The sequence below is a fragment of the Cryobacterium adonitolivorans genome (assembly GCF_004402695.1).
GTDB classification, from domain to species: domain Bacteria; phylum Actinomycetota; class Actinomycetes; order Actinomycetales; family Microbacteriaceae; genus Cryobacterium; species Cryobacterium adonitolivorans.
The window spans coordinates 1-56,887 of the sequence record NZ_SOFL01000032.1; the positions used below are offsets into that span (position 1 = coordinate 1).

At 67.8% G+C, this 56,887-nt stretch carries 53 protein-coding genes, 3 tRNA genes, 1 other RNA gene and 1 pseudogene (1 of these 58 cut by a window edge); 41 read left to right on the forward strand and 17 right to left on the reverse strand.

The genetic code is table 11. The features are described 5' to 3' along the window. Positions 1-99 precede the first annotated feature (99 nt). Positions 100-402: an HNH endonuclease signature motif containing protein gene (locus tag E3O42_RS08995; RefSeq protein ID WP_478213364.1), complete on the forward strand. Its 303-nt coding sequence runs from the start codon at positions 100-102 to the stop codon at positions 400-402. 41 nt (positions 403-443) lie between these two features. Here E3O42_RS08995 and E3O42_RS09000 read toward each other — a convergent pair whose 3' ends face one another. Continuing rightward, positions 444-863 (reverse strand): PPOX class F420-dependent oxidoreductase, encoded by a 420-nt coding sequence (locus E3O42_RS09000; protein WP_134453622.1) that lies wholly within the window; start codon positions 861-863, stop codon positions 444-446. A 70-nt stretch (positions 864-933) separates the two neighbouring features. On the opposite strand from E3O42_RS09000, the gene E3O42_RS09005 reads away from it, so the two are divergent. The 6 genes and pseudogenes from E3O42_RS09005 to leuA all read left to right on the forward strand — a co-directional run bounded on the left by E3O42_RS09005 (position 934) and on the right by leuA (position 7,548). Next, positions 934-1,803, forward strand: coding sequence for a ketopantoate reductase family protein (locus tag E3O42_RS09005; protein WP_134453623.1), 870 nt, complete (start codon positions 934-936; stop codon positions 1,801-1,803). Between the two features lie 102 nt (positions 1,804-1,905). Beyond that, on the forward strand, positions 1,906-3,858 hold the full coding sequence (locus E3O42_RS09010) for a sensor histidine kinase (RefSeq protein WP_198414094.1): 1,953 nt from the start codon (positions 1,906-1,908) through the stop codon (positions 3,856-3,858). Further along, positions 3,855-4,544, forward strand: coding sequence for a response regulator (locus E3O42_RS09015; RefSeq protein WP_134453624.1), 690 nt, complete (start codon positions 3,855-3,857; stop codon positions 4,542-4,544). Before E3O42_RS09010 ends, E3O42_RS09015 begins: the two co-directional genes overlap by 4 nt. 89 nt (positions 4,545-4,633) lie before the next feature. Continuing rightward, positions 4,634-4,930, forward strand: a pseudogene (locus E3O42_RS09020) (ABC transporter ATP-binding protein); the annotation flags it as partial. Then, positions 4,927-5,625: an FtsX-like permease family protein gene (locus E3O42_RS09025; RefSeq protein WP_134453625.1), complete on the forward strand. Its 699-nt coding sequence runs from the start codon at positions 4,927-4,929 to the stop codon at positions 5,623-5,625. The pseudogene E3O42_RS09020 and the gene E3O42_RS09025, both read left to right, overlap by 4 nt. A 156-nt stretch (positions 5,626-5,781) precedes the next feature. Then, complete coding sequence (gene leuA, locus E3O42_RS09030) at positions 5,782-7,548, forward strand: 2-isopropylmalate synthase (RefSeq protein WP_134453626.1); 1,767 nt, start codon at positions 5,782-5,784, stop codon at positions 7,546-7,548. Between the two features lie 85 nt (positions 7,549-7,633). On the opposite strand, the gene E3O42_RS09035 is transcribed toward leuA, so the two are convergent. Together E3O42_RS09035 and E3O42_RS09040 are read right to left on the reverse strand one after the other, a co-directional pair. Beyond that, positions 7,634-8,341 carry a hypothetical protein gene (locus E3O42_RS09035; protein ID WP_134453627.1) on the reverse strand — a complete coding sequence of 236 codons (708 nt, stop codon included), beginning with the start codon at positions 8,339-8,341 and terminating at the stop codon, positions 7,634-7,636. Positions 8,342-8,453: 112 nt separating this feature from the next. Continuing rightward, positions 8,454-9,194 (reverse strand): trimeric intracellular cation channel family protein, encoded by a 741-nt coding sequence (locus E3O42_RS09040; RefSeq protein ID WP_174844243.1) that lies wholly within the window; start codon positions 9,192-9,194, stop codon positions 8,454-8,456. Positions 9,195-9,270: 76 nt separating this feature from the next. Between E3O42_RS09040 and recO the strand changes: the two genes are divergently transcribed. From recO to E3O42_RS09110, 15 genes are all read left to right on the forward strand, one after another. Beyond that, positions 9,271-9,993, forward strand: coding sequence for a DNA repair protein RecO (recO, locus tag E3O42_RS09045; RefSeq protein WP_134453628.1), 723 nt, complete (start codon positions 9,271-9,273; stop codon positions 9,991-9,993). Further along, complete coding sequence (locus tag E3O42_RS09050; protein ID WP_134453629.1) at positions 9,990-10,817, forward strand: isoprenyl transferase; 828 nt, start codon at positions 9,990-9,992, stop codon at positions 10,815-10,817. Before recO ends, E3O42_RS09050 begins: the two co-directional genes overlap by 4 nt. A gap of 39 nt (positions 10,818-10,856) precedes the next feature. After that, a complete protein-coding gene (locus E3O42_RS09055; RefSeq protein ID WP_134453630.1) occupies positions 10,857-11,537 on the forward strand; it encodes a DsbA family oxidoreductase in 681 nt (226 codons plus the stop codon). Next, positions 11,534-11,665, forward strand: a complete 132-nt coding sequence (locus E3O42_RS18730; protein ID WP_255455025.1) for a hypothetical protein — start codon at positions 11,534-11,536, stop codon at positions 11,663-11,665. The genes E3O42_RS09055 and E3O42_RS18730 overlap by 4 nt, the downstream gene beginning before the upstream one ends. 94 nt (positions 11,666-11,759) lie before the next feature. Then, complete coding sequence (dusB, locus tag E3O42_RS09060; RefSeq protein ID WP_134453631.1) at positions 11,760-12,947, forward strand: tRNA dihydrouridine synthase DusB; 1,188 nt, start codon at positions 11,760-11,762, stop codon at positions 12,945-12,947. Continuing rightward, on the forward strand, positions 12,940-14,238 hold the full coding sequence (locus E3O42_RS09065; protein ID WP_134453632.1) for a deoxyguanosinetriphosphate triphosphohydrolase: 1,299 nt from the start codon (positions 12,940-12,942) through the stop codon (positions 14,236-14,238). The genes dusB and E3O42_RS09065 overlap by 8 nt, the downstream gene beginning before the upstream one ends. Then, positions 14,226-16,085, forward strand: a complete 1,860-nt coding sequence (dnaG, locus tag E3O42_RS09070; protein WP_134453633.1) for a DNA primase — start codon at positions 14,226-14,228, stop codon at positions 16,083-16,085. The genes E3O42_RS09065 and dnaG overlap by 13 nt, the downstream gene beginning before the upstream one ends. A 158-nt stretch (positions 16,086-16,243) precedes the next feature. Continuing rightward, positions 16,244-17,872 (forward strand): ABC transporter substrate-binding protein, encoded by a 1,629-nt coding sequence (locus tag E3O42_RS09075; protein WP_134453634.1) that lies wholly within the window; start codon positions 16,244-16,246, stop codon positions 17,870-17,872. 92 nt (positions 17,873-17,964) lie between these two features. Next, positions 17,965-19,071, forward strand: coding sequence for an ABC transporter permease (locus tag E3O42_RS09080; RefSeq protein WP_134453635.1), 1,107 nt, complete (start codon positions 17,965-17,967; stop codon positions 19,069-19,071). Positions 19,072-19,073: 2 nt separating this feature from the next. Continuing rightward, positions 19,074-20,141: an ABC transporter permease gene (locus E3O42_RS09085; RefSeq protein ID WP_134453636.1), complete on the forward strand. Its 1,068-nt coding sequence runs from the start codon at positions 19,074-19,076 to the stop codon at positions 20,139-20,141. Further along, positions 20,138-21,853, forward strand: a complete 1,716-nt coding sequence (locus E3O42_RS09090) for a dipeptide ABC transporter ATP-binding protein (RefSeq protein ID WP_134453637.1) — start codon at positions 20,138-20,140, stop codon at positions 21,851-21,853. The genes E3O42_RS09085 and E3O42_RS09090 overlap by 4 nt, the downstream gene beginning before the upstream one ends. A 5-nt stretch (positions 21,854-21,858) precedes the next feature. After that, positions 21,859-22,743, forward strand: coding sequence for an ATP-binding cassette domain-containing protein (locus E3O42_RS09095; protein ID WP_134453638.1), 885 nt, complete (start codon positions 21,859-21,861; stop codon positions 22,741-22,743). Further along, positions 22,740-23,732, forward strand: coding sequence for an NAD(P)-dependent oxidoreductase (locus E3O42_RS09100; RefSeq protein WP_134453639.1), 993 nt, complete (start codon positions 22,740-22,742; stop codon positions 23,730-23,732). The genes E3O42_RS09095 and E3O42_RS09100 overlap by 4 nt, the downstream gene beginning before the upstream one ends. Positions 23,733-23,817: 85 nt before the next feature. Further along, positions 23,818-23,890 (forward strand) — tRNA-Asn (locus E3O42_RS09105). A 100-nt stretch (positions 23,891-23,990) separates the two neighbouring features. Then, on the forward strand, positions 23,991-24,866 hold the full coding sequence (locus tag E3O42_RS09110; RefSeq protein ID WP_134453640.1) for a sensor histidine kinase: 876 nt from the start codon (positions 23,991-23,993) through the stop codon (positions 24,864-24,866). 3 nt (positions 24,867-24,869) lie between these two features. Here the strand turns inward: E3O42_RS09110 and def are convergent, their stop codons facing one another. Then, positions 24,870-25,436 (reverse strand): peptide deformylase, encoded by a 567-nt coding sequence (gene def / locus E3O42_RS09115; RefSeq protein WP_134453641.1) that lies wholly within the window; start codon positions 25,434-25,436, stop codon positions 24,870-24,872. A 40-nt stretch (positions 25,437-25,476) separates the two neighbouring features. Between def and E3O42_RS09120 the strand changes: the two genes are divergently transcribed. The 4 genes from E3O42_RS09120 (at position 25,477) to E3O42_RS09135 (ending at position 29,715) form a co-directional block, all read left to right on the forward strand. Next, positions 25,477-26,391, forward strand: a complete 915-nt coding sequence (locus E3O42_RS09120; protein ID WP_134453642.1) for a DMT family transporter — start codon at positions 25,477-25,479, stop codon at positions 26,389-26,391. A 200-nt stretch (positions 26,392-26,591) separates the two neighbouring features. Further along, positions 26,592-27,842 (forward strand): glycosyltransferase, encoded by a 1,251-nt coding sequence (locus tag E3O42_RS09125; protein ID WP_134453643.1) that lies wholly within the window; start codon positions 26,592-26,594, stop codon positions 27,840-27,842. A gap of 34 nt (positions 27,843-27,876) precedes the next feature. After that, positions 27,877-27,950: transfer RNA gene (locus tag E3O42_RS09130), tRNA-Ile, on the forward strand. A gap of 16 nt (positions 27,951-27,966) precedes the next feature. Beyond that, positions 27,967-29,715, forward strand: a complete 1,749-nt coding sequence (locus E3O42_RS09135; protein WP_134453644.1) for a bifunctional 3'-5' exonuclease/DNA polymerase — start codon at positions 27,967-27,969, stop codon at positions 29,713-29,715. Position 29,716: 1 nt separating this feature from the next. On the opposite strand, the gene E3O42_RS18275 is transcribed toward E3O42_RS09135, so the two are convergent. Continuing rightward, positions 29,717-30,355, reverse strand: coding sequence for a PadR family transcriptional regulator (locus E3O42_RS18275; RefSeq protein ID WP_241984740.1), 639 nt, complete (start codon positions 30,353-30,355; stop codon positions 29,717-29,719). A 157-nt stretch (positions 30,356-30,512) separates the two neighbouring features. Here E3O42_RS18275 and E3O42_RS09145 point away from each other — a divergent pair, with 157 nt between their 5' ends. Further along, a complete protein-coding gene (locus tag E3O42_RS09145) occupies positions 30,513-31,034 on the forward strand; it encodes a DUF3145 family protein (protein WP_134453645.1) in 522 nt (173 codons plus the stop codon). Positions 31,035-31,087: 53 nt separating this feature from the next. On the opposite strand, the gene E3O42_RS09150 is transcribed toward E3O42_RS09145, so the two are convergent. From E3O42_RS09150 to aceE, 6 genes are all read right to left on the reverse strand, one after another. Then, complete coding sequence (locus E3O42_RS09150; protein ID WP_134453646.1) at positions 31,088-32,323, reverse strand: beta-ketoacyl-[acyl-carrier-protein] synthase family protein; 1,236 nt, start codon at positions 32,321-32,323, stop codon at positions 31,088-31,090. Between the two features lie 109 nt (positions 32,324-32,432). Then, a complete protein-coding gene (locus E3O42_RS09155) occupies positions 32,433-32,681 on the reverse strand; it encodes an acyl carrier protein (protein WP_022883990.1) in 249 nt (82 codons plus the stop codon). 62 nt (positions 32,682-32,743) lie between these two features. Then, on the reverse strand, positions 32,744-33,745 hold the full coding sequence (locus E3O42_RS09160; RefSeq protein ID WP_134453647.1) for a beta-ketoacyl-ACP synthase III: 1,002 nt from the start codon (positions 33,743-33,745) through the stop codon (positions 32,744-32,746). Between the two features lie 30 nt (positions 33,746-33,775). After that, on the reverse strand, positions 33,776-34,696 hold the full coding sequence (locus E3O42_RS09165) for an ACP S-malonyltransferase (RefSeq protein ID WP_134453648.1): 921 nt from the start codon (positions 34,694-34,696) through the stop codon (positions 33,776-33,778). A gap of 113 nt (positions 34,697-34,809) precedes the next feature. Further along, the gene (locus E3O42_RS09170; RefSeq protein WP_134453649.1) at positions 34,810-36,015 is read right to left on the reverse strand and encodes a PucR family transcriptional regulator; all 1,206 of its coding nucleotides are present in this window, start codon (positions 36,013-36,015) and stop codon (positions 34,810-34,812) included. An 8-nt stretch (positions 36,016-36,023) separates the two neighbouring features. Then, positions 36,024-38,750, reverse strand: a complete 2,727-nt coding sequence (aceE, locus tag E3O42_RS09175) for a pyruvate dehydrogenase (acetyl-transferring), homodimeric type (protein ID WP_134453650.1) — start codon at positions 38,748-38,750, stop codon at positions 36,024-36,026. A gap of 241 nt (positions 38,751-38,991) precedes the next feature. Between aceE and E3O42_RS09180 the strand changes: the two genes are divergently transcribed. The 4 genes from E3O42_RS09180 (at position 38,992) to E3O42_RS09195 (ending at position 40,781) form a co-directional block, all read left to right on the forward strand. Then, on the forward strand, positions 38,992-39,459 hold the full coding sequence (locus E3O42_RS09180) for a peroxiredoxin (RefSeq protein WP_134453651.1): 468 nt from the start codon (positions 38,992-38,994) through the stop codon (positions 39,457-39,459). A gap of 62 nt (positions 39,460-39,521) precedes the next feature. Next, positions 39,522-39,594: transfer RNA gene (locus E3O42_RS09185), tRNA-Val, on the forward strand. Between the two features lie 55 nt (positions 39,595-39,649). Continuing rightward, positions 39,650-40,360 carry a GAF and ANTAR domain-containing protein gene (locus E3O42_RS09190; protein ID WP_134453652.1) on the forward strand — a complete coding sequence of 237 codons (711 nt, stop codon included), beginning with the start codon at positions 39,650-39,652 and terminating at the stop codon, positions 40,358-40,360. 82 nt (positions 40,361-40,442) lie between these two features. Then, positions 40,443-40,781 (forward strand): hypothetical protein, encoded by a 339-nt coding sequence (locus tag E3O42_RS09195; RefSeq protein ID WP_134453653.1) that lies wholly within the window; start codon positions 40,443-40,445, stop codon positions 40,779-40,781. Positions 40,782-40,830: 49 nt separating this feature from the next. Here the strand turns inward: E3O42_RS09195 and E3O42_RS09200 are convergent, their stop codons facing one another. Beyond that, the gene (locus E3O42_RS09200; protein ID WP_134453654.1) at positions 40,831-41,712 is read right to left on the reverse strand and encodes a universal stress protein; all 882 of its coding nucleotides are present in this window, start codon (positions 41,710-41,712) and stop codon (positions 40,831-40,833) included. After that, on the reverse strand, positions 41,709-42,578 hold the full coding sequence (locus E3O42_RS09205; protein ID WP_166787942.1) for a universal stress protein: 870 nt from the start codon (positions 42,576-42,578) through the stop codon (positions 41,709-41,711). The genes E3O42_RS09200 and E3O42_RS09205 overlap by 4 nt, the downstream gene beginning before the upstream one ends. Before the next feature lie 152 nt (positions 42,579-42,730). Between E3O42_RS09205 and E3O42_RS09210 the strand changes: the two genes are divergently transcribed. The 7 genes from E3O42_RS09210 to E3O42_RS09240 all read left to right on the forward strand — a co-directional run bounded on the left by E3O42_RS09210 (position 42,731) and on the right by E3O42_RS09240 (position 48,110). Next, the gene (locus E3O42_RS09210; protein WP_241984741.1) at positions 42,731-44,449 is read left to right on the forward strand and encodes a sensor histidine kinase; all 1,719 of its coding nucleotides are present in this window, start codon (positions 42,731-42,733) and stop codon (positions 44,447-44,449) included. Continuing rightward, positions 44,449-45,078 carry a response regulator gene (locus E3O42_RS09215; RefSeq protein ID WP_104162666.1) on the forward strand — a complete coding sequence of 210 codons (630 nt, stop codon included), beginning with the start codon at positions 44,449-44,451 and terminating at the stop codon, positions 45,076-45,078. The genes E3O42_RS09210 and E3O42_RS09215 overlap by 1 nt, the downstream gene beginning before the upstream one ends. 16 nt (positions 45,079-45,094) lie before the next feature. Further along, complete coding sequence (locus E3O42_RS09220; RefSeq protein WP_174844244.1) at positions 45,095-45,589, forward strand: DUF427 domain-containing protein; 495 nt, start codon at positions 45,095-45,097, stop codon at positions 45,587-45,589. A 60-nt stretch (positions 45,590-45,649) separates the two neighbouring features. Then, the gene (locus E3O42_RS09225; protein WP_134453658.1) at positions 45,650-46,471 is read left to right on the forward strand and encodes a Nif3-like dinuclear metal center hexameric protein; all 822 of its coding nucleotides are present in this window, start codon (positions 45,650-45,652) and stop codon (positions 46,469-46,471) included. Between the two features lie 54 nt (positions 46,472-46,525). Next, positions 46,526-47,263, forward strand: a complete 738-nt coding sequence (locus E3O42_RS09230; protein ID WP_134453659.1) for a zinc ribbon domain-containing protein — start codon at positions 46,526-46,528, stop codon at positions 47,261-47,263. 29 nt (positions 47,264-47,292) lie between these two features. Next, positions 47,293-47,665, forward strand: an RNA gene (gene rnpB / locus E3O42_RS09235) — RNase P RNA component class A. A gap of 76 nt (positions 47,666-47,741) precedes the next feature. After that, positions 47,742-48,110: a TIGR02611 family protein gene (locus E3O42_RS09240; RefSeq protein WP_134453660.1), complete on the forward strand. Its 369-nt coding sequence runs from the start codon at positions 47,742-47,744 to the stop codon at positions 48,108-48,110. 4 nt (positions 48,111-48,114) lie between these two features. On the opposite strand, the gene ppgK is transcribed toward E3O42_RS09240, so the two are convergent. Further along, positions 48,115-48,882, reverse strand: coding sequence for a polyphosphate--glucose phosphotransferase (gene ppgK, locus E3O42_RS09245; protein ID WP_134453661.1), 768 nt, complete (start codon positions 48,880-48,882; stop codon positions 48,115-48,117). Positions 48,883-48,886: 4 nt separating this feature from the next. Further along, positions 48,887-49,765 carry a type I methionyl aminopeptidase gene (map, locus tag E3O42_RS09250; RefSeq protein WP_134453662.1) on the reverse strand — a complete coding sequence of 293 codons (879 nt, stop codon included), beginning with the start codon at positions 49,763-49,765 and terminating at the stop codon, positions 48,887-48,889. Positions 49,766-49,777: 12 nt separating this feature from the next. On the opposite strand from map, the gene E3O42_RS09255 reads away from it, so the two are divergent. Then, entirely contained in the window at positions 49,778-49,966 is a 189-nt protein-coding gene (locus E3O42_RS09255) for an SPOR domain-containing protein (RefSeq protein ID WP_134453663.1), read from the forward strand. A gap of 21 nt (positions 49,967-49,987) precedes the next feature. Here the strand turns inward: E3O42_RS09255 and panB are convergent, their stop codons facing one another. Next, positions 49,988-50,860 carry a 3-methyl-2-oxobutanoate hydroxymethyltransferase gene (panB, locus tag E3O42_RS09260; protein WP_134453664.1) on the reverse strand — a complete coding sequence of 291 codons (873 nt, stop codon included), beginning with the start codon at positions 50,858-50,860 and terminating at the stop codon, positions 49,988-49,990. 115 nt (positions 50,861-50,975) lie between these two features. On the opposite strand from panB, the gene glnA (E3O42_RS09265) reads away from it, so the two are divergent. Beyond that, the gene (gene glnA / locus E3O42_RS09265) at positions 50,976-52,313 is read left to right on the forward strand and encodes a type I glutamate--ammonia ligase (RefSeq protein ID WP_134453665.1); all 1,338 of its coding nucleotides are present in this window, start codon (positions 50,976-50,978) and stop codon (positions 52,311-52,313) included. Positions 52,314-52,339: 26 nt separating this feature from the next. Further along, positions 52,340-55,375 carry a bifunctional [glutamine synthetase] adenylyltransferase/[glutamine synthetase]-adenylyl-L-tyrosine phosphorylase gene (locus E3O42_RS09270; protein ID WP_134453666.1) on the forward strand — a complete coding sequence of 1,012 codons (3,036 nt, stop codon included), beginning with the start codon at positions 52,340-52,342 and terminating at the stop codon, positions 55,373-55,375. A gap of 94 nt (positions 55,376-55,469) precedes the next feature. On the opposite strand, the gene glnA (E3O42_RS09275) is transcribed toward E3O42_RS09270, so the two are convergent. Beyond that, positions 55,470-56,887, reverse strand: the 3' portion of a protein-coding gene (gene glnA, locus E3O42_RS09275; RefSeq protein ID WP_134453667.1) for a type I glutamate--ammonia ligase. It continues 7 nt past the right edge of the window; only the last 1,418 of its 1,425 coding nucleotides appear in the window; its start codon lies beyond the right edge, outside the window; the stop codon is at positions 55,470-55,472.

The window sequence follows — 56,887 nt, forward strand, 5'->3', positions numbered from 1 at the left end:
ATCAACCGAATGGTCGACAACGGCGGAATCCGGCCCGTTTTCTTCGGCGGCAACGGCGCCGTGCTGGCACTAGGCGACAAGATCCGCTGCTTCACCCCGATGCAACGCACAGCCATCACCGCCCGCGACGGGGGCTGCATCATCCCCGGCTGCACCTGCCCACCCCAATGGACCGAAGTGCACCACGTGACGCCCTGGCCGCACGGCGGCCCGACCAACGTCGACAACGGGGTACTGCTGTGCTGGTACCACCACCACAACATCGACACGTCGGGGTGGCACATCCACATGACCCTGGGCATGCCCGAAGTACAAGCACCACACTGGATCGACCCCACCGGCACCTGGCGAAAACCACACCAGCACCAAGCGCACGACCCCAAANCACCCCACACCGAGTGATTGTGCGTCACGCGGTGGCGCCACTCGGCGGAGTCGGCAAGCTAGCCCGCTGGTGTGCTTCCAGCGTTGATCCGCAGCATCACTCGCTGCTTCGCGCCGGAACGGCCCAGACGTTCGATGAACATGAAAACACGGTATTCCGCACGATACTTCCCGCCGAAGACCCTGGTGAGCAGTGCCCGGCTCGGATCGTCGTCGACGATCACCGCGCGGGCCTCGACGGTGACGGCGTCGTCCCGCACCGCGCCGGTGCGGGAACACGGACGAAGGTGCACCCGGGAGTCGTTGGCCAGGCGCTTGACCTTGCCGCTCTCCTTCGGTGTTGTGACGATGAGATCCGCACCATCCGCAGCGATCCACACCGGGGTAGACACGGGTTCACCCGTCCGGCGGAAGGTGGTCAGGGAGACGAAGCGTTCGTCGGCAATACCGGCAAGCGTTGCAGCGATGGAATCGGGCATTCCCACACTCTAAGCTGCCGGGTGTCCCAATCACAATGGAATCCAGGAGCCGTCATGTCGCAGGAAACGAATGTCTGAGCCGATCATTGCCGTTGTCGGTGCCGGGGCTGTTGGCGGCCTACTCGCTGCGCTGCTGGACCGCGCCGGCGTCGAGGTCGTGGCCGTCGCCAGGCCCGAAACCGCTCGAGCGATCGAGGCGGAGGGGATCACCATCCAGAGCCGGCACTTCGGCGACGGTGTCTCACGGATCACGGCGGTGACCGAGATTCCCGACGGTGCCAACGTCATTCTCGCCACCAAGGCCTTCGCCCTGCCCGCCGTGGCCGGCTCACTCGCGCACGCGCGGCCCGCCGAGGTGATCTCCCTGCTCAACGGCATCGAACACCTCGCGATCCTCCGCGAGGATGCGCCGGGAGCCTTGGTCGCCGGAGCGTCGGTCGCGGTGGAATCGACGAGGCTCAGCCCCACCGTGATCGAGCATCGCAGCCCGTTCCTGCGCCTCACCGTGCCGGCCCACGCCGCCGAATCCGGCATCACTGCCGCCTGGCGCACGGCCGGCCTCGACGTCACGATGGGCGGCACCGATCAGGAAGTGCTCTGGGCCAAACTTCGTTTTCTCGCTCCGATGGCCCTGCTCACCTCGTACTGGCGGTTGCCGATCGGCGCCGCGCTCGAGCGCGACACGGCGCTCACGACCTCGCTCCTGGCCGAAGTGGCCCGGGTCGCCAGCCTGGACGGCGTGCCCACGGACGCCGGGCAGCTGGCCACGGCCCTTACCGCGCTGCCACCGTTCATGCGCTCGTCGCTGCAGAACGATCTGGAGGCGGGGCAACCGAGCGAGCTGGATGCCATCGGGGGAGCCCTGGCCCGCCGCGGCCGCAGTCTCGGTACGGACACGTCAGCTGTGGAGTCGCTGGTGGCAGACCTCACCGCGCGATGACGGCCGGTGCGGCTACATCGCTGGGATGACATCGCGCGCACGCCGGGATGATCTGGGGTTCGGGACCCGGAGGCGGCGCAGGGGGAGCCCTACGCTGTAACCATGCCGGTTCCAGGGTTCTTCACGCGTACCGCCCCTCACCGCTGGGCACTGGAACCCGCGCTCGGTCTCCTCGTGGCCCTGGTGTGGGGGAGCCCGGCCCTCTGGACGGGCCAGACGGCGGCACTGCTGGCGGTCTGGATGTTCGCGATCGCGGTGGGCCTGTCCCGCTTCGCCCCGCTGCTGAGCCTGGCCATCGGCGCCGTCGCGACAATGGCCGTGGTCACTGCCGGAACCGGCTACCTGACCGGGCCGGACGCCGTACCGCTCCTGCTCACCTCCGGCTGCCTGGCGGTCTGGGGCGCTGGACTTCATGGGCGGAGTTGGGTCCGGTACGTCGGCCTGGCCGCAGCGCTGCTCCTCGGCATGCTCGTCACCGTCATCCTCGTGCTGCCCCTGTCGATGCAGGAGGCGCAGGACCTGGACGGGACGCTTCGGTTCTTCGGCGACCTCGGTTTCCGGCTGGCCGGCGGCTTCCTGGCCACGCTTGCGCTCGTGGGCGGCTGGGCGCTGGCGCTGGTCGTGCGCGGCCGGGCCGATCGCCGCAAGGCCGCAGGGCCCGTTGACGCAGACCCCCTGACTCCGGAGACCTGGCTGATGCTCCCGCAGGGGGCACCGACGAGCACGGTGACGCTCGGTATTCCGTTCCGAGGCCTCCTCGGTGCTCCGCACGGTGATCAGTTCGGTGACCGCACCGGTGGCCGGTCCGTTTTCCGCGCCGTCTCCCGGCGCACCCTCACCGTCGACGTCGGAATCGCGGTGGCCTTCTTCCTCTTCTGCCTCATCGTCGACGCCGGCAGCGGCGTCGTGTCGTTCCTCGTGCTGGTCGGCTTCACTGCCGCCCTGGCCGTGCGCCGGCTGTCACCTGGCCTGGCCCTGGCGGTCGCCTGGGTCAGCGCCCTCGCCCAGATGCTGGCCGGGCTGCCGGTGCTCACCGGCAACTTCGCGGTGCTCGCCGTGTTGTACGCCACGACGGCGTACGGCGGCAAGCTGCTGCGTTGGGCCGGACTGGTCTCCGTCGGAGTCGGCGCCCTGCTCGCTGCGGCGTACATCGCCGTCGGACAGCAAGGCGCCATGTCCATCGGCGAGGCCCTCGCGCAGGGCGACCCGGCCGGCCTGGTCTGGTCATTCGTGGCCACCCTGATTGCGAGCGTCGCGGTCCTGGGCCTCTCCTGGACCCTCGGACTGCTCATGCGAACCTGGCAGACCGCCAGGGAGGGCCGGCTCAGCCAGAATCGAGCCGTTGAGGAACAGCGCGTCGCTCAGCGCAGCGTGGTCGTCGAACAGGAACGCAACCGGATCGCCCGCGACATGCACGACGTCGTCGCCCACTCCCTGGCCGTCGTCATCGCCCAGGCCGACGGCGCCCGTTACGCGCGCGCGGCGAACCCCGAAGCGGTCGACGAGGCGCTGACAACGATCTCGACCACGGCGAGGGAGGCTCTGGGCGACGTGCGCATCCTGCTCACCCGACTGCGCCAGGACGCGGCCGACGGACCGCAACCGGTGCTCGCCGACCTGGACCGCCTGGTGGCGCAGATGCAGAGCACCGGGCTCGACATCGAATGGACCACCTCGGGCACGCCCACCACCCTCGGCTCCGGCGCCCAGCTGGCCGTCTACCGGATCGTGCAGGAGGCCCTCACCAACGCCCTCCGGCACGGTGACGCCGACCGGGCGGTATATTTGACCCTCGCCTGGACAGACGGATGGGTTGCGGTGACCATAGACAACGCGGTGCGCCCCAGCCCGGCCGCCGACGCATCCGGCGAGCTCGGCCACGGACTCCCCGGCATGCGCGAACGGGCCCTCCTCACCGGCGGCTCCCTGACCGCGGAGCCCGTCGGTGGCCGTTTCATCGTGGCCGCGCGCCTGCCGGCCATCACCACCACCGCCCTGGTGCGCCCCTCCGTGTTGACCCCCATCCCCGCCACGACCATCGGAGAACACCCATGAGTGACGTCCAACCGGCGGATGCCCAGCGCATTCGGGTCGCCCTCGTCGACGACCAGGCTCTCTTCCGGGCCGGGATCCGCATGCTGGTCTCCTCACAGGCCGACCTCGAGTTCGTCGGAGAGGCCGGCAACGGCGCCGCCGGCGTCACCATGGCAGCGGCCGTTTCCCCCGACGTGATCCTGATGGACATCCGCATGCCCGTGATGGACGGCATCGACGCCACAGCCGCCATCATCGCCGCCGCCGTCGCTGCCGGCCACGCCCCGCCGCGGATCATCGTGCTCACCACCTTCGAACTGGACGAAAGCGCCAGCCGGGCCATCCGTGGAGGGGCGAGCGGCTTCCTGCTCAAGGACGCCGATCCGGAATTTCTGCTCGCCGCCATCCGCACCGTGCACGCCGGCAGTGCTGTCATCGCCGCCTCAGCCACCCGCGAGCTCTTCGCCCACTTCGACGCCCCGGCCCCCGAGCACGAGGTGCCGGTGGCCTTCACAACCCTGACCAGCCGGGAACGAGACATCTTCGCCCTCGCCTCCCTCGGCCTGAGCAACGCCGAAATCGCCGCGGGCGAGTTCCTGAGCGAGGCCACCGTCAAGACCCACATCAGCCGCATCCTGGCCAAACTCTCGCTGCGCGACAGGGTGCAGCTCGTGGTCTTCGCCTTCCAGCACCGCCTCACCCAGTAGCCGCCTCAGCCAGTAGCCGTCCAGCGGATGACCCGGGACCGCAGGGAATCATCCGCACAGCCCTGCGGACTACATCCGGCGCCCGACGCGGCGGCAGGCACCCCGTCGCCATCGCCAGGGCGCGAGCCACCCGGCCGGAACTGGTCTTCGCCGACGAACCCACCGGCAACCTCGACTCACGCAGCGGACGCGAGGTGCTGGCCCTACTCAAGGCGGCGAGTATCGACTACGGCCAGAGCATCGACATGGTCACCCACGATCCCATCGCGGCCAGTTACGCCGACCGCATCCTCTTCCTCGCCGACGGCCGCCTCGTCGAAGACCAGGAACGGTCATCGGCCGAAGAGATCTCCCGCATAGTGCTCGGCATGGAGCAACGCGCATGAACGGCCCCATCCGATCCAGCGGCCCGTCCGATCCGGCCAGGGTGCAGCCACCGGACCACGGTGATCAGCGGCGACGACGTCTCCAGCATCGGCGCGGTGCGGTCGGCACCATCGCCGTCTACGTCAGTTCGATCGTCACCACGAACACCGTCCCGACGATCATCGCCGGCCGCACCCGCACGATCGCCCTGATGCGGTTGATCGGCTCCAGCGCCCGTGATCAGCGCCGCGCGGTGGCCAGGGAAGGACTTCTCGTCGGTGCCTGCGGCGCCGTCCTCGGCGCGATCGTGGGAACGGTGCTTCCCGCCGCCGAACTGTGGATCGCCGTGGCAGCGGGCACCCTGCCGGATCTGCAGTACAGCCTGATCGACCCGTTCCTCGCGCTGCCCGTCGTCGTTGTCGTGCTCTCGACCTGGTGCGCCGCCTGGGTGGGCTCCCGCCGGGTACTCTCGGTCAGCCCGATGCAGGCCGTCGGCGCCGCCCAGGAACGCTCGCTCAAGGAAACGGTCCAGAGGCCGGCCCGCAACGTGATCGCCGTGCTGCTGATCGTGGTCGGGGTCCTGTTCCTGGCCGGAGGCGTCGTCGTAGGCCTGGTGTCCGAGTACGGCGTACTGGTCCTGGCCGTCGGTGCCACCATCGTGCCCGCCCGGCGTGCGGTGTCCGTCGCCCCGGTGACCGCCCTCGCCGCCGGCTGAACGGATGCTGAGGAACTCTTCTCGAAACGGTGATACCCTCTTTGTGTGCTGCTCGGTCTGCTCCTCCTTAGCTGCCGCGACGAGTCCTAATCTGAGGCCTCACTCGTCGCGGAGTCTGTCGTCGGCTGACCACCACTCGCGAGGAGAGATTAGACCATGAAGAACAATCAGGCCGCATCGAATATGCCGGTACACAAATACCGTCCGTACCAGGACCAGTTCAGCGTCGAGCTGCCGGATCGCACCTGGCCGGCCAACCGCATCACCGCCGCACCGCGCTGGTGCGCCGTCGACCTGCGTGACGGCAACCAGGCGCTCATCGACCCGATGAGCCCCGAACGCAAGCGCATCATGTTCGACCTGCTCGTTCGGATGGGCTACAAGGAGATCGAGGTCGGCTTCCCGTCGGCCAGCCAGACCGACTTCGACTTCGTGCGCAGCCTCATCGACGACGGCGCCATCCCGGACGACGTGACCATCCAGGTGCTCACCCAGGCGCGTGAGCACCTGATCCGCCGCACCTACGAGTCCATCGTCGGCGCTAAGCAGGCCATCGTGCACCTGTACAACTCCACCAGTGTGCTGCAGCGCGAGGTTGTGTTCCGCGAGGACAAACAGGGCATCATCGACCTGGCCCTGTTCGGCGCCCGCACCTGCCGGGCCCTCGAGGCCACGGTTCCCGGCACCGCCGTGTACTACGAGTACTCTCCGGAGAGCTTCACGGGGACCGAGTTGGAGTTTGCCGTCGACATCTCCAACCAGGTTATCGAGATCTTCGAGCCGACCCCTGAGCGCAAGGTCATCATCAACCTGCCGGCCACCGTCGAGATGGCCACGCCCAACGTCTACGCCGACTCCATCGAGTGGATGAGCCGGCACCTGGCCCACCGCGAGAACGTCATCCTGTCGCTGCACCCGCACAACGACCGCGGCACCGCGATCGCGGCTGCGGAGCTGGGCTACCTGGCTGGCGCCGACCGCATCGAGGGCTGTCTGTTCGGCAACGGCGAGCGCACCGGCAACGTCGACCTCGTCGCCCTGGGCATCAACCTTTTCACCCAGGGCATCGACCCGCAGATCGACTTCGGCAACATCGACGAGGTCAAGCGCACCGCGGAGTACTGCAACCAGCTGCCCGTTCCCGAGCGCAGCCCGTGGGCCGGCGATCTGGTCTTCACGGCCTTCAGCGGGTCGCACCAGGATGCCATCAAGAAGGGCTTCGAGGCCATGGCCGCCGAAGCCGCCGAGACCGGCTCGAGTGTCGACGACCTGGTCTGGGCGGTGCCATACCTGCCGATCGACCCGAAGGACCTGGGCCGAAGCTACGAGGCCGTGATCCGGGTCAACTCGCAGTCGGGCAAGGGCGGGGTCGCCTACCTGCTCAAGACGGACCACCGCCTCGACCTGCCACGCAAACTGCAGATCGAGTTCTCCGGCGTCGTGCAGGCCAAGACCGACTCCGACGGCGGCGAGGTCACCAGCGATCAGATCTGGGACATCTTCAACGATGAGTACCTGCCCGCCATCCACACCAACCCGGATGCGAAGTGGGGCCGCTTCGAACTGTTCTCGACCCGGACCTCCAGCGACCTGGCCGGCGCGGTCGACCTCACCGTCGACCTGCGCGATTCGGACACCGTCGCCCCGGCCACGGCGACCGGAAACGGCCCGATCGCGGCGTTCCTGGGCATCATGGCCGACCGCGGGGTCGCGATCACCCTGTACGACTACGTTGAGCACGCCATGGCGGCCGGCGGAGACGCCACGGCCGCGGCCTACGTCGAACTCGACGTGAACGGCAAGCGCTTCTGGGGCGTCGGCATCGACCCTGACATCTCGACGGCATCGCTGAAGGCCGTCGTGTCGGCGGTCAACCGCGGCATCAGGGCAGAAGCCGGCGACCGGGAACTGGCCGCCGTCTAACCCGCACGCGGACGCCTGTACGCGGATGGCCCCGGTTTCGACTCTCGTCGGGGCCGGGGCCATGCTGTCGCTGCGTCGGTCTAACTCAGACTCGCATGGCCCGCCGCGCCTGGGTGGACGTGAGCGGCTGTGGTGTCGGCACGGGCTCGCCGGCCGGCTTGCCCAGCACCGCCGTGCAGTCATCGATCGCCTGGGCCAACAGGTCGTAGAGTCGCTCATCGGTGTCGGGAATGCACGCTTCGGCGATTCCCTGCACGGTGATGCGAATGATCGACTCTGCCGTGCGGTCGGTGAACCGGGTACGTGACCACGACCCGACGGACCCCATGAACTCCCGCGCCCAGCGTTCGGTCTGGGGTGCCTTGTCGAACGCCGCCCGCACCTGCTCTGACACGTCGACCGGGGTTCCCTCCGATGACCGCGCCAGGTGCCGTTGACAGTTGAGGATGCCCACGGCCAGGGCCCGCTGGTGATCGGCGCTGACCACCGGCAGACCGGCCGTCGCGGCCCGGAGGGCCACGACGAGACGTACCCGCTGATCGTCGCCGCGCAGTCCGATCACGGAGGGGATCAGCATCATCAGGCGAGATCTGGCGTCATCGGAGGTGCAGTCGTTGACCATGCGCGCCAACGAGGCCAGGACCGGATGTGTGCACGCTGGATGGTCGCTCCACGCCTCACCCGACAGGTGCGACGCGAACTCCATGAAGCACGCTCCGCTGCGTGGGGACTTATGTTTGCCCCTGGAAAGGACAGGCAACAGCTCGGGCGCAGTGCCCTCGTATCGTTTCATGGAGTACCTCCTTGCGACGTGGTTGTGCCTCAATACTGACCCCAGATTCGGGGAAAGGCGAGGCCAAAACCGGACTGGATGATAAATCCTCAGAAAACGATGAGGAAACGAGTCAGTGGTCTCCCTTGAGGGCGGGCTCGGGGACCGCCTGGGCACGCCGCCGGCGCGGCCAGAGACGCAGCGGTGGGATCGAACCCCGCCGGCGCCAGTGCGGCCAACTGCCGATCGCCCGCTGCTGCGGCAGGGTCCAACCGAACCGGGCTGCGAGCACCCGGATGACGGTGGTCGCGAACACGCAGATCAGGGCCGCGACGGTGATCGGCACCTGGAACAGCACCAGGGTGACCAGGAGCCCGCAGCCCACGAGAGCGGCGACGGCATAGAGCGAACCGACGTGCATCATGGCGATCGGCACGTTCAACATCATGTCCCGCAGTGCCGATCCGCCCACCGCGGAGACCACCCCGACGAACAGGGCGGGAATCTCCGGCAGGCCGGCGGCGAGCGCCTTGGTGGTGCCGATCACACCGAACAGGCCGATGGTCACGGCGTCCAGAGTGATGATCAGCGGGCCGAGCCGGTTGAACAGGCTCTGCAACAGCATCCCCAGCAACGCGAACGCCGCCGCGACGGGCAGGTACCAGTTGCTCAGCAGGGCGGCCGGCACCCCGCCGAGCAGGATGTCGCGCAGCAGACCGCCGCCCAGGCCCACGGTGATGCCGATGATCGAGATGCCCAGCAGGTCCATCCGGCGGTCGGTGAACCGGCCGGCGAACATCGCCCCCTGGATGGCGCCGATGGCGACGGCGACGAGGTCGATCCAGAGCGGGATGGCGAAGAGCGGAGTGGGCACCGTCAATATCTACCACGGCCGGTATGTTCTCCGGCGCGGGCGACGGCATCCGCCCGCCGGGGTGGGAGAATTGACCGTGCCCGTTTATCGTGATGAAGCCGTAGTGCTGCGCACCCACAAGCTGGGTGAAGCCGACCGTATCATCACGCTGCTCACCCGCCAGCACGGCAAGGTGCGCGCTGTCGCCAAGGGCGTGCGCCGCACGGCGTCGAAATTCGGCGCCAGGCTCGAGCCGTTCATGGTCGTCGACGTACAGCTCTACATCGGCCGCAGCCTCGACATCGTCAACCAGGCCGAGTCGATCGGCTCCTACGGGGCCGTCATCACCGCCGACTACGGCAGTTACACCGCCGCCAGCGCCATGGTCGAAACCGCGGACAAGCTCACCGAATCCGAGGGGTCGCTGCAGCAGTACCTGCTCCTGGTCGGGGCGCTGCGGTCCCTGTCCAGGCACGAGCACGGCTCCGGCGCCACCCTCAACTCCTACCTGCTGCGGTCCCTGTCCATGGCCGGCTGGGCGCCCAGCTTCCAGGACTGCGCCCGCTGCGGCGCGCCAGGCCCGCACTCGGCCTTCGTGGCCCAGGTCGGCGGCATCGTCTGCGACAACTGCGCCGCCCCGGGCTCGCCCCGCCTCGACCCTGACACCATAGCCCTGCTCAGCGCCCTGCTCACCGGCGACTGGGCCTACACGGCCGGGGCCTCAGACACCACCCACGCCCAGGCCACCGGGGTCGTCGCCGCGTACACGCAGTGGCACCTCGGCCGCGGCCTTCGATCACTGGAGCACGTGCGCCCATGACGCCGAACCCCTTCCGTTCCTCCTCGAGCACCCCATTCACCCACAAGGACGCCGTGCCGTTCAAGCCCGCTGACTGGACCGGGCTCTACCCGCCGGCCCTGCCAGCCAAGGTCGTTCCGGAACACGTCGCCGTCGTTATGGACGGCAACGGCCGCTGGGCCAACGCCAGGGGCCTGTCCAGGGTCGAGGGCCACAAGGCCGGCGAGGCCGCGCTGCTCGACGTGGTCGCCGGCGCCATCCAGATCGGCGTCAAGCACCTCAGCGTGTATGCCTTCTCCACCGAGAACTGGAAGCGCTCGCCCGACGAGGTGAAGTTTCTGATGGGCTTCAATCGGGATGTGCTGCACCGCCGCCGCGACCAGCTCAATGACTGGGGCGTGCGGGTGCGCTGGGCGGGCCGGAAGCCCAGGCTGTGGGCCTCCGTGATCAACGAGCTGCAGTTCGCCGAAAAACTCACCGCAGGCAACGACGTGCTGACCCTGACCATGTGCGTCAACTACGGCGGCCGCACCGAGATCGCCGATGCCGTGCGGGCCCTGGCCGAGGATGTCGCCGCGGGCCGGCTGAAGCCCTCGGGCATCACCGAGAAGTCCATTCAGCGGCACCTGTACACCTCAGCGCTGCCCGACGTCGACCTGTTCGTGCGCAGCTCGGGGGAGCAGCGCACCAGCAACTTCCTCCTCTGGCAGAGCGCGTACGCCGAGATGGTGTTCCTCGACACGCTGTGGCCGGACTTCTCCCGGGTCGACCTCTGGCACGCGATCGAGCTTTACGCCGCGCGCAACCGCCGCTACGGCGGCGCCGTGGACACGCCGACCGCCTGAGCGGGAATAACTGGAGGGCCCGCTCGAGTTAGCCTCCTCGTGAGCGAAACCATCAAAGTAGACATCTGGTCCGACGTGCAGTGCCCCTGGTGCTACATCGGCAAGCGCAAGTTCGAGGCGGGCGTGGCCGCCTTCGGCGACGACGTCGAGGTGGAGTACCACTCCTTCGAACTCGCCCCGGACACCCCCGTCGATTTCGCGGGCAGCCCGATCGACTATCTCAGCGAGCGCAAAGGCATACCGGTGCCGCAGGTGCTCGAGATGCTTCAGCGCGTCACCGGCATCGCCGAGAGCGTCGGCCTGCACTACGACTACGACTCCGTGCACCAGACCAACACCATCAAGGCGCACGAGCTGCTGCACTACGCCAAGGCGCACGGCCGGCAGCTGCAGATGAAGGAGAGCCTGCTCAAGGCCTACTTCGTCGACGGCGGCCACGTCGGCCGCATCGAGGACCTCGCCGACCTCGCCGCCACGGTGGGCCTGGACCGCGCCGACGTGGTGCGGTCCCTGACCGAGAACGAATACCTGGCCGCAGTCAAGGCCGATGTCGTCCAGGCCACCGAGTACGGCATCCAGGGGGTGCCCTTCTTCGTGATCGACGGAAAGTACGGCATCTCCGGCGCACAGGACCCTGATACCTTTGCGCAAGCCCTCCGCCAGGTCCGCAGCGAGCGGGCCGACACAGACACCAGCGAAACCGAGGAGACCCACGCATGAGCGAGACCACCACCACAGCGACAAGCACGACCGAAGCTACCACCGCCCCGGTGCTGCGTCCGATCATCCAGCTGCTCGACCAGGCCGACGCCGGCGGATGCTGCGGCGGCGGTTCCTGCGGCATCTAGCAGCCCCTCCGCTTCCGCCCGGCCGGCCGGCGGTTTTCCACCGGCTGCCGGGCGTGGCGTCCGTGCCCGGCCAGGTCTGGGAGAATTGGATGAGATGAACACTCCCACTTCCACGATCAGCCCGGTGTCCCCGCTTCGGATCGGCGACATCGAACTCGACGTGCCCGTCGTACTGGCACCCATGGCCGGCATCACCAATACCGCGTTCCGCCGGCTGTGCCGCGAATACGGCGCCGGACTCTACGTGAGCGAAATGATCACCTCCAGGGCGCTCGTCGAACGCACCCCGGAATCCATGCGGCTGATCACGCACCACGAGAGCGAGAAGACCCGTTCCATCCAGCTCTACGGTGTTGACCCGAAGACGGTCTCAGAGGCCGTCACCATGCTCGTAGCCGAGGACCGCGCCGACCACATCGACCTGAACTTCGGCTGCCCGGTGCCCAAGGTCACCCGCAAGGGCGGGGGAGCGGCGTTGCCCTGGAAGATCACCCTGTTCCGGGAGATCGTCGAGGCCGCCGTCACGGCCGCCGGGGCGATCCCGCTGACCATCAAGATGCGCAAGGGCATCGACTCCGACCACCTCACCTACCTCGAGGCCGGTCGCGTCGCCGAGGGCGCCGGGGTGTCCGCCATCGCGCTGCACGCCCGCACCGCTGCGGACTATTACTCCGGCCACGCCGACTGGGCCGCCATCAAGACGCTCAAAGACACCATCACGAGTGTGCCGGTGCTCGGCAACGGCGACATCTGGTCGGCCGCCGACGCCCTGCGCATGGTCGCGGAGACCGGCTGCGACGGCGTCGTCGTCGGGCGCGGCTGCCTCGGCCGGCCGTGGCTGTTCGGCGACCTCGCGGCGGCATTCCGCCCTTCGACAGGCTCAGGGAACCAGAACACCCCCGGACAGATCGAACCGACGCTGGGTCAGGTCGCGGATGCGTTCCGCCGGCACGCCGAACTGCTCACCGAGTTCTTCGACAGCGAAGAACGGGCCTGCCGCGACGTGCGCAAGCACGTGGCGTGGTACTTCAAGGGCTACCCGGTCGGCGGCGACCTCCGCGCCAGCCTGGCCTCCGTCGTGTCGCTCGAGCAATTGGACGAACTCCTGGCGACCATGGACCCCGACCAGCCGTACCCCGGCATCGGCGCCGAGGGCCAGCGCGGCCGGGCCGGCAGCCCCAAGAAGACCTCGCTGCCCGAACGCTGGCTCGACTCACGCGACATAGTCGGCGCCGAGCGCTCCAATCTGACCGAGGGCGAGGGGGACACCAGCGGTGGTTAATCAGACCGGATACAGCGTTCACGACGAGGCCAGGTTCCGTCCAGAAGAGCACGACTCCAGCCGCAGTGACTTCGCCCGCGACCGGGCCAGGCTGCTGCACTCCAGCGCCCTGCGCCGCCTGGCCGCGAAGACCCAGGTGCTCAGCCCCGCCGCCGGCCTGGACTTCGCCCGCAACCGTCTGACCCATTCCCTCGAGGTCGCCCAGATCGGCCGGGAGCTGGCGCTGCGCCTGGCCCTTGACCCCGACATCGTAGACACGGCGTGCCTGGCGCACGACATCGGCCATCCGCCGTTCGGCCACAACGGCGAGAAGGCTCTCAACACCTGGGCAGACGACATCGGCGGCTTCGAGGGAAACGCGCAAACCCTGCGACTGCTCAGCCGGCTCGAACCCAAGGTTTTCGGTGACGACGGCTCGAGTTTCGGGTTGAACCTCACTCGCGCCAGCCTCGACGCCAGCTGCAAGTACCCGTGGTCCGCCGACTCCTCGGTGGCCGACCCGAGCGGGCGCGCCAAGTTCGGCTTCTACGAGGACGACCGCGCCGCCTTCGAGTGGCTGCGCGACGGGGCGCCACAACGCCGGCTCTGCGTCGAAGCGCAAGTAATGGACCTCTCCGACGACATCGCCTACTCCGTGCACGATTTCGAGGACGCCGTGGTCAGCGGTTATCTGGACGTGGAATTGCTCAGCAGCCGCAGCGACCACGCCGCACTGGTCACCTCGATGTACGAGTGGACTGGAGGGCAGTTCAGCCACGACGAACTCATCGCCGCCTTCGACAGGCTCGACGCCCTCGACGTGTGGCTGCACGGCTGGAGCGCCGGCCGCCGCGACCAGGGCCGCCTGAAGAACCTGACCAGCCAGCTCATCGGCCGGTTCAGCGGCGCGGCCGTCTCGGCCACCCGTGCGGCTTACCCCGACCGGCACCTCATCCGTTTCGCCGCCCACGTGGTCGTACCGCGCCAGGTGCAGGCCGAGATCGGCGTGCTGAAGGGCATCGTTGCCGCGTTCGTGATGTCCACCCACGTGCGCCAGCCGCTCTACGTGGAGCAACGCGAAACCCTCACCTACCTGGCCGACACCCTGCTTGCCACCGGGGACGAGCACCTGGATCCCGGCTTCACGGAAGACTGGGCCGCGGCGCCCGATGACGCAGCGCGCAAACGGGTGATCGTCGACCAGGTGGCCAGCCTCACCGATCAGAGCGCGATCGCCCTGCAGCGCCGGCTGCACCTGACCAGGGAACCCGCCGGGATCCGGCTCGGGACAGGTGCCGCATGGCAGGACTGATTCGGCAGGGCGACGTCGAAGAGGTCAAGGCCCGCACCAACATCGCCGACATCGTCAGCGACTACGTCAGCCTCAAATCGGCCGGGGTCGGTTCGATGAAGGGACTGTGCCCGTTCCATGACGAGCGCAGCCCCAGTTTCCATGTGCGCCCGCAGGTCGGGTTCTACCACTGCTTCGGCTGTGGAGAGAGCGGCGACGTATACTCCTTCCTGCAGAAGATGGACCACGTCAGCTTCAGCGAGGCCGTCGAACGCCTGGCCGGCCGGGCCGGCATCGAGCTGCACTATGAGGGCGGCGGCGGCGAGGCCCCCGACCATACCAACCGGGCCCGGCTGTACGCGGCCAACCAGGCCGCGGCCGAGTTCTTCATCGACAAGCTCGGCAGCCCGGGGGCCCAGGTCGGCCGCACTTTCCTCGGTGATCGTGGTTTCGACGCCCAGGCGGCCGAACGGTTCGGCGTCGGCTTCGCGCCGAAAAGCTGGGACGAATTGACCAAACACCTGCGCGGTCGCGGGTTCAGCACCGAGGAGCTGACCCTCTCCGGCCTGGTGTCGGCCGGGGACCGGGGAATCTACGACAGGTTCCGCGGCCGCCTCGTCTGGCCGATCCGTGACATCACCGGGCAGACCATCGGCTTCGGCGCCCGCAAGCTGCTCGAGGACGACAAGGGCCCCAAATACCTCAATACCCCGGAGACGCCGGTCTACCACAAGGCCCAGGTGCTGTATGGCCTGGACCTGGCTAAGCGTGACATCTCCCGCAACCACCAGGTCGTGGTGGTCGAGGGTTACACCGACGTGATGGCCTGCCACCTGGCGGGCGTGACGACAGCAGTGGCCACCTGCGGGACTTCGTTCGGCGTCGACCACATCAAGGTGCTCCGCCGGGTGCTCGGCGACGACAGTGGCGTCGGCGAGGTCGTCTTCACCTTTGACCCCGATGCCGCCGGCCAGAAGGCCGCCGTGCGCGCCTTCGCCGAGGAGCAGCGTTTCAGCGCACAGACCTTCGTGGCCGTCGCTCCGGAAGGGCTCGACCCGTGCGACCTGCGGCTGCACCGCGGGGACGACGCGGTGCGTCGCCTCGTCGACTCCAAGAAGCCCATGTTCGAATTCATGATCCGCCAGCTCCTGGCCCAGTACAACCTCGACACCGTCGAAGGACGAGTATCCGCCCTCCGTGCCGCCGCCCCGGTGGTCAGCGACATCAGGGACCCCTCACTCCGGCCGGGCTACACCCACGAGCTTTCCCGAATGCTGGGCATGGACCTCGGTGAGGTGTCCCGCGCCGTCAGCCAGGCCCAGGCGAGGTCCCGCACCGCGCCGGCCGAGGAACCCCGCCGGGCGGGGGAGCCGGCAGCCGCCCCGCGCGAGCGTCTCTTCGCACTGGCCGACCTGCCCCACGACCCGGTCACCCGGATCGAGCGCGACGCGCTGATGGCGATGCTGCAGCATCCGACTCTCGTGGGGCTCGACCTCGTGCAACGGGCGGTGTCAACCGGCATGACCAACACCACCCTCGCCGTCGTCCGGGACGCCGTTGCCGCCGCCCTGCCACACGCCGCCGCGCCGGACTGGCTGGAACGGGTAGTCGCGGAGACCCCAGCTCCGCTGACGAACCTGGTCACCGAACTGGCGATGGCGCCGCTGCCTGAGCGCACCGAGCGCGAGGTCACCCGCTACGTGCGAGACATCACCATCGTGCTGATCGAGAAGGACCTGCTGCGTCAAAAAGCCGACCTGCTCGGCCGCCTGCAACGGGCGGATGCGACCAACCGCGAGGTCTACGTCGCCATCCAGCGCGAGCTCGTGCGGGTCGAAGCCGAACGGCGCAACCTCCGCGTCGAGTAGCCGACGTTATATTGCGGGTCTATTAAGATGCATCGCAGAATGGCCGTGTGACGCGCAGAGTGTGCTAATTCTTGGTTTACAGCAACGCATATCTGCGCCTGACTGCAGTTACGCGGATTCACCAAGACACTCACACCTTGAGGAAGAGGCATTCGACTATGGCTTTTGAACCCACCAGGCGCGGCCGCGCCATCGGCGTCACCGCCGGTCTCGCCGCCGCAGCACTCGTGCTCGCCGGCTGTTCAGGCACCCCCGCCGAGGATCCGGGCGGCGCTCCGCTCACCATCGGCACCACCGACAAGGTCACCACGCTTGACCCGGCCGGCTCGTACGACAACGGCTCGTTCGCCGTGCAGAACCAGGTCTTCCCCTTCCTCATGAACACCCCGTACGGCAGCCCCGACGTGGAACCCGACATCGCGGTCTCCGCCGAGTTCACCGCGCCGACGCAGTACACCGTCACCCTCAAGCCCGACCTGGTCTGGGCCAATGGCAACGACCTGACCTCCTCGGACGTCAAGTTCACCTTCGACCGCCAGCTGGCCATCGCCGCCGACAACGGCCCCTCCTCCTTGCTCTACAACCTGGAGAGCGTCGACACCCCCGACGACACCACGGTGGTGTTCAACCTGCTCGCCCCCGACGACCAGATCTTCCCCCAGATCCTGTCCAGCCCGGCCGGCCCGATCGTCGACGAAGAGTCCTTCTCGGCCACCGAGCTCACCAGCGATGACGACATCGTCGAAGCCAACGCGTTCGCCGGCCAGTACGTCATCACCAGCTACGACTTCAACAACCTCATCGGCTACAAGGCCAACCCCGACTACGCGGGTCTCCTCGGCGCGGCGAAGACCGACGTTGTGAACGTCAAGTACTTCGCCGACTCGTCCAACCTCAAGCTCGAGGTGCAGGAGGGCGGCATCGACGTGGCGTTCCGCAGCCTGTCTGCGACCGACATCGACGACCTCCGCGGCAACGATAACGTCCAGGTCGTCGACGGCCCCGGCGGAGAGATCCGCTACATCACCTTCAACTTCGACACCCAGCCGTTCGGTGCCACCACAGCCGACGCCGATCCGGCCAAGTCCCTCGCCGTGCGCCAGGCCGTTGCCGACCTCGTCGACCGTAAGGAGATCGCCGACCAGGTCTACAAGGGCACGTACACCCCGCTGTATTCCTACGTCCCGGCCGGCCTGACGGGTTCGACCGAGTCCCTCATGGGCCTCTACGGCGACGGAAACGGCGCTCCGGATGCCGACAAGGCCGAGGCGACCCTCACGGCCGCCGGCATCACCGAGCCCGTCGAGCTCAACCTGCAGTACAGCAACGACCATTACGGCCCCTCGTCCGGTGACGAATACGCGCTGATCAAGGACCAGCTGGAGTCCAGCGGCCTGTTCACGGTGAACCTTCAGACCACGGAGTGGGTGCAGTACTCGAAGGACCGCTCCAGCGACGTGTACCCCGCCTACCAGCTCGGCTGGTTCCCGGACTACTCCGACGCGGACAACTACCTGACGCCGTTCTTCCTCACGGAGAACTTCCTGAAGAACCACTACGTCGACCAGGAGGTCAACGACCTGATCCTTCAGCAGGCCGTGACCGTCGACCCGGCCGCGCGCACCGCGCTGCTCGAACAGATCCAGGACAAGGTCGCAGCCCAGCTGTCGACGGTGCCCCTGCTCCAGGGCGCGCAGGTCGCCGTGACCGGCACGACGGTCACCGGAGCCAAGGACACGCTCGACGCGTCGTTCAAGTTCCGTTACGCGGCCCTCGCCAAGGGTTAGGCCCACGGGTTTCACCTGGCTAGGCGACGGGGGCGTTCAGGCGACTACTCGCTGAACGCTCCCGTCTTTCGTTTTGCACGAGTGAGGTAGGAATGACGACTGAAGCGACAACGCCCGCGGCCCCCGCGGCCGGGAGGCAGCCCACCACAAGGGTGCCGAAGAAGAAGAAGGGCGAAGGCGGCGGGATCATCCGCTACATCGTGATCCGCTTCCTGCTGATCTTCCCGACCATCTTCATCCTGGTCTCCATGGTGTTCTGGTTGATGCGCACGACGGGTGACCCGATCACCGCGGCACTAGGCGGTCGGCTGAGCGCCGACCAGCTGGCCGATCGGGTGCACGCGGCCGGTTACGACAGGCCCATCCTGGTGCAGTACGTCGAGTACCTCGGCCAGATCTTCACGGGCAACTTCGGCACCACCATCAGCACCAACCGGCCGGTTTCCGAGGTGCTCCTCACCTACGGCGCAGCCACCGCCGAGCTGGCGTTCTACGCCCTGCTGGTTGCCTTTCTCGTCGGGATCCCGCTGGGCATGGTCGCCGCATACTGGCGGGACAAGTCGCCGGATGCGTCGCTGCGTATCTTCGCGATCCTCTGCTACGCCACTCCGGTGTTCTTCTCGGGGCTGCTGTTCAAGCTCATCTTCGCCGTCTGGCTGAAGGTCCTGCCCGTCGCCGGCCGGGCATCGACGAGTTCGGAGTTGCAGATGCAGCTCCTGCCGGGCAAGACCGGTTTCTACACCATCGACGCCATCCAGACCGGCAACCCGGCGGTCCTGATCGACGTCCTGACCCACGCCGTGCTCCCCGCCCTGGCCCTGGGCCTGCTGACCGCCGGGGTCTTCCTGCGCCTGGTCCGCACCAACGTGATCGGTACCCTGGGCACCGACTACGTCGACGCTGCCCGGTCCCGCGGAGTGAGCGAGTTCAGGCTCGTGCGCAAGCACGCGTACCGACCCGCGCTGATCCCGATCATCACCGTGATCGGCCTGCAGATCGCCCTGCTGCTCGGCGGCGCTGTGTTGACCGAGACCACCTTCGAATGGAAGGGCTTGGGCTTCATGCTCTCGGAATTCCTGCAGGCCCGCGACTTCGTCGCCGTGCAGGGCATCGTCGCCCTGCTTGCCGTCATCGTCGCCCTGTCCAACTTCATCGTGGACATCATCGCCGCGCTGATCGACCCGAGAGTGCGGTACTAGCCATGACACGGATCGATTCCCCGCCCCGCAGGCCCAGCCGCCTGGCCAGCCTGCCCATCATCCACCAGCTCCACCAGAGCGTCGGCCTGCAGCGCGGGATGCTCGTGGCCGGCCTGGTCATCACGGCGCTGTTCGTCCTCACCGCCATCCTGGCGCCCGTGGTCGCACCGTACGGCTACAGCCAGTTGCGCGGTCCGGACGGGGTCTTCGGCGCCCAGCAGCCCCCCGGCGGTGCGCACCTGTTCGGCACCACGGTCGGCGGGTACGACGTGCTCTCCAGGGTGCTCTGGGGCGCCCAGACGGCCCTGTTCGTGATCGTGGTGGCCGTGCTGTTGTCGATCTTCGCGGGTGTGTTCCTGGGCCTGGTGTCCGGCTACTTCGGCGGCTGGCTCGACCGCGTGCTCGTGGTCGTCTGCGACGCCGTGTACGCGTTCCCGTCGCTGCTGCTGGCCATCGTGATGTCCATCGTCATCTCCGGCGGCAAGTCGAACCTCATCGGCGGTGTCATGGCGGCGGCCATCTCGATCACCGTTGTGTTCATCCCGCAGTACTTCAGGGTGATCCGGGCCGAGACCGTGCGGATCAAGTCGGAGGCCTACGTCGAATCCGCGCGCGTGCTGGGTTCCGGAAACATCCGGATCATGGTCAGGCACGTGTTGCGCAACGCCACCCGCACCCTCCCGCTGATCTTCACCCTCAACTCCTCCGAGGCCATCCTCACCCTCGCCGGACTCGGCTTCCTCGGTTTCGGAATCGAACCGACCGCTGCGTCGGAATGGGGCTACGACCTCAACAAGGCCATCTCCGACGTGTCCAGCGGAATCTGGTGGACCTCGTTGTTCCCCGGCCTGGCGATCGTGCTGGTGGTGATGGGAATCACCCTGGTCGGCGAGAGTCTGAACGACCTGGCCGACCCCCGGCTGCGCGGCCGCCGCGCGGTCGGCGCCAACTCCGGCCTGGTCGCCGAGACCTCCGTGGTCCCCGGCGGCACGCTGACCGCCGGTCCCGGGGGTCTCGACGGGCTCGAAAGCGGCACCATCCACCCGAACGACGGCGAGGCCACCTCATGAGCTCCAGGCACACCGACCGGTCCGAGCAGACCGTCCTCCGGATCGACGACCTCGGCGTGTCCTTCTCCACCGATGCCGGTGCCGTGCGCGCCGTCGACGGGGTCAGTCTCAGCGTTCGCCGCGGCGAGGTCCTCGCGATCGTCGGCGAGAGCGGCAGCGGCAAGACCGTCACCGCCAAGACGATCCTCGGGTTGCTGCCCGAAACCGCGGTCTCCGAGGGCGCCGTGATCCTCACCAGCCGGGACGGGGCCGATGAGAACAACGTCATCGCGCTCAGCCGCCAACGTCTGCGCCAGGTGCGCGGCACCGACGTCTCCATGGTGTTCCAGGAGCCGTCCACCGCGTTGAACCCTGTCTACACCGTGGGCTGGCAGATCATGGAGGGCATCAGGGCGCACGGCGCCGTCAGTCGCGCCGACGCCAGGAAGAAGGCCATCGAGATCCTCGGCAGGGTCGGCATCCCCGACCCCGAGGTGCGCGTCAACTACTACCCTCACCAGTTCTCCGGCGGCCAGAAGCAGCGGGTGGTGATCGCCATGGCCCTGGTCCTCGAACCCGGACTGATCGTCGCGGACGAGCCCACGACGGCACTGGACGTCACCGTGCAGGCCGAGATTCTCGACCTGCTCCGCCGCTGCCGCGACGAGTTCGGCACCGCGATCGTGCTGATCACCCACAACATGGGTGTCGTGGCTGACCTCGCCGACAGGGTCGCGGTGATGTACCAGGGCAAGGTCGTGGAGGAGGCCGACGCCCGGACCCTCTTCACCTCCCCCCAGGACCCGTACACCCAGAGGCTCCTCGCCGCGGTGCCGTACGTCGGCCAGGGCGTCGTACGGGCAGCCGCCAGGGCCGAGGCCCGCGCCCCGGAATGGGCCGCCCAGGCACCCGTCGTCGTCGCGGACAACCTGCGCATCCAATACCCCGGCAGGCTCGGCCGGCCCGGCTTCGTCGCCGTGGACGGCGTGAGCTTCTCGATCCGCCCTGGCGAGGTGCTCGGGCTGGTGGGCGAGAGCGGGTCGGGTAAGACCACGATCGGCCGGGCCATCGCCGGCCTCACCAGGGTCACCGACGGGTCGCTGAGCGTTCTTGGTCATGAGATGAACGGATTCAAGGAGCGACGGTTCAAACACCTGCGCAGCGACATTGGTTTCGTGTTCCAGGACCCAGCCTCCAGTTTCAACCCGCTGCTCACCATTGCGGACTGCGTCGCAGAACCCCTCGTGGTGCACGGACGGGCCGCCAACCCCCGCGCCGCGCGGGCGCGGGTCGACGAACTGCTCGAAGCTGTACAGCTGCCGCGGGCCTACGGCGACCGCTTCCCCCACGAGCTCAGCGGCGGTCAGCGCCAACGGGCCAGCCTGGCCAGGGCGCTGGCGCTGGAACCAGCTCTGCTGATCGCGGACGAGCCGACGTCGGCCCTGGACGTGTCGGTGCAGGCCAGGGTGCTGGAACTCTTCGCCGAACTGCAACGGGAATTCGGCTTCGCCGCCCTGTTCATCAGCCACGACCTTGCCGTCGTGGACATCCTCGCTGACCGGATCGCCGTGCTGTACCACGGCCGCCTGGTCGAGGAGGGCACCGGTGCCGAGGTGCTTGGATCACCCCGCGACCCGTACACCCAGCGTCTGCTCGCGTCCCTGCCGGTGCCCGATCCGGCCGCCCAGGAACTGCGCCGGGAAGAACTCCGGAGGCTGCGTGCGGCAGGATAGACGTCATGAGACGCGTCGAATCAGATCCGTATCCGATCGTTGCCAGTGACCTGACCGTCGAATACGCGGCCCACGGCGCCAGCTCCGCCTTCGTGGCGGTGCGCGGACTGACGCTGACCCTCGGCCGGGGGGAGGTCCTCGGGCTGCTGGGCGAGAGCGGGTCGGGAAAGAGCACGATCGCCCGGGTGCTCTCGGGCGCAGAGTCCGGAAGCGGCCACGGCGAGGTGCGCGCACAGATCACGGGCGGGCAGGCGACGGTGCTCGGCTACCCGCTGCGGCGCATCGGCCGCCGCAAACTCGCCAGGCTCACCTTCGGCGTGGGGATGCTCGCCCAGAATGCGGCGAGCACCCTCCCGGCCAGCCTCACCGTGGCGGACATCGTTGCCGAACCCGTCCTCGAACGTGATCGGCGTTACGACACGGCTGCGCTGGAGACCCTCGTCGCGACAATGATCGACGCCGTGCGCCTGCCGCTTTCCGTGCTGGGCACGTACCCCTATGAGCTCAGCAGTGGACAACGCCAGCGCGTGGCACTGGCCAAGGCGCTGGTCTTCGGACCGGAGTTGCTCATCGCCGACGAGCCCACCGCGGGAGTTGATGCCCTGGTGCGCGACGACGTCATCGACCTGATCGGTGAGCTGCAACGCGAACGCGCCTTCTCGGCGGTACTGATCAGCAACGACCTCAGCGTGCTCCGACGGGTCGCCGACCGGATCGGGGTCATGCACCAGGGAGTCCTGGTCGGCCTGGGCACCATCGACGAGGTCTTCGACAACCCGTGGCACCCGTACGTCGTCGAACTCGCCGCGGCGCTGACGCTGGACGGCACAGCGCTTGGCTCCGCAGCGTTTGATTCCGACGGCGACACGGACCGGAGTCCGGAGGCATGACCGGGCAGCACCGCGAAGTCCTCTCCGACGAGCCCGAGCGCGACGCCGACGCCTGGCGACCGGCGCCCGGCGCCGTGACCATCCTGCCGGCGGAAACGGCGCTCTTCGCAGACGCCGTCGGCCGGGCCGGGGGAGCGGTGGCGCCGCTGTCACCGGCCACCAGGGGTCTCATCTGGCTCTCCTACGACCGGGCCGCGGAACTCGGCGAGGTACTGGCCGAGAACCCCCAGATCGGCTGGGTTCAGTTGCCCTGGGCCGGTGTCGACGCCTTCGCCGACGTTCTCTCGAGGCATCAGCGGGCCGACCTGCTCGTGACCAGCGCCAAGGGGGCCTACGCCCAACCGGTGGCCGAACACGCGCTGGCACTGATCCTGGCGTCGCTGAGGGTGCTCCCCGAACGGGCCAGGGCGCGGTCCTGGAATGTCGCGCCCGCAGGTGCGTCGCTCTACGGCCGCTCGGTGCTGATCATCGGGGCCGGTGGCATCGCCAGAGAGCTGATCCGACTGCTCGAACCGTTCGGCACCCACATCGTGGTGATGCGCCGCAGCTCCCAGCCCGTGCCGGGCGCCGCCCGCACCGTACCGGTGGGGCAGTTGACCGCCGAACTGCCGCTGGCTGACGTCGTCGTGGTTGCCGCCGCGCTGACCGGCGATACCAGGCACCTGCTCGGTGTCGCGGAACTCGCCCTGATGGCGCCGACGGCCCACCTCGTGAACATCGCGAGGGGACCACTCGTCGATACCGACGCCCTCGTGGCCGCGCTGGCCGCCGGAGCCCTCGCGGGCGCGGCCATCGACGTCACCGACCCTGAACCGCTGCCGGACGGGCATCCGCTCTGGAACGAGCCCCGGTGTCTCATCACGCCGCACATGGCCGACACGCCCGAGATGACCGCGCCGCTTCTCGCCGAGCGAATTCGCCGCAATGTGGCCGCATTGCTGGGAAACGGGCCGTTTGTCGGGGTCGTCGACCTCGTTGCGGGGTACTGACCGGACCGGCGGATTTGGTGCACGGCGAACTTTTGGTAAAGTAGCTACGCTGTTCAAGCGAAGGAAATTCTCGCAGAGCACGCATTCCTCGATAGCTCAATTGGCAGAGCAGCGCACTGTTAATGCGCAGGTTCTTGGTTCGAGTCCAAGTCGGGGAGCGAAAAGGCCACTAGGGGCTCCACCCCCGGTGGCCTTTTTTGTGCCAGAGGGCGGTCGTGGCCGCTAGTCTGATCCCGAAACGTGCGAAAGGTGGCGGTTGTGTTCCCCTGGCAGACTCTCAGCGCCGTGCTGGCGGTGCTCTCTCTGGCACTGCTCGTTTTCTGGTTGCTGGCCGTGGCGCAGCAACGCCGCAACCGCTTCGCCAGGTCGGCCGCAGAACGCGTGCGCATCGACCTCGAGCTGTCGCTCGCCGAGCAGCACGGTCGTCTCGCGATCATCCGCGAGCTGCAGGACATCGCCGTGTTGTCTCTTGCCCGCCTCATCACCCGGGCCGAAGGGGCACGCTATACGGCCGGGAGCGACCCGTCCACGGCTGTGCGCGCCGCGACGGCCCTGGTCGAGGACGGCCGGGTGACGCTCGCCGACCTGCGCCGGGTCCTGACCATCGCCAGGGAGGGCGAAGCGATCGCCACCAGCCAACCGGGTCTGCAGTCGGCCCGCAATCTCTTCGGCGTGATGCGTGATGCCGGCCTGGCCGTCGGTTTCACCGAGTCTGGTGACAGATTCCCGCTCAAGCCGGGGGCGGAGCTGGCCATCTACCGCATCCTGCAGAGCGCCCTCGCGAATGCGCTCAAGCACGGCGGAGCCGGCACCGAGGCACGAGTGTCGTTCACCTGGACCCAGGACGGCCTGCAGCTGCTCATCGACGATGACGGCATCCGGGCCGCGGCCAGGCGAGAGAGCGCGTCGCCCTCGGATTTCGCCGCCAGGACCACGTACACGATCGACGATGACCTCAAGGCGCTGAGCGAGAGCATCTCCGGCGCCGGGATCACCCAGATGCGCGAACGCGCCCAGCTCTTCGGCGGGATTTTCAACGCCGGAACCGTGCCGGGGGTCGGCTTCTCGGTCTCAGCCGTCTTCCCGTCGCTGCGCTTCCACAACGGCGTGCACGGCGTCAACCTGACGCGCTAAGCCTCAGCTCTCGAGGTCGTCCACACCGGGCAGCCAGGTCACACCGGGCATGCCCCAGCCGCGCTTGCGGCTCACCTTGGTGGCGATCTTGGCGTAGAAGTGCTCGAGCCTGTCCACATACAGGGTGCCGTCGAGGTGGTCGAACTCGTGCTGGAAGATGCGGGCCAGCCAGCCGTCCGCCCGAATCTCGAACGGCCTCTGGTCGAGATCCACTGCGCGCAGCACGGCCGAGGCCGCGCGCTGCAGCGGGAACCGCTCGCCGGGGAATGACAGGCACCCCTCGACGTCTTCGTCCTCATCGGCCTCGCCGGCGGGGACCGGCGTGATCCACAGCTCCGGATTGATCGCGACCCCTCTGGTCTCGATCTCGTCGTCATCGAGGTAACTGAACGTGAACAGTCGCAGCCCGACGCCCACCTGGGGTCCGGCTAGACCGACACCGGGAGCGGCATCCATCGTCTCGAACATGTCCTGCACCAGCGTGCGCAACTCGTCGTCGAATTCGACGACGGGCGCGGCGGGGGAGTGCAGGACGGGATCACCTGAAATTACTATCGGTCGTACGGCCATTCAGCAAGGATATCGGCATGGATCTCGATAGTCTCGTTGAGTGACTGGCGACCTGACAGACCTGGCTGGAGAGATCGCCATCGATCCACGCCAGGCAATCGGAATCCCGCTCGCTTTGATCGGCGCGGTGTTCCTGTCGCTGGGCGCACAATTCCAGCACCGGGGCGTGACCAAGGTGGAATCGCACACGAGGGAAATCACCGGCGGGCTCAACACCCGACAACTGGTCCTCTTGCTCTCGCGGCCCTCCTGGGTGTTCGGCACGCTGATGCTCGGCCTGGCCATCGCCTTCCAGCTCACCAGCCTCGCGTTCGCGCCCCTCATCGTCGTGCAGCCCCTCGGCGCAGTGGCCCTGGTGATCACGGCGATCCTGAACGCCAGGGTAAGCCATGTCAAGCTGAACCGGGCGTCGGTCATCGCGATCGCCATGTGTGTCGGTGGGGTCGGACTCTTCGTCACCGTCGCCGCGTTCACGGCGGTCGACAAGCCCGTGACCGACGCGAACCTGATCACCATCCTGGTCGTCCTTGCGGTGGTCCTTGCCGCCTTCGCCGTCGCGTTCGTGATGCTCCGCAGCCGGTTCAAGGCCATCTTCTACATCATCGGCGCCGGCGTGCTCTACGGATTTGTGGCCACCCTCGCCAAGGTCATCATCAACCGCATCCAGAACGGCAATTTCGAGTGGCTCACCCTCGTCTGTGTCGCCGGCCTGCTCCTCGCAGCGGCTTCAGGCGCCTACTTCGTGCAGAACGCGTACTCGTCGGGTCCGCCCGACCTGGTCATCGCGGGTCTCACCGTGATCGACCCGATGATTGCCGTCGGCATCGGCGTCATCGTGCTGGGGGAGGCATCCCAGGCGCCGGCCTGGGCGGCCGTCCTTTTCGCGATCGCCGGGGCGGTGGCGATGTGGGGCGTCTTCAGGCTCGCGAAGTATCACCCGCAAACTCAGAGCTGACCGGTGGTTTTCGTGAACGCGCCGCGTCTGGGGGGCTGCCATGGCGTAGGCGGTTTAGAATAGGGTGCTAACACACCTCGACGGCCACGTTCCGTCGAGACCCAGACTTCGTGCCGGACGCGATCCCCGGCCCACCTACGTAGGGACTACGCCACTTGTGCGCTTCATCAGATTTACCGGGCAGCTCGGCTGACCGGGCCATGCCGGCGACATCGAAACCCATCCGGGTTCTCATCGCCGCCGACACCTTCGCGCCCGATGTGAACGGTGCGGCCCGGTTCGCGGAACGGCTAGCCGCCGGACTGGTCGGGCGCGGCCACGTGGTGCAGATCATGGCTCCCGCCCCGACGCGTAAGCACGGCACCTGGACGGAGGTGCACGAGGGTGCATCGATGACCGTGCACCGCCTACACAGCTGGCGGTGGCGCCCGCACGACTGGCTGCGCTTCGCGTTGCCGTGGATCGTGCGCAAGCAGAGCCGAGCCATCCTCGACTCCTTCCAGCCCGACGTCGTGCACTTCCAATCCCACATCGTCGTGGGCCGCGGTGTGTCGATCGAGGCGCAGAAGCGCGGGATCCGCATCATCGGCACCAACCACTTCATGCCGGAGAACATGCTGCAGTTCTCCCTGGTACCCAAGGGTTTCCAGGACCAACTCGTCCGGGCGCTCTGGAAGGACGCCGAACACACCTTCAAGCGCGCCGAGGCCGTCACCACGCCCACCCGCCGGGCGGCCGAATTCCTGGAGAAGTACACCGGACTGGCGGGCGTGCAGGCCATCTCCTGCGGCATCGACGCAGACAACTATTCGCCCAGTTTCGCCCCGCGCACCGAGAACCGAATTCTCTTCGTCGGCCGGGTCACCGGTGAGAAGCAGATCGACGTCCTCGTTCAGGCCGTCGCCCTGCTGGATCCAGGCCTGAACGCCCAGGTCGAAATCGTCGGCGGTGGCGACCAGCGCCGGAACCTGGAACACCTTGTGGAGTCGCTCGGCCTCAGCGCAGCGTTCACGTTCACGGGTTACGTCACCGACGAGGAACTGCGCCAGGCATACTCGCGGGCCACCGTGTTCGCGATGCCGTCCATCGCGGAACTGCAGAGCATCGCGACCATGGAAGCCATGGCTTCGGGTCTCCCGGTCGTGGCGGCCAACGCGATGGCACTGCCGCACCTGGTCCACGACGGGCAGAACGGTTACCTGTTCCAGCCGGGCAGTGCCCAGGACCTCGCGGACAAGCTGACCCGCGTGTTCACCAGGTCGCCCGAAGAATTGGACGCCCTCAAGCACGAGTCGCTGAAGCTGATCGAGGCCCACGACATCAAGCGCACCCTGACGACATTCGAACGCCTCTATCGCGGCGAACCGACAACGGACCCTCACATCGCAGCGCTGCCGGATCCGGCCGCGGCTCACCCGCCGGTCCTGGACGTCACGCCCCGGCGCGACTAGAGAGCGGCGTCCGGCCGATACTATGGTCAGGCACGGGGTGGTAGCTCAGCTGGTTAGAGCACGCGGCTCATAACCGCACGGTCACGGGTTCAAGTCCCGTCCACCCTACGAGAAAGCACGGACTGTGTACATCCTGGTGACCGGATCGCCCTCGGAGCGCATCCGCGTCAGGGAGCTCGACTCCGCCGGGGTTCCCGCAGGGGCCGACACGCTACTGTCCACACCGGAGTTCCGCGTGTTGGTGCGGGAGCGGGACCAGGACGTCGTGCGCTGGGTCTGGGCGGACACGGCGCGGATCTACCCCGTCGTGCTGCAGGGCGGTCTCACGGTCCAGCGCTGCCACGATCTTCGGCTGTGCCACGCCATCCTGCGCAATTCGGAACTGACCGGCGGCAGCGCCCTGGCGAACGCCCCGGCCGGACGCTGGGATGCGCCTGCCGCAGCCGCACCCGTCGAATCCCGGCGCACCGCCTTGTTCGAGATGGATCTTGGTGTGGGCGAGGACGACCGGCTGGAGCCGGCCGACGACGATGCCCTGACGGAGTTCCAGGCCCAGCTCCTGGCTGTCCGTGCCTCGGCAGATCCCGGCCGGTTGCGCCTGCTCCTGGCCGCGGAATCCGTCGGCGCCCTGATCGCGGCCGAAATGCAGTTCGCCGGCCTGCCGTGGCGAAGCGCGATCCACGACAGCCTGCTGACCGCAGAACTGGGTCCGCGGGCTGCCACCGGCATCCGACCGGCGAGGCTGGAAGAACTGGCGGCGCGGATCCGCACCGAACTGGGCGACCAGGCGGTCAACCCGGATTCGCCGCCGGACCTGCTCCGGGCGCTCAACCGTGCCGGACTGGCCGTGGCCACCACGCGGGCGTGGGAGTTGGAGAAACTCGAACACCCCGTCATCGAACCGCTCCTGCGTTACAAGAAGCTGTCCAGGCTGCTGGCCGCCAACGGATGGTTCTGGATGGAGAGTTGGATCATCGACGACCGCTTTCATCCCGAGTACCTGCCCGGCGGGGTGGTGACCGGACGATGGGCCACTCGCGGCGGAGGAGCGCTGCAGCTGCCGCGACAGATTCGCGGAGCCGTCGTGGCCGACCCCGGCTGGAGCTTCGTGGTCGCGGACGCTGCCCAATTGGAGCCACGGATCCTGGCCGCGTTGTCGACGGACACCGCCATGGCCGCCGCGGGACGGGGGACAGACCTGTATGCCGGAATCGTGGCGAGCGGAGTGGTGGAAACCCGCGCTCACGCGAAGGTCGCCATGCTCGGCGCCATGTATGGCGCCACCTCAGGGGAAAGCGGGCGCCTGTTGCCCCGGCTGGCGCGCGCGTACCCGAGGGCGCTTGCGCTGACCGAGGCGGCGGCCAGGGCGGGGGAGCGCGGTGACGTGGTCAGTACCCGGCTGGGCCGGTCCTCGCCTCGGCCGGGGAGCGGCTGGCAGGACGACCAGGCGCACGCGTCGGAGGCCGGGGCGTCACCGGCCGACGAACGCCGGGCCAGGAGCCAGGCCAGAGACTGGGGCCGATTCACCCGTAACTTCATCGTGCAGGGAAGCGCCGCGGAGTGGGCGCTGTGCTGGATGGCCGAGATCAGGAAGGGGCTTCGGGCCCTGCCGGTCCCGCCGAGCCTGCCCAGCCCGGCTGCACGGGAAGGGATGGGCGAGCGCAGACCTCCCATTCCGTTCTCTGAGACCCCTCATCTGGTCTTCTTCCTGCACGACGAGGTCATCGTGCACACCCCCGCGATCCTGGCCGACGAGGTGGCGCGAATCGTCACCGAGGCGGCGTCGGCGGCGGGACGGCTGCTGTTCGGCGACTTCCCGGTGGACTTCCCGTTGACCTGTGTTGTGGTGGACAGCTACGCCGACGCGAAATAACTCACGACGATGTGGCGGGCCGACGACCTCGTTTGGGGCGCAGCAGGCTCAACTCACGGTGCAGCAGGGGCGCCCCGGCCGTTGGAGCGTCATCCGCGGCAGCGGCCACGGTGTCGAGCCAGGCGAGCGCGGCCCTGGCCTGGAGGCGATGGGCCGCGGTGACCAACCGCTCCTGACCGGATTCCCCGGGGGCTCCTCCGCGGTCTCCGCCGCGGTTCAGCAGCAGCAGCCAGACGGTTCGGTAGCCCGCCAGCAGCGGGGTGAGATCAATGTGCGGCAGGGAGGAGGCGATCAGCACCCTGTCCAGCATGTCATTCCATTCGGCTCCGGAGTCACTGTCGGTCTCCAGCAGCCACGCCAGGGCCTGGTCGCGGCCGTCATCGGTGAGCCTGTACAACGGGAGGCCGTCCGCCGTGCTGCCCGCCGCCTCAACGGAGCCCTGGCGGACCAGACGCTCCAGGGTGCTGTAGATCTGTCCCACATTGACCGTGCGCCGTCCGGCGGTCCGGGTGCCCAGCTCGCCATGCAGCTGAAAGCCATATGCCGGGCCCATGGTCAGGATCGCGAGCAGCGAGTTGCGTACCGACAACGATGCCTCCAGCCTCCGGCTGCGACGGTCGTTGTCGACCTCTAAAGCCATACCGAATATACATTAGAGAATGGCCGAGCGCTGGGATTTCCCGGCCGCGTGGGGCATAATTCAGCTAGCCGCCGAAAAGTGTTCCGCGGGTTCTGGACTGTTTCGAGATCGTTGGGGAAGACGCACCTCGAACACCACCCAGGGAACGGAGAACACTATGACGGCACCCCGCACTCGTCAGTCACCGGCTGCACGGGGAGTTTTGTATGTGCACTCGTCGCCGCGCGCCCTGTGCCCGCACGTCGAGTGGGCCGCCGGCAGCGCGCTCGACGAGGCGGTCAGTTTCCGGTGGAGTGAGCAGCCTGCCCTCGCGGGCGCCCAGCGCGCGGAGTTCTTCTGGGAGGGCGCTGCGGGAAGCGGAGCAGCCATCGCATCCGCCCTGCTGGGCTGGGATCAGCTGCGTTTCGAGGTGACAGAGGACCCGGGGCCGGGCAGGGATGGCGGCCGGTGGTTGCACACTCCGGCCCTGGGCATCCACTTCGCCCAGACCGACACCGCCGGGAACGTGGTGCTGCCGGAGAATCGGCTGCGGGCGGCCATCCACGCGGCCGGTACCGACACCGTGCACCTGCACCGCGAACTTCGACGCGCGCTGGGGCAGGCCTGGGACGACGAACTGGAGCCCTTCAGGCACGCCAGCGACTTCTCGAGCGTGGTCTGGCTGCACAATGTTGGCTGAGGACAACGCCGCGGACCGGAGCGGCGGGCGGGACCGGGCCCGCCCGCAACGGATCAGACCGAGCGGAACGCGACGACGGCGTTGTGACCGCCGAAGCCGAACGAGTTGCTGATGGCCAGGAGATCGCCGACGCCCAGGACGCGCGGTGAGGTGACGACGTCGAGCGGGATGGCGGGGTCCTGCTCGGTCAGGTTGATGGTCGGCGGCAGGATCCGTTCGGACAGGGCCTTGACCGTGAACAGCGCCTCGATCGCGCCGGCGCCACCGAGCAGGTGTCCGGTGGACGCCTTGGTCGCCGAGACGGCGATGCCGTCGAGGAGGTCACCGAACACGCGGCGGAGCGCGTTGTACTCAGCGATATCGCCCACCGGGGTGCTCGTGGCGTGGGCGTTGATGTGCATCACATCGGACAGGTCGGCGCCGGCGTTCTGGATCGTCGCGATCATGGCGCGGGCGGCGGCCGAACCTTCGGGGTCCGGCGCCGTGATGTGATACGCATCGCTCGTGATGGAGCCGCCGAGCAGCTCGGCGTAGATGCGCGCGCCGCGGGCACGGGCGTGTTCTTCGGTCTCGATCACGAGTGCGGCCGCGCCTTCGCCCAGGACGAAACCGTCCCGGGAGACGTCGTAGGGGCGGGACGCGGTGGCGGGGTCGTCGTTGCGCTTGGAGAGCGCCTGCATGGCCGCGAAGGACGCGATCGGCAGCGGGTGGATGGCCGCTTCTGAGCCGCCGGCGATGACGACGTCGGCCAGTCCGGCCTGCAGGCGGTTGTACGCGTTGACGAGGGACTCGGTGCTCGACGCACACGCTGACACCACCGTGGTGATGCCGGCACGTGCGTGCAGGTCCATGCCGATCGCCGCTCCGGGACCGTTGGGCATCAACATGGGCACGGTCATGGGCAGCACCCGACGGGGTCCGCGCTCACGCAGGGTGTCCCAGGCGTCGAGCAGGGTCCAGACTCCGCCGATGCCCGTGGCCCAGTCGACGGCGAGCCGTTCAGGTTCGACGGCGGGCATGCCGGCGTCGGCCCAGGCTTCGCGGCCGGCGATCAGGGCGAACTGGCTGGACGGGTCGAGGCGCTTGGTCTCCTGGCGGGCCAGAACGTCGACGGGGCGCACCCTGGCCTGGGCGGCGAAGGTGATGGGGAGCGCGGTGCGCTCAACCCATTCGTAGTCGAGGGTGGTTGCGCCGGACTCGCCGGCGAGGAGGGCGTTCCAGGTGTCGGTGGCGTTTCCGCCGAGGGGCGAGGTGGCGCCGAGGCCCGTAATAACGATCTTTTTGGTCATAACAACGACTCTCCGTGAGAACGTGCGCGAAGCGAGGTGGAAACCCCGAGTGGAGCGTCCCTGGAAAACGGGCCGGCTGGCTGAGCCAACCGGCCCGTTCGGCGTGGACCTAGTCCTGGGCCTTGACGATGAACTCGACGGCGTCGCCGACGGTCTTGAGGTTCTTGACCTCTTCGTCGGGGATCTTGACGTCGAACTTTTCCTCAGCGTTGACGACGATGGTCATCATCGAGATGGAATCGATGTCCAGGTCGTCGGTGAACGACTTGTCCAGCTCAACCGTGTCGGTTGCGATGCCCGTCTCGTCGTTGATGAGCTCGGCCAGGCCGGCAAGAACTTCTTCGGTGGACAATGCCATGTTGTTTCTCCTTGGGGGGTGTCTCGTTTGACCGAGACTCAGTTTAGTTGGACAGAGGGAAGCTACGGCAGCACAACCACCTGCGCGCCGTAAACCAGGCCGGCTCCGAAGCCGATCTGGAGGGCAAGACCTCCGCTGAGTTCGGGGTGTTCCTCGAGCAGGCGGTGGGTGGCAAGGGGGATCGACGCGGCCGAGGTGTTCCCGGTCGTGGCGATGTCGCGGGCGATGACGACGGACTCTGGCAGCTTGAGCTGTTTGGCGAATTCGTCGACGATGCGCATGTTCGCCTGATGGGGGATGAAGGCGGCGAGTTGGTCGGCCGTGATGCCGGCGGCGGCCAGGGTCTGCTTGGCGATCTTCGCCATGTCCCAGACGGCCCAGCGAAAGACGGTCTGGCCCTCCTGGCGGAGCGTGGGCCATTCCTTCTCGCCCCGACGGTATTCCTGCAGGGTGCCGTTCATGCCCACGGCGTCCGCGCGCCCGTCGGAGCCCCACACCGAGGCGGAGATACCGGGGTACTCGCTCGGGCCGATGACGACGGCGCCGGCGCCGTCGCCGAGCAGGAACGAAATACTCCGGTCGGCGGGGTCGACCATGTCGGAGAGCTTTTCCGCGCCGATGACCAGCGCATAGTGGGCGGCACCGGACCGGATGAGGGCATCCGCCTGGGCGACACCGTAGGCGTACCCGGCGCAGGCGGCGTTGAGGTCGAAGGCGGCGGCGGGAACCGCACCGATGCGTTCGGCGACGACGGCGGCCATCGACGGCGTCTGGCGGCCGTTGCTGATGGTGGCGATGATGATGGCGTCGATGAGCTCGGGGTCGATGCCGGAGCGTTCGATGGCCTCGAGGGCGGCGGTCGTGGCGAGGTCGACGGCCTGCACGTCCTGGCTGGCTCTCGTGCGGGTGATGATTCCGGTGCGCTGCTGAATCCACTCGTCGGAAGAGTCGATCGGACCGACGAGGTCGTTGTTGGGAACGATGAGGTCACCGCGGGCGGCGCCGACGGCGAGGATTCGGGTGTACTGGGCGCCCTGCGACTGCAGGAGTTGTGGCTGGGTCATTCGTCTCTTCCGGTGGCGACTCTGGCTGATTCAGGCCTGGTGGTCGATCAGTGCGTACGCAGTGGGCAGATCGTCGGGGGTCTTGATGGCCACGCTCGGGATGCCCCGCAGGGCGCGCTTGGCCAATCCGACGAGTGCGCCGGCCGGTGCGACCTCGATTATTCCGGTCACTCCGGCGTCGGCAAACGACTGCATGCACAGGTCCCACCGTACCGGCGACGAGACCTGACCGACGAGCAGGTCGACGAAACGCGACCCGTCGGTCACCATGCTGCCGTCGTGATTCGTCCACAGCGGCAGGGTCGGGCTCTGTGGGTCCAGGCTGGTCGCCACGTCGGCGAGGTGCGCCACGGCGGGGCGCATGTGGCGGGTGTGGAAGGCGCCGGCCACCTGCAGGGGGACGACCCGGCTCTTGGCTGGCGGGTCGGCGGCGAGGGCGGCGAGGGCCTCGAGGTCGCCGGCGACCACAACCTGGCCGCCGCCGTTGAAATTGGCCGGTTCCAGGCCGAGGGTGGCGAGGCGAGCGAGGAGTTCGGCTTCATCGCCACCGAGGACGGCGCTCATCCCGGTGGGAGTGAGGGCGGCGGCGGACTTCATGGCGCGCCCGCGCTCCCCGACGAAGGTGAGCGCGTCTGCGGCGCTGAGCACTCCGGCACCGGCCGCGGCGGTGATCTCACCGACGGAGTGCCCGGCGATGCCGCCGATGGCGGCGCGGCGGCCGTTGGCGACGAGGGCGGTCAGGGCGAGGAGACCGGCGGCCACGATGAGCGGCTGGGCGATCGCGGTGTCGCGGATCGTGTCGGCGTCGGCGAGGGTTCCGGCCGCGACGAGGTCGGTCGATGACTGCTCTGACATGGTCCGGAGCTGCTCGGCGTAGGCCGGGTTCTGCAGCCACGGTTCGAGGAATCCAGGCGTTTGCGAGCCCTGACCGGGACAGACGACAACAATCATTTCCTTAGTCTCCCAACTTGGAGTGGACACGGGGTGTGGGTAATCTACCGACTATCCGCGGAACGTTTGTCCACAAACGCAAAGCGCCCTGCAGAGCGGTCGAGCGCGGCGGTTCAGCGGCGCCTGGTCGATCCATCGTGGTCGCTGATCGAGCCGATGATCAGCGCGGACTGCAGAATGAGCGCTTCCCTGGCCCCGGTTGCGTCGTAGCCGATCACGTCCGACACCCGCTTGAGGCGATATCGCACGGTGTTGGGGTGCACGAAAAGTTCGCGCGCCGTCGCTTCGAGGGACCGCCCGTTGTCCAGGTAACACCACAGCGTGGTGAGGAGCTCGGTGGAGTGCGCCTGCAGCGGGCGGTAGATCCGGTGGATGAGCGTTGCACGCGCGAGCGGATCGCCGGCCAGTGCCCGCTCAGGGAGCAGGTCGTCCGCCTGCACCGGCCTGGGCGCGTTCCGCCACGAGCGGGCGACGGCGAAGCCGGCCAGGGCGGCCTTGGCGCTCTTGGACGCGTCGACGAGGTTGGGGACCTCGTGGCCGAGCACGAGATGGCCGGGCCCGAAGCTGGGCTCAAGCTGCATGGCGATCTCCATGAAGCTCAGGGACGCCGGCGTTCCGGCGGCCTCGTCGGTCTCGGGATTGGCCGGATGGGCGCGGCCGATGACCAGCACCAGCCGGTTGCCCTGCACACCGATGAGCACGTCGGCGGTCATGTGCCGCGCCGCCCGGCGCAGCTGGTCGACGTCGAGCATTTTCGGTGTGGTGCCGACGAGCACACAGACCTCACCATGGCCGTGCCAGCCGAGGGCCGCGATCCGGCTGGGCAATTCGTCGTCGTACTCGCCGCTGAGGATGGAGTCGACCACCAGGGCTTCGAGCCTGGCGTCCCAGAGCCCTCTGGCCTCTGCGGCGCGGGCATAGACATCCGCCGCACCGAAGGCTATTTCACGCGAGTACAGCAGGATCGCTTCGCGGAGGGTCGCCGAGCCGTCCTTGACTCGCTCTTCGACAACCTCCACGGTGACCCTGATCAGCTGCAGGGTCTGCTGCAGGCTCACCGAGCGGAGCAGTTCCCTGGGCGCGGCACCGAAGACGTCCGCGGCGATCCACGGTGTCGACCGGGGGTCGTCGTACCAGGAGATGAAGGAGGTGATGCCGGCCTGGGCCACCAGGCCGACGGCGGACCGCCGCCCTGGCGGCATGTCGCCATACCAGGGCAGCGTGTCCTCGAGTCGTTTCAGAGTCGCCGTGGACAACTCACCCGAAATCGTGCGCAACCAGGTGAGGGTCTGTTCCTTTGTCTTCGGCGCCGGCGACACGTTCCGGGTTAGCTCTCGCCACCGGCCGAGCCGGTGTTCCCGGCCAGGACATCGTGCAGGCGGTACTTGTCGATGGCCTGCTGGATGAGGCTGCGGTCCACCTCGCCGCTGTTGGCGAGCTGCTGCAGGGTGCGGACCACCATGGACGGACCGTCGATCTTGAAGAACCGGCGGGCAGCGGGGCGGGTGTCGGAGAATCCGAAGTCATCGGCGCCCAGGGTGGCGAAGTCGCCGGGGATGAACTGGCGAATCTGATCCGGCACGGCGTGCATGAAGTCGGAGACCGCCACGAACGGACCGGCGGTGTTGGCGAGCTTGTCCGTCACGTACGCGGTGCGCGGCTCCTCGTTCGGGTAGAGGAAGTTGTGCTCCTCCGCCGCGAGGCCGTCCCGGCGCAACTCGGCCCAGGACGTGACCGACCAGACATCGGCGGACACCCCCCAGTCCTCGGCGAGCAGGGTCTGCGCTTCGAGCGCCCACGGCACCGCAACGCCGGAGGCCAGCAGCTGGGCCTTAGGGCCGGCCACGATGGATTCCGACACGCGGTGGATGCCGCGGATGATGCCGTCGACGTCGACATCGGCTGGCTCGACGGGCTGCACCTGCGGCTCGTTGTACACCGTGATGTAGTACATGACGTTGGGGTCGGTGTGCGTTCCGCCGTACATCCGCTCGAGGCCGGAGCGCACGATGTGCCCGATCTCGTAGCCGAAGGCAGGGTCGTACGACACGACGGCCGGGTTGGTCGACGCGAGCAGCGGTGAGTGGCCGTCGGCGTGCTGCAGGCCTTCACCGGTGAGGGTGGTCCGGCCGGCGGTGGCGCCGATCATGAAGCCGCGGGCCATTTGGTCGCCGGCGGCCCACATGGCGTCGCCGGTGCGCTGGAAGCCGAACATCGAGTAGAACACGTACACCGGGATGAGCGGCTCACCCTGGGTGGCGTACGAGGTGCCCACGTTCGTGAAGGCGGCGAGGGCGCCGGCCTCGTTGATGCCGACGTGGATGATCTGGCCCTGCGGGCTTTCCTTGTAGGCGAGCAACTGGGCGTGGTCAACCGACGTGTAGTGCTGGCCGTTGGGGTTGTAGATCTTCGCGTTCGGGAAGAACGCGTCGATGCCGAAGGTGCGGGCCTCGTCGGGGATGATCGGCACGATGCGGTGGCCGAAGTCCTTCGAGCGCAGCAGCTCCTTGAGCAGCCGCACGAACGCCATGGTGGTGGCGATCTCCTGGGTGCCAGAGCCCTTCTTGGTGACGGCGTAGGTCGAGTCGTCCGGCAGGTTCACCTGGGTGTACTTGCTGCGACGCTCCGGCAGGTACCCGCCGAGCGCGCGGCGGCGCTCGTGCATGTACTGGATGGCCTCGTCGCCGTCGCCGGGGGTGTAGTACGGCGGCTGGTACGGGTTGGCCTCGAGCTGGGCATCCGTGATCGGCACGTGCATGCTGTCGCGGAAGGTCTTGAGGTTGTCCAGCGTCATCTTCTTCATCTGGTGCGTAGCGTTGCGCCCCTCGAAGCTCGGACCCAGGCCGTAACCCTTGACGGTCTTGGCCAGGATGACGGTCGGCTGGCCCTTGTGCTCCGACGCGGCCTTGAAGGCGGCGTAGACCTTGCGGTAGTCGTGGCCGCCGCGCTTGAGGTTCCAGACCTCGTCGTCGGTGTAACCCTCGACGAGTTTGAGCGCGCGCGGGTCGCGGCCGAAGAAGTTCTCACGCACATAGGCGCCGCTCTCGGCCTTGTAGGTCTGGTAGTCACCGTCGGTGGTGACGTTCATCAGGTTGAGCAGCGCACCGTCGGTGTCGCGGGCGAGTAAGTCGTCCCACTCGCGGCCCCAGACCACCTTGATGACGTTCCAGCCGGCGCCACGGAAGAAGCTCTCCAGCTCCTGGATGATCTTGCCGTTTCCGCGCACCGGGCCGTCGAGGCGCTGCAGGTTGCAGTTGACGATGAAGTTGAGGTTGTCGAGACCCTCGTTGGCGGCGACCTGGAGCTGGCCGCGGCTTTCGACCTCGTCCATCTCACCGTCGCCGAGGAAGGCCCAGACCTGCTGGTCGCTGGCGTCCTTGATGCCCCGGTTGGTCAGGTAACGGTTCAACTGAGCCTGGTAGATCGCGTTGATCGGGCCCAGGCCCATCGAGACCGTCGGGAACTGCCAGAACTCCGGCATCAGCCGAGGGTGCGGGTACGACGAGATACCGTCGGGCGCGTGGGACTTCTCCTGGCGGAAACCGTCGAGCTGGTTGGCGCTGAGCCGGCCCTCGAGGAAGGCTCGGGCGTAGGTGCCGGGGGAGGCGTGGCCCTGGATGAAGATCTGGTCTCCGCCGCCCGGGTGGTCCTGGCCGCGGAAGAAGTGGTTGAAGCCGGTCTCGTAGAGAGCGGCTGACGAGGCATACGTCGAGATGTGGCCGCCGACGGCGATGCCGGGTCGCTGGGCGCGGTGCACGAGCACGGCGGCGTTCCAGCGGATCCAGGCGCGGTAACGGCGCTCAATGTCCTCATCGCCGGGGAAGTCAGGCTCGTTCGACGAGGCGATGGTGTTGATGTAATCCGTGGTGGGCACCATCGGAACGTTCAGGTGCAATTCCTTGGACCGCTTGAGCAGGCTGAGCATGATCTCGCGGGCCCGGCCTGGGCCATTGGCCGCGACCAGCGCGTCGAGGGATTGCGACCATTCGGAGGTCTCATCCGGATCGGCGTCCGAGTTGTCCATTGAATACGGGTCTTGGTCGTTGACAGTCACACTCGACCTCTTTCTGTAGGGCAGATCGTGTGGGGGAGGATCATGCCTGGTTAGGCGTGCCGGACAGAACTAGGTCGGGTCGCGACCGAAAGGCACCCCGTCAGCCTAGTGATTCTTACTGGGAAGCGCGTACGGCGACACCGGCGTGCGCCGGGTCAGTGTTGGTGAAGCCCCCGCGGGCGGCTAGGCTTTCCCCCCGTATTCAGCCATCGTTCCCCGATGGCCGGAAAGGACACCCACTATGGCGCTGGAGAACGACACCCAGGCACCCGATTTCGAGCTCGTCAGCCAGTACGGCGAGCGAATCCAGCTCAGCCGGTATCGGGGTGAGAAATCGGTGGCGCTGGTGTTCTTCCCCCTGGCCTTCTCCGGCATCTGCAGCGGTGAACTCTGCGAGCTGCGAGACAACCTCGCCCTCTTCGCCGACAACAGCGTCGAACTGATCGGGATCTCCGTGGACTCCCGGCACACCCTGCGTGCCTGGGGCAATCAGGAGGGGTACGGGTTCACCCTCCTCGCCGACTTCTGGCCGCACGGTGCCGTCGCGAAAGAGTACGGCGTATTCCTCGAAGACAAGGGCTTCGCCAACAGGGCGACCTTCCTGATCGACCGCGACGGCATCATCCGGGCGAGTTTCATCACCGCACCGGGGGAGGCGCGCTCGCTGGCGGCGTATCGGGCCGCCCTCGACGAGCTGCAACCGGTCTAGTTTTCGTCCCGGTCGTAAAGTCGCTAAGCTCGTCCCATCCTGTTCCGGAAGTCTTCGGTCGGGGGCCTTTAGCTCAGTTGGTAGAGCGCCACGTTTACACCGTGGATGTCATCGGTTCGAGCCCGGTAGGGCCCACACTTCTCCCGCATGCCCCCGATCACAATGGCTCCGAGTCATTTATGATGGAGTGATGGCGACACAGACACGCGAGGGCAAACTCGTCGAGGCCTTCGTGACCCTCGCCGACACTCTGGTGGTCGGCTACGATCTCGTTGACCTGTTGCACACCCTTGTCTCCCAGTGCGTGCCGCTCTTCGGCGCGTCGGCCGCAGGAATCATCCTCACCGACGACGAGGAGTTCGAGGTTGTAGCGTCCACCAACGAGCGCAGCCGTCTCGTCGAGATCCTCCAACTGCGCAGCGGCTCCGGACCGTGCGTGGAGAGTGTGGTCACAGGGCACTCTGTCAGCGTTCCCGACATTGCGGCATCAGGTCCGAAGTGGCCACGCTTCCGCGCCGGCGCCCTCGAGCAGGGCTTCGCGTCGATGTTCTCTGTGCCGATGCGACTGCGTGCGACAACAATCGGTTCCCTAAACCTGTTCTGGGAACGCACCGGTGGGCTGGGGACCGCCGACGCGCCGACCGTGCAGGCCCTCGCGGATGTGGCCACGATCGGGATCCTCCAGGAACGGGCGTTGCGGGAAAGCGATGTCGCGCGCCAGCAACTGCAGTACGCGCTGAGCAGCCGTGTCGTAATCGAGCAGGCCAAGGGCGTTATCGCCTTCACCCGCAGCGCCACCATGGATGAGGCCTTCACCCTGATACGCCAGCACGCCCGGTCGAACGGCACGCCGCTGGTCGAGGTGGCCGCTCGGATAGTCAGCGGAGACCTCGCGCTTTAGCCCCGACAGACGTAGAATTTACCCATAGCCCCAGACCCCGGCTGCAGCACGTGTCCAACTCCGTGACCAGCAGGGAAGCATCATGAAACGCATCTATCATCCGGGTGGCTCAATCATCACCGGTAGTGCACTGGCTGACGCTGTCATGCTCTACGCCGAAGCGCTCAGCAACCGCCGGGAAACCGACGTCGTGGACATTCCGGTGATCGCCGCAGACGGCAGTCACGGTCGGGCGCAGTTCCTGATCGGGACGTCCAGCCAACTGGTCAGCGTGACCAGCGCCGACAGCGAACGGGAACTCACCGAGATCGCGACGACCCAGGCGTTGCAGAACAAGGTGCGGGTGGGAGCGATGCCCGCGTCGTTGGTGTGGGCGGGTGCCCCGGCGGGGTCGCCACAGTTCGACGAATTCGACTACTGACCGCCGCCGGACAGCATGACCACGCCGGAAGCACCAGGTTCGGATGCCCTCAGGCGCTGGCCGAGGAAGCGAGCGATGTCGTGTCGCTCGTTGCGACGATCCCGCGGGCGATGAGCACGGGGACGTTGATGTTCATCAGGACATCGTGGGTGACCGAACCGATCAGCGTGTTCTCGCCGTGCCGTGTGGACACTCCCAGGATCAACAGGGCGGCGTCGAAACTGGCGTCGAGGAGGGCCTCGGCCGGGTCCCGGTGGGCGATACGACGCCGCACCGTGATTCGGGACGCCGTCGAGGAGGCCAGGGTGGCGGCGTCCTGCAGCAGCCGTGCGGCCAGGGGATTGCGGTCCTCACCGGAATCCGAGCGCGACGACTCCGAGCGCGGCGCACCCGGCGGAGCGTAGACCAGGAGGAGATCCTGGTCCAGCCGGCCCGCCTCCTGCGCACCCATCCGCACCGCGGGAAGGGAACCGTCGGTGCCGTCAACACCGACGACCACATCGTGGCGGGAATCGAGAGTCGTGTCGGGCACGATGGCGACGGAGCAGCGCGCCGCGGACGCGATCTGCACGCTGCGCGAGCCGAGCACCCGGCCGCGCAGGAAGCCGGTCTTGTGCGTGCCGACGATCAGGAGGTCTTCGGGGCTGGGCAGCGCGGCGAGGGCCCACGCCGTGCCGCCGTGCACAATCCGTGTCGTCAAGGTCACCTCGCTGTGCAGCGCCGTGACCCTGGCGGACTCCTCGATCAGGAGCTCCCTGGCCTGTCGCTCCGCATCGGCGGCGGCGTCTCGTCCGACCAGGCCCCATTCGTCGTCGACCGTGTTGACGAGCACCACGTCGGCGTTCCGCTCGGCGGCGCGGCGCACTCCCCAGCGCAGCGCAGCGCGGCTCGGGCCGGAACCGTCGACACCGATGTAGTAGGTGGCACTCATTCGGGCGCCCCCGATCGCTGGGATTCGGCGGCGTGCCGGCTGCGAGGAACGACGACGACCGGGCAGGGCATGTTCAGGAGCACGTCGTGACTCACCGAACCGAGAATAAGGCCGGCGACTGGACCGCGTCCGTGCGTTCCCACGACGAGAAGCGCCGCGCGCCCGGCCGACTCGACCAGTGCCGGCGCCGCGGCGCCCTGCACCAGGGTCCCGGATGCGTCGACGGCCGGGTGTTCGGCCCTGACCCTTTCGAGGGCGCGCGCGAGGATGTCCTCGTGCGCCTCAATCAGGGCGTCGAACGGCACGGCGGCGCCGTACTCGACGCCGAGGGTCGCCGGGATCGACCAGGCGTGCACAAGTTCGAGCGGTACGCCGCGGCGGACGGCCTCGACCGCAGCGACGTCGAGGGGGGCATCCATGGTGCCGTCGTCCTCGATCCCGACCACGACCGTGTCTCCGCCGGCGACCCAGCCGGCCGGAACGACCACGACGGCAGAGCGCGCATGAGCGGCAAGCCGAAGGGGCAACGTGCCGTGCACGGCGCCGGCCAACGCGCTGGTCTTGTTGGTCCCGATCACGAGCAGGTCGGCGTCGGAGGAGGCCCGCACCAACTCGTCGACGGGAATGCCCCGGCGTACGACACCGGTCGGCTTGACCCCGGGGACGTTCTGCGCGACGAAACGGGTGGCCTCGGCCAGGGCCCGTTCGTAGACGGGCTGGAAGTCATCCTCCGGGCCGCCGACCGGCGACCAGCCGAGTTCGACGACGGTGGTCAGCTCCAGACTGATCGGCACGCTCTCGGCCCTGGCCAACGCCCAATCCAGGGCGGCCCTGCTCGCCGGACCCCCGTCAACAGCTACGATCACTCTCTCAACCATGAGTTGATCTCCAGTTCTTCCCGGGGTGCTTCGGGAGATGACACATCTCCAGAATGCGCCGGAGGGGGAAACCGCGGAAGGGCCGAAGGTCCCAGTCAGGTACACTTTGGGCTAGCTCCGACCGAAAGGGGACGCAATCCGTGACCGTTCCTGAGACCAGGCTTTCCTTTCCCGACGGGCCGCGATCAGCACTCGATCAGGCGCTGTCCGAACTCGTCCTGAACGCCCAGAAGGTGCTCGCCACTCAGGGCCGGCTGCGCAGCCTGCTCCAGGCCAGCCAGGCGGTCGTCGAGGAACTCGACCTCGCCGCGGTGCTGAGACGCATTGTCGACGTCGCTGTCGACCTCGTCGGTGCCCGCTACGGCGCGCTGGGCGTCATCGCGCCCAACGGCAATCTGGAGCAATTCATCCACGTCGGCATCCCGGACGAGCTGGCAGCCGAGATCGGTCATCTGCCCGCCGGGCACGGTCTGCTCGGTGCCCTCATCGACGATCCACACGCCATCCGCTTGACCCACCTCGGCGAGGATTCCCGGTCCTCCGGCTTCCCGGCGCACCACCCGCCGATGGACAGCTTCCTGGGAGTGCCCGTGCGGGTGCGCGGCGAGGTGTACGGCAACCTCTATCTGTCCAACCAGCTGTCCGGCGCGTTCAGCGAGGAGGACGAGGAACTGCTGACGGCCCTGGCCGCGACCGCAGGCATCGCGATCGACAACGCGCGCCTCTTCGACGAGACCCGCCGCCGGCAGCGGTGGTCGGCGGCCTCGGCCGAGATCAGCGCCACACTGCTCTCCGACCGGGCTGACGCCTCCCTCGAACTCCTCGCCGACCGTTTCGCGTCTCTGGCCGACGCCGACCTCGTGTGCGTGGTCCTCGCCGCAGGCGAAAGCACGCTCATCGTCGACACCGCCAGGGGAAAGCTCGCCAAGCAGGTGAAGGGACTGGTCATACCGTCGGCCGGAACCACCGTCGGGCGCGCCTTCGAGAGCGGCCAGCCCATCCTCTCCGCCGACGGCGGAGCCAGTCTCGACCAGCCCGACTCCCAACTGGTGCTCGGCCCGACGATGGTGATCCCGTTGCTCGCCTCCGGCCGCACCCACGGTGTCATGACGGTGTCCCGATCCACCGGCCGGCCCCGTTTCACCACCTCCGACCTCGAGATGGCGGCAGACTTCGCCGGCCAGGCCAGCGTCGCCCTCGAGCTTGCCCGGGGCCGGTCCGCCGGACAGAAGCTCGCATTGCTTGAGGACCGGAGCCGGATCGCACGCGACCTGCATGACAACGTCATCCAGCGCGTGTTCGCCGCCGGCATCGGCCTGCAGGCCATCAGTGGGTCGGTCGACGACCCCGACGTACGGGAGCGCATCATCGAGGAGGTCGTGGCGCTGGACGTGGCGATCGTCGAGATCCGTACCGCCATCTTCGCCCTGACCGCCCAGACCAGCCGCGACCGTGGCTCGATCCGGCACCGGGTCATCGACATGCTCAGCGAGCTCGCGTCACTGTTCGACCAGACACCCCGCCTCGTCTTCACCGGCCCGATCGACCTGCTGACCCCACCGGAGATGTCCGACGACATCGCCGCGGTGATCAGGGAGGGGCTGATGAACGTCGTCCGTCACGCCGAGGCGACCGAGACCGTCGTCAACCTCAGCGTCGCGGATGACCTCGTCGTCATCGAGGTCGTCGACAACGGCATCGGAGTCGTGGAATCCGACCGGCGAAGCGGACTTGCGAACCTGTCGGCCCGGGCGCAGCAGTGGGGCGGTGACCTCGTGCTCGAGAACCGTGCCAGGGGCGGCAGCCGACTGCGCTGGACCGCGCACTTCGAACCTGAACCTCTACGAAAGGAATCGTGATGATCCGAGTCTTCCTCGTGGATGACCACGAAGTCGTGCGCCGCGGAATCGCGGACATGATCAACGCTGAGCCCGACCTCGAGGTCGTCGGCGAGGCGTCAACGGCACGGCAGGCCGTCGCCAGGGTCGCGGCGACGGTGCCCGATGTGGCAGTGCTCGACGTGCGGCTGCCGGACGGCAGCGGCATCGACGTGTGCCGCACCATCCGGTCGGCCAACCCGGTGGTCCAATGCCTCATGCTCACTGCCTACGACGACGACGAGGCCAGCTACTCTGCTGTCCTGGCCGGCGCGTCCGGGTACGTCCTCAAGGACATTCGCGGGCAGCACCTCGTCGAGTCCATTCGTCGGGTCGCCCGTGGTGAGTCCCTCGTCCAGAAGGCCGTCACCCGCAAGGTCGTCACGGAGCTCACCGGCACCGCCGCCGACTCGCCGGCCTCCAATCTCACCACCAGGGAGCGCCAAGTGCTGGAGCTGATCGCGGAGGGACTGACCAACCGCCAGATCGGTGACCAGCTCGACCTGGCCGAGAAGACCGTGAAGAACTACGTGTCGGGCCTGCTCGCCAAGCTCGGCATGGCCAGGCGCACGCAGGCGGCCGTGTACGGCGCCGGGTTGCGCCCGCGGTAGACCGCCCATGAGGAGCATGAGCGGGCACCGGGCGCTACCGGGACCCGGCCAGGAGTCGGTCTGGGACTATCCGCGCCCACCGCGGGTGGAGCCAAGCCGGGAACGCATCGTGCTTCGGTTCAACGGCACGGTCATCGCCGATACCCGCGACAGCGTCCGCGTGCTGGAGACCAGCCATCCTCCCACCTACTACCTGCCACGGGACGCGTTCCCGGCCGGCGTGCTCGCCCCGGTCAACGGGCACAGCGTCTGTGAGTACAAGGGCGTGGCGTCCTACCTCAGCATCGTCGTCGGCGACCAACGGGCGGATGCGGTGGCGTGGCACTACCCCCACCCAGCGGCCGGCTTCGAAATGCTGGCCGGCCGGGTGGCCGTCTACCCCGGTCGACTCGACCAGTGCACGGTGGATGGCGAGCTCGTGCGCGCCCAGCCGGGCGACTTCTACGGCGGCTGGATCACCGAGCGGATCGTCGGCCCGTTCAAGGGCGCACCGGGCACACTCGGCTGGTGACGGGCGGCACGCCGTCAGTCGCCGCGGACGGCGGCTCGGTGGAACTAGTAGGCTGACAGGGTGTCATTCTCGCTCGCTGAAGTCGCCCGGGTCTCCCATGAACTGTGGCCTCTGTCCGGCGCCGAGGACTGGGATGCGCCGGGTCTGATCAGCGGCGACCCTGCACGCCGGGTCGATTCCATTCTGCTGGCCGTCGATGTTGTCACCGAGACCGTCGCGGAGGCGATCACCTCCGGGGCTGACCTGTTGCTCGCCCATCACCCGCTCTTGCTGCGCGGGGTCACCAGCGTGTCCGAAGACCGCTACAAGGGCGCCCTGCTCGCGCGGCTGATCCGCGCAGACTGCGCCCTCCTGGCCGCCCATACCAATGCCGATGTCGTCGAAGACGGGGTGTCGGATGTCATCGCCTCGCGCCTGGGCCTGGTCGACACGCGTCCGATCACGAGTGGACTGGTCCCGGGGACGGGCATCGGCCGGGTCGGCAGGCTCCCCGAGCCCACGACACTCGGTCTTCTCGCCCGCCGCCTGGCGACCCTGATTCCACCGACGGCGACCGGCGTGCGCGTGGCCGGTGGGTACGCAGAGACAATCGAGACCGTGGCGCTGTGCGGAGGGGCCGGCGACTCGCTCCTGGGGGACGCGGCCGTGCGTTCCGCCGACGTCTTCATCACCTCCGACCTCCGGCATCACCCGGCGTCGGAGTCCAGGGAACAGTCGATCCTCGCCGGGGTTGGCCCGGCCCTCATCGACGTGTCACACTGGGCCAGCGAGTGGCTCTGGTTGGACGTCGCCGCTGCAGCACTGCGGCACAGGCTGCCCGGCATCCGCATCGAGGTCAGCGACGTGCGGACCGACCCCTGGGACTTCGTCGTCACCCAGTGAGCCTGGATCACCCCCGTTCATTTTCAACTCCATAATCATGAAGGTCAGGACATTGTGAAGGCATCTCCCACAGAGCAGAAGGAGCTCCTGCGGCTCCAGGCCCTCGACATCAAACTGCAGCAGGTCGAACACCAGGCCAAGGCGTTGCCGCAACACGCCGAGCTCGCCGACCTGGGCCGCGGCCTCGACGCGTCCAAGACGGTCCTGACCGGTCGCGCCGGCGAGGTCGAGGACGCCCAGATCGAGTTGCGCCGCATCGAGTCCGACGTCGAAGTGGTCGAAAAGCGCATAGCCCGCGATACCGATCGCGCCCAGCACACCTCGTCCATGAAGGACGTACACGCCCTGGAGAGCGAACTCACCGCTCTGGGCGCGCGCCTGGCCGCGCTCGAGGAGATCGAACTCGCCGTGATGGAACGCCTCGAGGAAAAGGAAGCGGCCGTCGCCGAGACCGAAACTGAACGGGCCGCCGTGGCCAGCCGGGTGGCCGGTATCGAGGCCGACCGCGACGCGCTTCTGGTCGACCTGAACCGCCAGCTGGGCGAGCTGGCCAGGGACAGGGTCGCGATCGTCTCCGCCATCGGCGAGGACCTGTCGGCGCTGTACGAGAAGCGGCGGGTGGCCGGCCGAGGCAACGCGGCCTCCCTGCTCCGTGCCCGCACCTGCAGCGGCTGCACCATGACCCTGACGGGCAACGACCTCGAAGAAGTCCGGGCGGCACCCGCGGACGACATCGTCTTCTGCCCGGATTGCGGCGCCATCCTGGTCCGCACCGAGGAATCCGGCATCTAGCGCCCATTGCTGTAGGCTCGACGACGGAATGGGTCGACAAGACGGTCGCGTCATCCGGGCTTTTCGAAGCCCGTGATGCCGAGGAACGTCCGGGCTCCACAGAGCAGGACGGTGGGTAACACCCACCCGGGGCAACCCGCGAGACAGTGCCACAGAAAGTAGACCGCCGCCGGCGCAAGCCGTCGGTAAGGGTGAAACGGTGGTGTAAGAGACCACCAGCGGCCAGGGTGACCTGGTCGGCTCGGTAAACCTCGTCCGGAGCAAGGTCGAACAGGAAACGCCAAGGCGGCTCGCCGAGTTTCCGGGTAGACCGCTAGAGGGCTGCGGCAACGTAGTCCCGAGATAGATGGCCGTCCATGGTGAATACCGGGACAAAACCCGGCGTAATAGTCGGCCCATTCCCTCATCGAAGCTGGGAGTTGCGCAGGAGGGTCCAGCCGGATGGCGCATTCCCAGCGAGTGCTTCTACCCTGGGCCCATGAGCACATCCGTGTCCCGGTCCGATGCCGCCGCCACGCCCGGTCCGGTCGCCACGTCCGACGGGCTCTGGTCGCGGATCCGGGCTCTGCTGCGCCGGTCCCGCGCCTGGATCCACCGGCACCCGCGCCTGCGGGCGCCGTACCGGGTGCTTGTCGCCCTCGCCGGACTGGCGGTCATCGTCGTCGGGCTCATCCTGGTGCCGCTTCCGGGACCTGGCTGGCTGATCGTCTTCGTCGGCGTCGCCATCCTCGGCACGGAGTTCCCCGCCGCACACCGGCTCACCCGGGTCGTCCGGCGGCTGGCCCACCGGGTGCGGCTCTGGTGGCGCGCGCGTCAGCAACGCCAGAGCAGCCGGGCGTACAGCTAGTCGGCTAGGCGGTGACCGGCGCGTGCTTGACCGCCAGGGCTGCGGCGCCGAGGATGCCGGCGTTGTTGCGGTGCACGGCCGGGATGATCCGGGTGTCCAGGTGCAACAGGGGGAGGAAGTTTTCGTGGTGCTTCGACACGCCACCGCCGACGATGAACAGGTCCGGAGTGAACAGGGACTCCAGCTTGGCGTAGTACTTCTGCAGGCGTGACGCCCACTTCTCCCAGCTGAGGTTGTCGCGTTCCTTGGCCGAGAAGGCCGCACGGGTCTCGTAGTCCACGCCGTCGATTTCCAGGTGGCCGAACTCGGTGTTCGGCACGAGAGCGCCGTCGTTGATCAGGGCGGTGCCGATGCCGGTGCCCAGGGTGGTGAGCAGCACGACACCGTCGACGCCCTTGGCGGCGCCGAACGTCGCCTCCGCGTATCCGGCCGCGTCAGCGTCGTTCACGAAATGGATGGGCACGCCGAGGCCCTTTTCGAAGAGCTTCTCCGCGGCGAGGCCGATCCATTTGTCGGACACATTGGCCGCCGACATCGTGTGACCGTGCTTGACGACCGCGGGGAAGCACACGCCGATGGGCACATCTCCCGATCCGGCAGACACCGTCGCCAGGAGCTGGCGGGTGGTCTCGATGATATCCTGGGGCCGGCCGCCCTTGGGGGTGGGCAGCTTGACGCGGTCCGAGAGCAGGGTCCCGGTGGACAGGTCCACCACAGCCCCCTTGATGCCGGTTCCGCCGATATCGATGCCGATGGCAGTGGTTGAACTCATGCTGTCAATCTACCGGCTGCGGTAGCGTCAGGATTTCGGCGCCACGTTCGGTGACCACCAGAGTGTGCTCGAACTGCGCGGTGATGCTGCGATCACGGGTGAGAACCGTCCAGTCATCCGCCCACATGTCCCAGTCACTGGTACCCAGGGTCAGCATCGGTTCGATGGTGAACACCATGCCCACTTCCATGACCGTGTCGTACTGCGGTGCGGAGTCGTAGTGCGGGATGATCAGGCCCGAATGGAACGCGTCGCCGACGCCGTGACCGGTGAAGTCGCGAACGACGCCGTAGCCGAAACGTTTGGCGTACGACTCGATGGTGCGGCCGATCACGTTGACCTGCCGGCCGGGTGCGACGGCCTTGATCCCGCGCGCCAGGGCCTCGCGGGTGCGATCGACAAGCAGGGTGACCTCCTCGGTGGCCTCGCCGACGATGAAGGTGACGTTCGAATCACCGTGCACCCCGTTCTTGTATGCGGTGATGTCGATGTTGACGATGTCACCGTTCTCGAGCACGGTGTCGTCGGGAATTCCGTGGCAGATGACCTCGTTGACCGAGGAACACAGCGACTTCGGGTAGCCGCGGTAGCCCAGCGTGGACGGATAGGCGTCGTTCCGGATCAGGAACTCGTGGCCGACCCTGTCGAGTTCCTCGGTCGTGACCCCGGGCCGTACGGCTCGCCCGACCTCCTGGATCGCGTCCGCCGCGAGGCGTCCGGACTCCCGGATCAGCGCGATGCGCTCGGGGGAGTAGACGTCCGACCCGGTGAACCGGGCCGGCGCGGTGTGCCCCACGTACTCGGGACGAACGATATGGGAGGGAACGGAGCGGTGGCTGGACACGGCTCCCGGAAGGAGATGACCGATTGAATCCTTAGGCATAGGATCAAGCTTATGGCCGAAGATGCTGATCACCAGTTCTGGTACAACATGCGCACCGGCGCGGTCGAGAAGGGCATGCTGTCGCCCTCCGTCGACAGGGTAGGTCCGTTCTCGACGTTTGACGAGGCGACGCACGCGCTCGACAAACTGCGCGCCAACAGCGCCAAGTGGGCCGAGGACGACGAGGCCGAGGACCGCTGAGGCGCCCCGCTCCGGCTCCGGCTACTCGTAGCTGTGCTCGGGACCCGGATAGGCTCCGGTATCGACGTCGTCCTTGAAGGCGCGCACCGCGTCGGAGAGCACCGAACGCATGTTCGCGTACTGGCGCACGAACCGTGGCACCCGGCCCTCGGTCATGCCGGCGAAATCGGTCCAGACCATCAGCTGTCCGTCGACGTCGGGGCCGGCGCCCACCCCGATGGTGGGGATCTCCAGACGTTTGGTGACCTCTGCGGCGACAGCCGACGGCACCATCTCCAGGACGACAGCGAACGCGCCGGCGTCCTGCACGGCGAGGGCGTCCGTGATCAGCTGATCGGCGCCGGCGCCGCGCCCCTGGATCATGTGTCCGCCCAGACCGTGTTCACTTTGCGGGGTGAAGCCGATGTGAGCCATGACCGGGATGCCCGCCGACACGATCCGGGAGATCTGCTTGCGGCTGCGCACCCCGCCCTCGAGCTTCACCGCGTGAGCCTGGGCCTCCTTCATGAAACGCACCGCGGTTCGCAGCGCCTCCGACGGTCCGGTCTCGTAGCTGCCGAACGGCATGTCGGCCACGACAAGTGCCCTGGTCACGGCCCTGGCCACGGCACGGGTGAGCGGGATCAGCTCGTCGACGGTGACGGGCAGGGTGGTCTCATAGCCGAAGACGTTGTTCCCGGCGGAATCCCCGACGAGAAGGAAGTCGATGCCGGCCTGATCGAAGATCTGGGCGGTCATCATGTCATAGCTGGTCAGGCCCGTGATCGAGATCCCCTGCTGCTTCGCGTTCTGAAAATGCCTGGTGCGCACGCGCTTGGGACCTGCGGTGGCGCCGGCGTATGGATTCTGCACCTCGACGGCGTTGGCGGCGTCGGGTATGGGGATCTCTGGCATGTGCTCAAGTGTACTCAGCGGTCGATTCCGACCGTCATTCGCGGCCGGGATCAGCCGGTTTTCGCCCGCGCGCCGTCGGCAGCCGGTAGCCTAAGTGCGACAAGAAAGGGCGTGAATGGACAAGCAGCGCGACTTCGTTCTTCGGACCATCGAGGAACGGGGCATCAAGTTCATTCGACTGTGGTTCACCGATGTGGTCGGCACCCTCAAGTCGGTCGCCATCGCACCGGCCGAGGTGGAGGGTGCGTTCGCCGAGGGACTGGGTTTCGACGGATCAGCGATCGAGGGCCTGACGCGCTCGTTCGAGGCCGACGTGCTGGCCCATCCGGACCCCACCACGTTCCAGATCCTGCCGTGGCGGGGTGAGGTCGACCCCACCGCGCGCATGTTCTGCGACATCACTACGCCAGACGGGCAGCCCGCCGTGGCCGATCCCCGGAATGTTCTCAAGCGCACCCTGGCGAAGGCCGCCGAACGCGGCTTCACCTTCTACACGCACCCGGAGATCGAGTTCTACCTCCTGAAGTCGTCGAAGTTCGGCAAGAACGGTCCGGTCCCTGTCGACTCGGCCGGCTACTTCGACAACGTGCCAGGCGGAACCGCGCACGACTTCCGGCGCCGCTCGGTGCGGATGCTCGAAGACCTCGGCATCTCGGTGGAGTTCAGCCACCACGAGGCGGGCCCCGGCCAGAACGAGATCGACCTGCGCTACGCGGATGCCCTCACCACCGCCGACAACATCATGACCTTCCGCACCGTCATCAAGGAGGTGGCGATCGAGCAGGGCGTCTACGCGACGTTCATGCCCAAGCCGCTCTCCGACCAGCCGGGCTCCGGGATGCACACCCACCTCTCCCTCTTCGAGGGCGACACCAACGCGTTCTACGAGGCCGGAGCGCAGTACCAGCTGTCGAAGACCGGGCGCCAGTTCATTGCGGGGCTGCTGAGGCACGCGCCGGAGATCACGGCCGTGACCAACCAGTTCGTGAACTCGTACAAGCGGCTGTGGGGCGGCGACGAGGCCCCCAGCTTCGTGTGCTGGGGCCACAACAACCGGTCCGCGCTGATTCGTGTCCCGCTCTACAAGCCCAACAAGGGTCAGAGCTCGCGCATCGAGTACCGGGCGATCGACTCTGCCGCCAACCCGTACCTCGCGTACTCGCTGATGCTCGCCGCCGGGCTCAAGGGCATCGAGGAGGGCTACGAGCTGCCGCCGGAGGCCGAGGACAACGTGTGGGGGCTCAGCGACACCGAGCGTCGCGCGCTCGGCTACCACCAGCTGCCCGCCAGCCTCGACCACGCCATCCAGTACATGGAGGAGTCCGAGCTGGTCGCCGAGACGCTCGGGGAGCACGTGTTCAACTACGTGCTGCTCAACAAGCGCCAGGAATGGCGCGAGTACCGCTCGCAGGTCACCCCGTTCGAACTCAATAAGAACCTCGAGATGCTCTAGGAGCTCATCTCAGACAGGTACACGACATGGCGAGAGAACAGCTGACCCTGACGGACCTCGCTCGGGTGGGCTTCGCCGATCTCGGCGAGGCCCGCGCGCGTCTCGACGAGGTCGGTGAACTCGGCGGGCCGGACCCGTCGGATCTGTTCCCGCTGCTCTCGCGGGCGGCGAATCCCGATGCGGCCCTGTTCGCCGTGCTGTCGCTGGTGCGCCAGGCCCCGGCCGAGTTCGTGGCTCTCCGGAGGCATCCCGGCGCCCTGCAGCGCCTGGTGCTGGTGACCGGCGCCTCGACCGGGTTGACCGACTTTTTCCTGAGGCACCCGGCGGAACTCTCGGTGCTGCACGAGAAGACCACCGCTGTAGCGGGGCTTCGCGAGCTGACCGACGACCTGCTCGATTCCGTCCAGTCGACCGGTGGCTTCGCCGAACTCGTCGACGACGAGGGCTGGGTGGCCCTGCGGGTGCGATACCGCCGCCGCCTCGCCGAGTTGGCGGCGTTCGACCTCGAACAGGCCGATCCCGTCGCCGGGCTCGACCGGATCGCCAGGACCCTGGCTCACCTGGCCGCGGCAGCGCTGGAAGCGTCCCTCGCGGTCGCCAGGGGCATGTGCAGCGGCACCGTGGCCGCGCACGGCATCTACCCGGTCGACGAGGTGCGACTGACCAGGCTCGCCGTGATCGGCATGGGTAAGGCGGGGGCGGGGGAGCTGAACTATGTCAGCGACGTCGACGTCATCTTTGTTGCAGAGGGGAACGAGGACGCTGGACTCAGCGCCGCCAGGGCCGTGGACATCGCCACCAGGCTGGCGGTCCTGATGATGCGCGGGCTCAACCAGCCGAGCATGGAGCCCGAACTGTGGGAGGTCGACCCCAACCTGCGCCCTGAGGGCAAGTCCGGCGCCCTGGTGCGCTCCCTCGAATCCCACATCGCCTACTACGACCGCTGGGCCAAGAGCTGGGAGTTCCAGGCGCTGCTGAAGGCGCACCCCCTGGCCGGCGACCTGGAGCTCGGCTCCCGCTACGTCGACGCCGTCGCCCCCAAGGTGTGGACCAGCGCCAGCCGGGAGAACTTCGTCGACTCCGTGCAGCGGATGCGCGAGCGCGTCACGAGCAACATCCCCGCCGACGAGGTGGCCGTGCAACTGAAACTGGGCCCCGGCGGTCTGCGTGATATCGAATTCACCGTCCAGCTCCTCCAGCTGGTGCACGGCCAGACCGACCCCGACATCCGGCAGCCCGGAACGTTGCCGGCCCTGGCCGCCCTGGCCGATGCCGGCTACGTCGGTCGCGCCGAAGCGGCCGAGTTCGCCCAGGACTACCGGATGCTGCGCCTGATGGAGCACCGGCTGCAGTTGGACCGGCTGCGCCGCACCCACCTGCTGCCGCGGGATGAGTCCGGGCTGCGGGTCCTGGCACGTGCGACGGGCCTGGCGACGAGCGCAGCGGCCCTCACGACGCGGTGGGAGGCAACCAAACACCGGGTGCGCGGCCTGCACGAACGGTTGTTCTACCGCCCGCTGCTCTCCGCGGTCGCCGCCCTTCCCGCGGAGGGACTGAACCTCACCAGTGCGCAGGCCGAGGCCCGGCTGGCCGCGATCGGCTTCCGCAACACCACGGGCGCCCTGGCCCACATCGCCGCGCTCACCAGCGGCGTGTCACGGCGGGCAACCATCCAGCAACACCTGTTGCCGGTGCTTCTGCAGTGGTTGTCCGACGGTGCCGACCCCGACTACGGGCTGCTGGCCTTCCGGAGGCTGAGCGACAGCCTCGGTTCCACATACTGGTTCCTGCGGATGCTCCGCGACTCGTCGGGGGCCGCCGAACGTCTCACCCGGGTGCTCTCCGCGTCGCGGTACGTCGGTGAACTCCTGGAGACCATTCCCGAGGCGGTGGCCTGGCTGGAACACGACGACGACCTGCGCCCCCGCCCGCTCGGCGTGTTGCAGGACGAGGCCCGTGCCGTCCTGGCCAGGCACGGCAGTCCCGATGCCGCCGCGTCGGTGCTCCGCGCCAGCCGGCGCCGCGAGATGCTCCGCCTGGCGTTGTCGGCCATCCTCGGGCGCCTCAGCATCGACGAGCTGGCCGCGGGCTTGACGGATATCTCCACGGTCATCATCCAGGGGGTCCTCGGCGCCATCCGTGGTGCCGGTCTCACCGGTGACGACGGCCCGCTCGCTCCGGACGGCATTGAATTCGCGGTGATCGCCATGGGCCGGTTCGGGGGAGCCGAACTCGGTTTCGGATCCGACGCCGATGTCATGTACGTCTTCAGGCCCGCCGCCCTCGAGGGCGGTGCGGCCCACGAGCGGGCGACATTCATCGTCCGGGAACTCAACCGGCTCACCGAGGACAACCGGCTGCCGTTCGACCTGGACATCGGCCTGCGCCCCGAGGGCAAGAACGGCGCGGTGGTGCGGTCCATCGACTCGTACCAGGCCTACTACCGCCGGTGGTCACTGACCTGGGAGGCCCAGGCGCTGCTGCGCGCCCGCGGGGTCGCGGGGGAACCCGCGCTCCTGGAGGCATTCCACGCCGTGATGGACACCGTGCGGTATCCGGAACAGATCAGCGACCAGGATGTCCGCGAGATCAAGCGCATCAAGGCACGCGTCGAGAACGAACGACTCCCACAGGGAGCCGACCCGAACCGGCACCTCAAGCTGGGACGCGGCTCGCTGAGCGATGTGGAATGGTTCGTCCAGCTGCTGCAGCTCCAACACGCGGCGCACGTCCCCGCCCTGCGCACGACCTCGACCCTCGGAGCGCTCGACGAGGCCACCCGCGCCGGCCTGGTCTCCGAACCGGATGCCGCCGTCCTCCGCGCCGCCTGGCTGTTCGCCTCGCGCTGCCGGTCGGCGATCACCCTGTGGACCAACAAGACCGCGGATGTGCTGCCCAGCGACAGGATGCAGCTGGACGGCGTCGCCCGCATGATGGAGTACCCGCCGGGTTCGGCCAACCAGCTCGAGGAAGACTACCTCGCGGTGACCCGGCGCGCGCGTGCGGTGTTCGAACGCCGGTTCTACGGACCGGTCGAGCGGCCGGGGCCATTCTCCGGCTGACCTCGACGCTGACAACGACGCCGACAACGACGCCGACAATGACGAAGGGGCCGCAACCTGATGGTTGCGGCCCCTTCGTCATGCGGTCGGGAAATTAGACCCCGTAGTACAGTTCGAATTCGAACGGGTGCGGCCGCTGCGCGAGGGGCTTGATTTCCTTCTCGCGCTTGTAGTCGATCCAGGTCTCGATGAGCTCGGGGGTGAAGACGTTGCCGGCGAGCAGGAAGTCGTGGTCGGCCTCCAACGCCTGCAGGGCCTCTTCCAGCGACGCGGGAACCTGCGGAATGTTCTTCGCCTCTTCCGGCGGCAGCTCGTAGAGGTCCTTGTCGACGGGCTCGTGCGGCTCGATGCGGTTCTTGATACCGTCGAGGCCGGCCATCAGCTGGGCGGCGAAGGCGAGGTACGGGTTACCGGACGCGTCGGGCGCACGGAACTCGAGGCGCTTGGCCTTGGGGTTGGTACCCGTGATCGGGATGCGGATGGACGCGGAGCGGTTACCGGCCGAGTAGACCAGGTTGACCGGTGCTTCGAAGCCCGGCACCAGGCGGTGGTACGAGTTGACCGTCGGGTTGGTGAAGGCGAGCACAGCCGGGGCGTGCTTGAGCAGGCCACCGATGTACCAGCGAGCCACGTCGGACAGGCCGCCATAGCCGGCCTCGTCGTAGAACAGCGGCTTGCCGTCGGCCCAGAGGGACTGGTGGGTGTGCATTCCGGAGCCGTTGTCGCCGAAGAGCGGCTTGGGCATGAACGTGGCGGTCTTGCCCCACTCATGTGCGGTGTTCTTGACGATGTACTTGAACTTCAGCAGGTCGTCTGCCGCGTGCACCATGGTGTCGAACTTGTAGTTGATCTCGCCCTGGCCGCCGGTGCCCACCTCGTGGTGGCTGCGCTCCAGGATGAGGCCGGCGTCGATCAGCTTGAGGCAGATGTCGTCGCGCATGTCGGCGTGCTGGTCAACCGGGCTCACGGGGAAGTAGCCGCCCTTGAACGGGGTCTTGTTGGCGAGGTTGCCGCCCTCTTCCTTACGGCCGGAGTTCCAGGCGCCCTCGCTGGAGTCGACGGAGTAGAAGCTGGTGTGCTGGTTGACCTCGTAGCGCACGTCATCGAAGATGTAGAACTCGGCCTCTGAGCCGAAGAATGCCGTGTCGCCGATGCCGGTGGAGGCGAGATACTTCTCGGCCTTCTTGGCCACCTGACGCGGGTCCTTGGAGTAGATCTCGCCGTTGCGAGGGTTGTAGATGTCGAAGAGCATGATCAGGGTGCGCTCGGCGCGGAACGCGTCGATGTACGCGGTCGTGACGTCGGGGATGAGCTGCATGTCGGATTCGTGGATCGACGCGAAACCGCGGATCGACGAGCCGTCGAACATCTGGCCGACGGTGAAGAAGTCCTCGTCAACGGTCGACGCGGGGATGTTGAAGTGCTGCTGCACACCCGGCAGGTCGGTAAAGCGAAGGTCAAGGAACTTGACATCGGTGTCCTTGATGAACGAGAGCACTTCGGACGAATCGC

Coding starts and splice junctions, on each gene's coding strand:
- dusB (WP_134453631.1), top strand. CDS start 11,760: ATGAACACTCCCACTTCCACGATCAGCCCGGTGTCCCCGCTTCGGATC.
- leuA (WP_134453626.1), top strand. CDS start 5,782: ATGAAGAACAATCAGGCCGCATCGAATATGCCGGTACACAAATACCGT.
- E3O42_RS09090 (WP_134453637.1), top strand. CDS start 20,138: ATGAGCTCCAGGCACACCGACCGGTCCGAGCAGACCGTCCTCCGGATC.
- E3O42_RS09000 (WP_134453622.1), bottom strand. CDS start 863: ATGCCCGATTCCATCGCTGCAACGCTTGCCGGTATTGCCGACGAACGC.
- glnA (WP_134453665.1), top strand. CDS start 50,976: ATGGACAAGCAGCGCGACTTCGTTCTTCGGACCATCGAGGAACGGGGC.
- E3O42_RS09160 (WP_134453647.1), bottom strand. CDS start 33,745: ATGACCCAGCCACAACTCCTGCAGTCGCAGGGCGCCCAGTACACCCGA.
- E3O42_RS09165 (WP_134453648.1), bottom strand. CDS start 34,696: ATGATTGTTGTCGTCTGTCCCGGTCAGGGCTCGCAAACGCCTGGATTC.
- E3O42_RS09050 (WP_134453629.1), top strand. CDS start 9,990: ATGACGCCGAACCCCTTCCGTTCCTCCTCGAGCACCCCATTCACCCAC.
- E3O42_RS09025 (WP_134453625.1), top strand. CDS start 4,927: ATGAACGGCCCCATCCGATCCAGCGGCCCGTCCGATCCGGCCAGGGTG.
- E3O42_RS09145 (WP_134453645.1), top strand. CDS start 30,513: ATGACGGCACCCCGCACTCGTCAGTCACCGGCTGCACGGGGAGTTTTG.
- E3O42_RS09255 (WP_134453663.1), top strand. CDS start 49,778: ATGGCCGAAGATGCTGATCACCAGTTCTGGTACAACATGCGCACCGGC.
- dnaG (WP_134453633.1), top strand. CDS start 14,226: ATGGCAGGACTGATTCGGCAGGGCGACGTCGAAGAGGTCAAGGCCCGC.
- map (WP_134453662.1), bottom strand. CDS start 49,765: ATGCCTAAGGATTCAATCGGTCATCTCCTTCCGGGAGCCGTGTCCAGC.
- E3O42_RS09075 (WP_134453634.1), top strand. CDS start 16,244: ATGGCTTTTGAACCCACCAGGCGCGGCCGCGCCATCGGCGTCACCGCC.
- E3O42_RS09035 (WP_134453627.1), bottom strand. CDS start 8,341: ATGAAACGATACGAGGGCACTGCGCCCGAGCTGTTGCCTGTCCTTTCC.
- E3O42_RS09195 (WP_134453653.1), top strand. CDS start 40,443: ATGAAACGCATCTATCATCCGGGTGGCTCAATCATCACCGGTAGTGCA.
- panB (WP_134453664.1), bottom strand. CDS start 50,860: ATGCCAGAGATCCCCATACCCGACGCCGCCAACGCCGTCGAGGTGCAG.
- E3O42_RS09270 (WP_134453666.1), top strand. CDS start 52,340: ATGGCGAGAGAACAGCTGACCCTGACGGACCTCGCTCGGGTGGGCTTC.
- E3O42_RS09220 (WP_174844244.1), top strand. CDS start 45,095: ATGAGCGGGCACCGGGCGCTACCGGGACCCGGCCAGGAGTCGGTCTGG.
- E3O42_RS09200 (WP_134453654.1), bottom strand. CDS start 41,712: ATGAGTGCCACCTACTACATCGGTGTCGACGGTTCCGGCCCGAGCCGC.
- E3O42_RS18275 (WP_241984740.1), bottom strand. CDS start 30,355: ATGGCTTTAGAGGTCGACAACGACCGTCGCAGCCGGAGGCTGGAGGCA.
- E3O42_RS09015 (WP_134453624.1), top strand. CDS start 3,855: ATGAGTGACGTCCAACCGGCGGATGCCCAGCGCATTCGGGTCGCCCTC.
- E3O42_RS09125 (WP_134453643.1), top strand. CDS start 26,592: ATGCCGGCGACATCGAAACCCATCCGGGTTCTCATCGCCGCCGACACC.
- E3O42_RS18730 (WP_255455025.1), top strand. CDS start 11,534: ATGAGCGAGACCACCACCACAGCGACAAGCACGACCGAAGCTACCACC.
- E3O42_RS09100 (WP_134453639.1), top strand. CDS start 22,740: ATGACCGGGCAGCACCGCGAAGTCCTCTCCGACGAGCCCGAGCGCGAC.
- E3O42_RS09150 (WP_134453646.1), bottom strand. CDS start 32,323: ATGACCAAAAAGATCGTTATTACGGGCCTCGGCGCCACCTCGCCCCTC.
- E3O42_RS09085 (WP_134453636.1), top strand. CDS start 19,074: ATGACACGGATCGATTCCCCGCCCCGCAGGCCCAGCCGCCTGGCCAGC.
- E3O42_RS09155 (WP_022883990.1), bottom strand. CDS start 32,681: ATGGCATTGTCCACCGAAGAAGTTCTTGCCGGCCTGGCCGAGCTCATC.
- def (WP_134453641.1), bottom strand. CDS start 25,436: ATGGCCGTACGACCGATAGTAATTTCAGGTGATCCCGTCCTGCACTCC.
- E3O42_RS09240 (WP_134453660.1), top strand. CDS start 47,742: ATGAGCACATCCGTGTCCCGGTCCGATGCCGCCGCCACGCCCGGTCCG.
- ppgK (WP_134453661.1), bottom strand. CDS start 48,882: ATGAGTTCAACCACTGCCATCGGCATCGATATCGGCGGAACCGGCATC.
- E3O42_RS09180 (WP_134453651.1), top strand. CDS start 38,992: ATGGCGCTGGAGAACGACACCCAGGCACCCGATTTCGAGCTCGTCAGC.
- E3O42_RS09010 (WP_198414094.1), top strand. CDS start 1,906: ATGCCGGTTCCAGGGTTCTTCACGCGTACCGCCCCTCACCGCTGGGCA.
- E3O42_RS09005 (WP_134453623.1), top strand. CDS start 934: ATGTCTGAGCCGATCATTGCCGTTGTCGGTGCCGGGGCTGTTGGCGGC.
- E3O42_RS09080 (WP_134453635.1), top strand. CDS start 17,965: ATGACGACTGAAGCGACAACGCCCGCGGCCCCCGCGGCCGGGAGGCAG.
- E3O42_RS09215 (WP_104162666.1), top strand. CDS start 44,449: ATGATCCGAGTCTTCCTCGTGGATGACCACGAAGTCGTGCGCCGCGGA.
- E3O42_RS09190 (WP_134453652.1), top strand. CDS start 39,650: ATGGCGACACAGACACGCGAGGGCAAACTCGTCGAGGCCTTCGTGACC.
- E3O42_RS09095 (WP_134453638.1), top strand. CDS start 21,859: ATGAGACGCGTCGAATCAGATCCGTATCCGATCGTTGCCAGTGACCTG.